The organism is Rhodococcus sp. H36-A4 (assembly GCF_027158005.1).
Lineage (GTDB): Bacteria > Actinomycetota > Actinomycetes > Mycobacteriales > Mycobacteriaceae > Rhodococcoides.
Genome location: NZ_JAPVLQ010000002.1, coordinates 229,475 through 287,145, shown reverse-complemented (window position 1 = coordinate 287,145; position 57,671 = coordinate 229,475). Strand labels below are relative to the sequence as shown.

Below are 57,671 nucleotides of genomic sequence, written 5' to 3'. Positions count from 1 at the left end.
ACGAGAACAACCACGTCATGACCGGCCACACCGGTCCGCGCCAATACTCCCGTGCGCGAAAGTCTTTCGAGACCGGCGACGTCGACGGCGGAACAGCGAACAGCAGATCCGGATGTCCGCAGAATCGGGTGCCTTCGAACATCCGCAATAGCGTGCGTTCCTGTTCGCGGGGCAACCCTCCGCACAGCAGGGGAGCGAACATCGCGATCGTGTCGGTGGAGATCCAGCGCCTCGCCCGGACGTCGTAGTCACGGGCCGCCCCGGAACGCTGATCGGTCGTCGCGACCACACCCTTGCGAAACTTCTCGGCCCACTCGCGCAGGTCTCGGACGTCGGAGTGCGGTTTGGAGTGTTCCTCACCGATGGTCGCGAGCACATCGCACGCCATCGCGAAGATGGCGCTGACGAAGACGTCCTCCACGGCGAAGCTCATCTTTTCTGCCAGCGCCGCGTCGTCGTAGCCCACTTGTTTCATCTCTTCGACCAACCAGATGTAGCGGTCGTATTCACTGTTGCTCGGACGCATCGACAGATCGGTGATCACCGCGTGGTCCTCGCGGACGTAGGGCGGCATCTGCCCGGCGACGACATTGGCATAGGAGCTATCCCAGCGCGGGGAGTTGTCCATGCCCGACTCCCAGCCATGGAACAACGTGATGCGGCCACTGCCCTCGATGTCGCGCGCCGTGGCGAGCCATCGATGCCACCGGACGAGGTTCTCCCACCGACGATCCAGAAACTCCTCGGCGACGGCCCGAGTGGTCCGACCGTGTCGCTTCGAGTGATCGAGGATGCGCTGCACCGCAATGGCATGCACCGGCGGCTGCGTGATCCCCGACGTCTGCGGCCCGACGGGCGCGTGTACAGCCAGTTCCCTCGTCTCCCACCGTGCTGGTCCAGGGAAGTAGCCGTCGACGCCGTTGGCGAAGACGATGTGCGGAATCATGCCGTTCTTCCACTGCGCGGACAGCAGGGTATCCAGCTCCACCACGGCTCGTTCGACGCTGAGCGGCGCGAGTCCGACCGCCACGAAGGCCGCATCCCAGCTCCACATATGTGGATACAGCCGCGGTGCGGCGCTGGTCATGGTGCCCAAGTCGTTGCCGCGGAGTAGATAAGCAGCTCGAGCGGCCAGTTGTGTCGAAGTGAATCCACGGTCGCCCATGGTTCTAGTTTGCGTCTGTTTTGGGTTTCTCGCGCATCGGACTCGATCGAGGACTGAACTTGTCCGCAATCGCTCGTACCTTTGTCTTCACCAGCAACGAAGGGAACTTTCATGACACTCACCGGTGAGAAGGCCGACATTGCAAGAATGCTCGCCGACCAGCGCAAGAACTTTCTGTACACGGTTCGGGGGATCACCGATGAGCAGGCCAGGCAACGAACAACCGTCAGCGACCTCACCCTCGGCGGACTGCTCAACCACGTCGTCAACAACGAGCGTTCCTGGATGGGAATCATCGCTGCCATGGATGAATGCGCCGAGTTCGACTTGTCCCGAATGGAGACCGAATACCTGATGAGTCCGGGCCAGAGCGTCGCCGGCCTCGTCGAGGAGTTCGCCCTCGTCGCCGCCGCGACCGAGGCTGCCATCACCGATCTCGATCTCGACGCCCAGGTACCGCTACCGACCGCGCCGTGGGCTCCGGAACGCTCGTGGCAGTCGGTGCGCTACACCCTGCTCCACATCTTGCGAGAGTGCGCTCAGCACGCCGGCCACGCCGACATCATCCGGGAATCCCTCGACGGCAGCAACACGACGATGTCCATGGGGGCCGAAGCGGGCATGACGTTCGACTAGGTAAGCGCACTGACTAGTTTGGACTCATGACTGCAGCAGCATTGGCTCGAACAGCTTTGGTGACGGGTGCGAGCCGAGGCCTCGGTGCGGCGATTGCGCGGCAACTTGCATCCGATCACCACGTGTACCTCGGCGGACGGTCTACCGAATCACTCGCTTCGATCGCCAGCGAACTCGGTACCGGCACGCCCTGGCCGGTGGATCTCACCGATCACGACGCCGTCGCCGCCGCAGTGCAGCCGATTGAGTCGCTCGATGTTCTGGTACACAACGCCGGCATCGCGGCACTCGGCACGATCGAGGAGTCTTCGGTCGAGGATTGGCGTCGCCAGTACGAGAGCAATGTCCTGTCGGTGGTTGCACTGACCCAGCTATTGCTGCCTGCACTGCGGCGCGCTGGAGGACATGTGGTCCTGATCAATTCGGGTGCCGGCATCCGGGCCAACCCGGGGTGGGGCGGATATGCGGCGTCGAAATTCGCGTTGCGGGCCTTCGCCGATGCGCTGCGCCAGGAAGAGCCGTCGTTGCGTGTGACGTCGGTGCACCCCGGGAGGATCGACACCGATATGCAACGCGCAATCGTCGAGCACGAGGGCGGGGAATACGACGGGTCGAAGTTTCTGCAGGCGGGATCCGTTGCGCTGGCGGTTCGGAGCGCTATCGACACCCCAGCCGACACCCATCCGACCGAGATCGTGCTCAGGTCGCGATAGACAACAACCGAGCCCGTCACCGATATCCTCACCACAGCAGCACCGAACATGGGTGACAGCTACCCCTGGGGAATTACGAGACCGCCTGCAGTCTGTACAACAAAATATTGAGCACGGGTCTCCTCGAGATAGGAATACAAAGTATGGGTAGCTGGAAACCTTTCGTTTCGGGGAAAGACCCAGATCCGCGATTCACGCTCGCCAACGAACGAACGTACCTGGCCTGGATTCGCACCGCGACGGCATTTGTGGCATCGGGTGTCGGACTCGAAGCTTTCGGCGCCGACATCCTGCCGTCGACAACGCGTTCTGCTTTGGCTGCCTTACTGCTGATCGGTGGAGCCCTGATCACTGTCACCTCGTTCTTTCATTGGATCAGTTCGGAACGAGCGTTGAGAGCGGAGCGCACGCTTCCAATTCCCTTGATGGCGCCGGCGGTGGGGGTGATCCTGGTGATCTGCGCAACGGTACTGGTGATTGGGGTTGTGAGCTGAAATGACCTCGCTTCGTTCCGAAAGCGTGCCGAGGTCTCCGGACGGGGGTCTGCAGTCCGAACGCACTTCGCTTTCATTTGTGCGTACAAGTTTGTCGATCCTAGGTTTGTCCGCAGCATGTTTGCGATGGCTGCCACCATTCGGAGCAGCATCATTGATCGGGCCATTGATCGCCGCTTTGCTGATAATCGCAGTGACGATCTTCGAACGCCGTTCGAGACCTGCACGCTTGGTGCAATTCACAAACGAAAAGGCAACACCTGCGTTGGCGATGGGTGGTGTGCTGGCGATAAGTCTGATCGTACTGAGCGCGTCAGGGTTGTGGATTTTGCTCAAATGAACCGGCACTTCATCCCGTCCGGTGATTCCATCCGACGAGCGTGCCAGCCTCGGTCTTTCCTGCCGATGAGATGCAAGTAGGTTCCGGTGATCCGCTGCGTCCAAGACGTCGACCTATCTCTCGAATCTTGAATTACCACTATGTAATTCGTTGAAGCAACGTCGGCGAGCCCACGCGGCCTGAGCAGGTATTTCACCCGATAGGATCTTCGGATCCGGCTTTTATGCACCGCGATCATGGAATAATCGATGAGATGCAGGTAACACCTGCGCCTCCTCTGGCGACATACTCGTCGATCGGCGCATACGAACTTCACAGGTTGTTCGCACACGCGGCCGAATGACCGAAGACTTTTGATCCCGGAGGCTCAGCATGACCGTCGTCAACGATCTCTCGCACCCCTCCATCACGGGTATCGTCGACCGGTCGCCCACCGCATACTCGAGGCCGACGATTCTGCCGATCCGCGCCACCGGCACCCGAGCACCCGTCTACTGCATCCATCCGATCGACGGGCTCGCCTCCTGCTACACCTCATTGGCTGCGCACGTGGACGAGGGGCGCCCCATCTACGGTGTCCAGGCCCCCACGCCCGGGGAGGATTCGAAGTCCCTGACCGCCCTCGCGGCCTACTACACCGACGAGATTCTCGCCGCCGACAATGTCGGACCGATCAACCTCCTCGGACTCTCCTTCGGCGGCCTCCTCGCACACGCAGTAGCCATCGACATGCAGGGACGCGGCGTCTCAGTGGACAGCCTGACTCTGCTCGGTAGCGACCCGCTGCAGTCCCGCGCCGTCGGCGCACCCACTGCGCTTGCGCATGAACTGTTGGCCGGCATGAGTGACGATATCGATCGAAGCCACGCCGAGGAACTCGTCGCCGTCGCCACCCACAACGAGACTTTGGCAAACCGACACTTCCCTGGCGTCTACGTCGGCGACGCCATGGTCGTGTCCTCGGACGGATACGACGCCGGGCCGGCGTGGCACACCTTCATCAGTGGGACGGTCGTCAAGTACCTGGTGCCCGACGCCGCCGCTTTCGGCCTCGTCGGGTCGTTGGTGAACAAGTTCGTCTCCAGGACGTTCCGCGCCGGTTCCTGATCTGCTGGCACAAAACCACCGTTGACCACTGTTCTTCGCGCGTATCGTTGGTGTGATGACGACAGCGGTCCGTCAGGCAGATCTGGTCTGTGAAGGCGGCGGGGTCAAAGGCATCGGCCTCGTCGGAGCTGTTCATGCGCTCGCCGAGTCGGGCTATGGCTTTCCGCGCGTCGCCGGGTCCAGCGCCGGTGCGGTCGTCGCGGCTTTGGTGGCTGCTTTGCAGCACGCCAAGGAGCCCTTGACGCGATTGCCGGAAATTGCGCAGCGCGTCGACTACCGCAAACTGACCGACCCGTCACTGCTCGGGCGCGTGCCTCTCATCGGCGGCGTCCTTTCGTTGCTCATCTCGGACGGGCTCTATCAGGGGGCCTATCTCGAAGACCTCCTCACCGATACTCTCGCCGAATTCGGTGTCCACACTTTCGGCGATCTACGCACCGGCGAGGAACCGCTGAGCTACGCATATTCGCTGGTGGTGACCGCCAGCGACCTCTCCCGGAAACGTCTTGTCCGGATCCCGTGGGACCTACCGCTCTACGACATCGACCCCGATACCTTCCCCGTCGCAAAGGCGGTGCGGGCCTCGGCGGCGATCCCGTTCCTCTTCCGACCCGTTCAAGTTTCGGGCGCAACCTGGGTCGACGGCGGACTGCTCTCCGACTTCCCCGTCGGATTGTTCGACCGGACCGACACCGTAGAGCCTCGCTGGCCGACATTCGGTGTGCGGCTCACCGCACGACCGGGCACACCCCCGGCTACCCATCATGTACGCGGGCCCCTGGCCCTCGGTATAGCCGCGATCGACACCTTGTTCACCAACCAGGACGCCGCCTACGTCGATTCACCCTGCACGGTGCGGCGCACGGTGTTCGTCCCTACCGAGTCGATCAGCGCCGTGGATTTCGACATCACCGACGCGCAAAGACAGACCCTCTACAACAACGGTGTCCGTGCTGCGCAACAGTTTCTGAGCACCTGGGACTTCGCCGACTACCTCACCGCCTGCCGCACACCTCCGGTCTGAAATCCGGGACTGCATGATGGGAAAATCCACTCCTACACAGCGCGGTCGCTGGCCTCCCAATACCGCGCGCGTAGCGCCTTCTTGTCGAGTTTACCGAGCGGTGTCAGCGGCAGGCTGTCCACGAAATCAATGCTCTTGGGTGCGTGCACCGACCCCTTGGCTGCTTTCACCCGCTCGACCAGCTCTTCCGTCGCGACAGTCAGCCCGCCGCGCAGAACCACGCACGCCTTGACGGCTTCACCCCACTTGTCGTCCGGTACACCCACAACCGCCACGGAGGCCACGGACGGGTGCGCGGAGATCACGTCCTCGATCTCACGCGGGAACACATTGAAGCCGCCGGTCACGATCATGTCCTTCTTGCGATCGACGATGGACAGAAAGCCGTCGACGTCCTTGCGTGCGATGTCGCCGGTGTGCAGCCAGCCGCCGCGGAAGGCTTCTGCGGTCTCGGCAGGTTTCTTCCAATACCCTTTCATCACCAAGGGGCCTCGGACGCAGATCTCGCCCAGTTCGCCCTGCGGCACTTCGTTCAGGTCGTCGTCGAGCAGTCGGACGTCGAGCCACGGCACCGGACGGCCACACGTGGCAAGTCGGGCGGGGTCGTCGGCGAGGTGCTCTTCCTTACGAAGCACCGAGATGGTCATGCCGCACTCGGTCTGACCGTAGAACTGGAAGAAGATCTGACCGAACTTCTCGATGCCTTCCTGCAAACGTGCCGGCGACATCGCGGATGCCCCGTAGAAAAGCGTCTGCAGACTGGAGACGTCCCGCTTCTCGAGGTCCGGATGGTCCATGAGCATGTAGATCATGGTGGGCACCAACATGGTTGCGGTGATCTTGTGCTTTTCGATCGCCTCGAGAACCGCTCCAGGTTCGAAGGCAGGAAGGACGATCAGCGCGCCTCCGCGCAGCAGCGTCGGAGTGAAGAACGCGGCACCGGCATGCGATAGCGGCGTGCAGATGAGGAAACGGTTCTCCTCGGGCCATTGCCATTCCGACATCTGGATTTGATTGAGCGCGGCGCCCGAACGGAAGGATCCGACAACGCCTTTGGGCTTTCCTGTGGTGCCGCCGGTGTACACCATGCTGCTGGCGTCCTCGGCGTCGACGTGCGCGGCTGTGAGAGCTGCAGGCTCGAATGTGGCCGCGAGAGCCAGAATGTCGATGCCCACCGCGGAGGGCCCCATCGACAGGATCGTGGTCAACGACGGCGACGACGCTTTCAACTCTGCGGCGCGGTCCTCGAAAGCGTAGGGATCGAAGATGAGGGTCTCGATCTCGGCGTCGTCGAGGATGTACTTGTGGTCGTCGAGTGAACCCATCGGATTGAGGGCGCTGGCGCGACAACCGGTGATCATGGTTGCGCCCATGCTGACGAGCACTTCGGGACGATTCTTGGACAGCATCACCGTGCTGGTGCCCTGGGTGATGCCGAGCGACGCGAGTGCTTGGGCGAAGCAGCTGATCTGATCGCGCATCTGTCCGCCGGTGAGAACAACGTCGCCGATGTACAGCGCCGGCTTGTCGTGGTTCCGTTCGAGGGCGGTGATGAGCAGGTCCGGAGCGTAAATCGGCCGGTGGAGGTCAGCAAACTCGTCTGGCATCTGGTCTTCCTTCTGCTCGGCCTGCCCGGTTCCGAAACGGATACCGCAACCGGAACTGTGAGACGGGCAGGTGCCCACGGTTCGGTGACGCCTTAGAGGGTAAGCGAAGTCACACCTGGTTCGAGGCTCGGGTCGAGCTATCCGCGATCCTTCTTCCTGCTGACGTGGTGGCCTGCGGGTAGGCGAGGAGATCCGGCCGGCGATCGAAACGATCGGTAGCCGAAGCCGGTTCTTCTCGAAGCCGGTTCTTCTCGAAGCGCTGTGCGGCGGACGATTGCTCTAACTCCCGACGGACTGGACAGCCGCCTTCACATGATGCCGACCCAGGGGAAGCATGAGCGGCTTTCCGGAGGTCGGGTCGACGATGATGCGATTGTCCAACCCGAAGACAGTGCGTACGCAGTCCTCCGTCAACACTTCACCCGGACTACCCGAGGCATGAATGTGTCCGTCCGCCAATGCAATCAGATGGTCCGAGTAGCGGGCAGCGAGATTCAGATCGTGCAGCACCATCACGATCGTCGTGCCGCGTCTGCGATTGAGATCGGTGAGCAGATCGAGCACTTCCACCTGGTGGCTGACGTCGAGGAACGTCGTCGGCTCGTCGAGCAGCAGTAGATCCGTGTGTTGCGCGAGGGCCATCGCGATCCACACTCGTTGGCGCTGACCACCGGACAGCTCGTCGACGGCGCGGTCGGCCAACGCTGCGGTCTGGGTGAGATCGAGCGCGTCGGCGACTGCGACGTCGTCGTCGTGGGACCACCGCGCGAACATTCCCTGATGTGGATGGCGTCCACGGCCGACGAGATCGCTGACGGTGATGCCCTCGGGGGCGATCGGTGACTGTGGGAGCAGACCGAGGACGCGGGCCAATGCCTTCGCCGGCAGTCGATGCACGTCGCGGCCGTCGAGCAGAACATGCCCGTGCTGCGGTTTCAGCAGCCGCGACATCGACCGCAGCAGAGTCGATTTGCCGCAGGCGTTCGCGCCGACGATCGAGGTGATCTTCCCCGGAGACACCGACAGATCGAGGTCGCCGATCACGGTTCGGTCCCCGTAGCCGAGGGTCAGATGCTCGATCTCGAGTGAATGGGTGGTGGTCACAGTGTGCCTCCGACGCGGTTGCTACGGATGATGAGGTAGATGAGGTACGGCGCACCGAGGACACCGGTGACGATCCCCACCGGATAGCGGGTGCCCAGGCCGTACTGACCGACAAAATCGGCCACGAGAACAAGCAGCGCACCGACGAGCCCAGCGGGAACCAGCAAAGACCCGGCCGCTCCGACGATCCGCGCGGCTATGGGACCGGACAGGAAGGCCACGAACGCAATCGGGCCCGTCGCTGCCGTCGCAAAAGCGATGAGCCCGACGGCCGCCACGATGACGATCAACCGTGTTCGACTGACCCGCACGCCGAGCGCAGGAGCCATATCGTCACCGAGCTGTGTGACGGCGAGGTTCCGGCTCTGCATCAGCAGCACTGGCGTCAGGACGGCCATGGCCACGAGAACGGGTACGACGGAGGACCACGTTGTTCCGTTGAGACTGCCCGTCAACCACCGTGTCGCCTCCTGCAGATCCCATTGACCTGCGCGGGAGAGGATGTAGGCGGTGACGCTGTCGAGCATCGCGGCAATACCGATGCCGATGAGAATCAAGCGGGTGCCGACGATCCCGTCCTTGAACGAGAGCACGTAGACCATCAGCGCAACCGCCAACCCACTGACGATGGCGAAAATCGATACCTGCGTCGCACCGAGTCCGAGAGTGACGATCGCGAATGCGGCTGCGGCACTGGATCCGGCGCTGATTCCGATGATGTCGGGACTGGCGAGTGGATTGCGCAGCATCGTCTGGAACGTCACGCCCGCGATGCCGAAGCAGAACCCGGCGGTGATCGCGAGGACCGCGCGGGGAAGACGAAGGCGGCCGACGGTATAACTTGCGCCGGCCACGTCCTGACCGAGAAGAACGCGGACTACCTCGGCCGGTGGGTAGAAGGTCCGACCCACCATCAGGGTGACCGCGAAACCGAGAACGATGAGCAGTGCCAACACTGCCATCGTCGTTCTTCGACGTTTCGAGCGGCTGCTGCGGCCGCGGGCCACCATCTCGACGGTGGGCCGATCTACGAGCGTCACAATGCGGATACCTTCTGGCGTCGAACGATATAGATGAAAAACGGAGCTCCGACGAGCGCGGTGATGATGCCGACGTCGATCTCGGCCGGCCGGGCGACGATGCGTCCGACGATGTCCCCAGCGGTCAGAAGCACCGCCCCACCGAGAGCCGAATACGGCAACAACCACCGATGGTCGACGCCGACGATCAGACGGCATACGTGCGGAACCACCAGGCCGACAAAGCCGATCGGGCCCGTGACAGCGGTGACTGCCCCGCACAGAATGACCGCGCCTGCTGCCGCGGCCCCACGGGTGAGTGCGACGCGTTCACCGAGACCGGCTGCGAGCTCGTCGCCCAGTGCCAGCGAGTTGAGTCCACGAGCCGAAGCGAGGGAGATCGCGAACCCGACGAGTAGGAACGGCAGGATCATCCAGATTCTGTCGAAGACCGCACCGCCGACTCCACCGATCTGCCACGACCGGATGCCGCCCGCCAAGTCGCTGCGCGGCAATGCAATTGCACTGACGAAGGAGATGAGCGCAGCCGAGGTGACGGCACCGGCCAACGCCAACTTCAACGGCGTCGCACCGCCGCGCCCGAGGGACCCGATGGCGTAGACGAACACCGCGGTGACGGCTGCTCCGAGGATGGCCACCCAGACGAAACTCGTTGCCGCAGCAAGACCGAAGAACGTGATGCCACTGACAACCGCAAGTGAAGCGCCCATGTTCACACCGAGAATTCCGGGGTCCGCCAATGGATTACGCGTCACTCCCTGCATGACGGCACCGGAGACACCCAACGCTGCACCGGCCAGGAGGGCCAGCACCGTGCGCGGAAGTCTCGTGGCGACCGCGGCCTGGTCGAACCCTTCCTTGGATCCACCCAGGGCCGCGATGATGTCGTCGAACCCGACCTCACGTGAACCGATCGTGATCGAGGCGAAATCCAACGCCAAGAGCACTGCGGTGAGCACGATAAGTCCGGTCGACTTCAGCAGTGCCGGCTTTCGAACAGGTGCTGTTTCCGACGTCAGGGTCTGCGTCACTGCGCGGAGTCAGCTGCTCGATCCAGAAGATCCAGGTAGTCCTCGAGAACCCAGGAGATCGACAGAGGGGTCGGGTTCGAAGCGGTGCCGATCGGGCCGTCACTGGGAAGTGCGACGATCGCGTCGTTCTTCACTGCGGGCATCTGCGAGAGCAGTGGGTCGGCCTCGAGCGCACTGACCAGCTCATCGCCGCCGTAGGTGATGATGATCTCCACGTCGCTGAACGCATCGGCCTGCTCGGCGCTCTGCTTCAGGCTGAATTTATCGGTCGACGCCGACGCCGCGGCGACGCTCGGCGGGGTGACCATCCCCAAGTCCTCGAAGAACTTCGCGCGGGTGTCGTGCGTGGTGTAGAAGCTGACCTCGCTCAAATTCGTCGTATCGACGTGGGTGAGGAACATTGCCGACTTGCCGGCGATCGCCGGATGCTGTGCCACGGCATCGTCGATCTGTGCGTCGAGGTCGGCGATCAGCTGTTGGCCTTCCTCGGCCATGCCGAGCGCCTTACTGCTGACCGAGATCATGTCGCGCCATGGCGTACCCCACGCGGTTTCCGGGTAAGCGACGACCGGTGCGATATCGCTGAGCTGATCGTAAACTTCCTGCGTCAGACCGGAATACGCTGCCAGGATGACGTCGGGCTCAGTGTCGGCGACGGCTTCGAAGTCGACGCCGTCGGTCTCGTCGAAGAGGACCGGTGCGTCGCCGCCGAGTTCGTCGAGCTTCTCACTTACCCAGGGGAGGATGCCGTCGCCGTCGTCGTCACCGAAGTTCGCCGCGGCCATGCCGACCGGCACGATCCCGAGCGCAAGCGGCACCTCTTGGTTGGCCCAGTTGACGGTGGCGACGCGCTCGGGCTTGTTCTCGATCTTCGTCGTGCCGAGAGCATGCTCGATGGTGACGGGCGTCCAGTCCGCGCTGGTCGTCGGTGAGGCTTCGTCCGAGCTGCTGGATGAGCAGGAGGCCAGACCGACTGTGAGCGCGGCGGCCGCGGACAGAACAAGAAAGCGTGAGACGTTGGACATGAGTTCCTTCGGGGTTCTGACGCAGGGCGTCGCGCATAGTCCTGCGGCAGTGCAGGTTTGGAAAGCTCGCGTACGCCGACGTCTATGCCGCAACTCCGGTGAAGCAAGGCTTCCCTCACCTAAGATAGTGCACCCTCAGTAAGTACGCAATCGCGCCAAATGGACATCGCTTGTCGCCGAACGGACACGCGAGGGCGGTGTTACTGGGCTCGAAACTGTCCAGGGCTCATACCGCTGACTCTCCGGAAAGACGCACCGAACGCGCTCACGGACCGAAAGCCCACCGCGACGGCTATCTCCTCGATCGCATCGCCTCGTGCCAGCATGGACATCGCATGCTGAGTGCGAACACCCGCTACCCACTCCCGGAAGCTCGAGCCGGTCTCCGCGTGAAAAACGCGAGTGATCGTTCGAGTGCTCACCTTCAGTCGAAGGGCCCACTGCTCGAGCGTCGTCGAATCGTCGGGGCAAGCTCGAACAGTGCTCACGATAGGTGCCACCAGCTCGGACTGCGGAATACGGACCAACAATTCCCGAGCGGAGGGGGCGAGAACATCGAGCACCATCGCCTCCGTAGTGCCACGCGAAGAATCCGACAGTGGCTCGGTGTTGAGGCGATCGAGTAGCAGCCGGAGCATCGGGGTGATATCGACGCCGACGGGATCGGGTGCGATCGCCGGGGCATCCTGCACTCGGAATTGTGCCGTGCGCATCCGAGTTCCCGATGGAAACCATCCGGAATGCAACAGCCCCGCCGGAATCCACAGGCCTACCGTCGTGGTGATGGTCCAGATGCGCGAGCCGATCATGGCGGTGGATGCACCCCACTCGTTCCACAGCAGCTCGTGGGTCGGATGCGAATGCTCCTCGAACCAGGTGTCAGTTGTGATCACCTCGTCCCAGCCGTCGATGACGTACGGCATCGCAATCTCGCCGGCCGCATAAATCGGAAGCGTGCGTGTGTCCATCGTCGTCACACACACGAGGATGCCACGGTCGGCGATAACCTCACCCGGGAGATACCACTCGACTGAGGAGAAGAAGACATGAAGAAGATGTCATTGACGGCCCTGGCCCGCGAACAGGTCGCAAGCGCCGAACGGGCCTCGAGTGGTCGCGCAGCTCACACCGTATTCGGGGGCCACGAGCACGTACTCCGGCAAACAGTGATCGCGCTCGTCGCCGGTCAGACACTTGCCGAGCACAACAATCCAGGAGAAGCGACCGTCCACGTCCTTCACGGTCGGGTCCGCCTCACCGCAGGAGAGGACGCCTGGGAAGGATCGACCGGAGATTTGATCATCGTCCCCGACTCGAGTCATGCGCTCGAGGCGATCGAAACCTCGACAATATTACTGACTGTGGCGAAAATACCTGCGCCGTAATTCATTTTGTCAATCGGAAATACTCGCGCGACTGGCTTTATTATATTTTGTGGGTATGGTCGGTGTCAGATCGTGATTGCCACTTCGAAAAGGGAGCGTCAATGGCTGAGAAAACGGGACAAAAACTTCGAAAACCCGCGCAGAGTATTAAAGAACGTCGCGCCGAGAAGCGTGAAAAAAGCAGAGAGTCAACAGAATTACTGACCAAGCGTAAGCGCTGACACAACGGATGAAGCCGGTCGTATCGGATTTCTATTCATTTTGAAGTGAATAAGTAAATTCCGACCGCACACCCAAAATCACGTCATCGGCGTCGGTGCCATATATTCCCGACGCCGATGGCGGTCGGGCTGCCGTGCAGGAAATTAGATCTGCCCCACAAGATCGATTGTCAGCGCAATCAGCAGAAGAACTTTGACTACCTCGAGCGCGATGTAGACGAAGTGAATCTTCGAGCACGGCACATTCTCGCCTGCGAGTACCCGATTCGATCTCTTGGTCAGCGGTGGACGAACCACGGCGACCTGAACGACAAGGATCGTCGAGACGAGCACGAGTAGCAGCCAACCATCGGTGTCCGCGTAGAGCCACGCGACCGACAGGACGACGGCGAGTACCACTTCGACGATATTGAGCGCCGCGAACACTTTACGGCCGATGCCGAGACCGATCGCCAATGTCACCCCTGGTGCCCTGAACTCGAGCGGTGCTTCGACGAAGGAAATCGCGATCACCATACCCAGCCAAAAAATGGGTACCACCAGTTGAATATCGCGCGCGAAACCCATCGCCGCCCCCTGTTCCCCCTCGGCCTGCACCTGGGAAGGTACCGGTGATGGCCTTACTTCAGGACGATATTGACCATCCGGCCCGGGATGACGATGACCTTGGTCGGAGCTTTGCCCTCGAGGATCGCGAGAATCTTCTCGTCCGCGAGGGCGGTCTTCTCGACGTCGGAGTTGGTGGAATCGGCGGGCACGCTGATGCGGCTACGCACCTTGCCGTTGACCTGGATCGGATAGTCGACGGTGTCGGCGACGAGCCACTTCTTCTCCACCCGCGGGAACGGACCATGCGCGAGGGAGCGATCGTGCCCGAGCTGCTTCCACAGCTCCTCGGACAAGTGCGGTGCCATCGGGGCAAGCATCAGCACCAGAGGTTCGACCACTCCTCGTGGTGCGCCTGCCGGGTACGCCTTGGTCAGGTGGTTGGTTAGCTCGATGAGCTTCGCGCCGGCCGTATTGTCGCGCAGCGCAATGTAATCGGCTTCCACGCCGTCGATCACCCGGTTGAGGACGCGCAAGGTGTCCTCGCTCGGCTTCTCGTCTGTGACGCGGACGGCGCCGGTTTCCTCGTCGAGCACCAGTCGCCAGACGCGCTGGAGGAATCGTTGCGCACCGACGACGTCCTTCGTCGCCCATGGCCGTGAAGTATCCAACGGTCCCATCGACATCTCGTAGACACGCAGGGTGTCGGCGCCGTATTCGGCGAAAATGTCGTCGGGGGAGACGGAGTTCTTCAGGCTCTTTCCCATCTTCCCGTATTCACGGTTGACGGGTTCGCCCTGGTAGAACCAGCCGCCGTCGCGCTCTTCCACTTCTTCGGCGGGCACGTATACCCCGCGCGCGTCGGTGAATGCGTATGCCTGGATGTAGCCCTGGTTGAACAGGCGGCGATACGGCTCGCTCGAACTGACATGGCCGAGATCGAAGAGGACCTTGTGCCAGAAGCGCGAGTACAGCAGATGCAGAACCGCATGCTCGACACCACCGACGTAGAGATCCACCCCGCCCGGATCGTTGGGTCCGTGAATTTCGGGACGCGGTCCTACCCAGTACTTTTCGTTCTCGGGGTCGGCGAAGGTCTCGGAGTTCGTCGGATCGATGTACCGGAGCTGGTACCACGAGCTTCCTGCCCACTGCGGCATGACGTTGGTGTCGCGGGTGTAGGTCTGCAGGCCGTCACCCAGATCGAGTTCGACGTCGACCCAGTCGGTGGCCTTCGCCAGCGGCGGCGACGGTTCGGAGTCGGCGTCGTTCGGATCGAACGAGACGGGAGCGTAGTCCTCGACCTCCGGAAGCTCGACCGGCAGAGCGGATTCCGGTAGAGCGTGCGCATTGCCGTTCGAGTCGTAGACGATCGGGAACGGCTCGCCCCAGTAACGCTGGCGAGCGAAGAGCCAGTCACGCAGCTTGTACTGAATAGTGCCGCGGCCCTTGCCTTCTTCTTCCAGGCGGGCGATCACGGTGGCCTTGGCCTCGTCGACGGGGAGGCCGTCGAGGTACTCGGAGTTCACCAGCGGACCCTCGCCGGTGTACGCAGCTTCGGTGACGTCCCCGCCCGAAATGACCTCGAGAATCGGCAGGCCGAACGCGGTGGCGAAATCCCAGTCCCGCTGATCGTGCCCGGGAACGGCCATGATCGCGCCGGTACCGTAGCCGGTGAGGACGTAATCGGCGATGAATACCGGAACCTGCCGACCGTCGACGGGATTGACCGCGAAGGAGCCGGTGAATACACCGGTCTTCTCCTTGTTCTCCTGGCGCTCCAGGTCGGACTTCGCCGCGATGGCGGCACGGTACGACGCGACTGCCTCGGCCGGGGTGGCGGCGCCGCCCGTCCACGAGGTCGGGACGTCGGCGGGCCACTGCGCGGCGGTCACACCGTCGACCAGTTCGTGTTCAGGCGCGAGCACCACGTAACTGGCACCGAAGAGCGTGTCCGGACGCGTTGTGAACACCTCGACGTCACCGGCCGGTGTGCCGAACGCCACCTGCGCTCCGCGTGAACGTCCGATCCAGTTGCGCTGCATCGTCTTGACCTTCTCGGGCCAATCCAGGTACTCGAGGTCGTCGATCAGTCGATCCGAGTACGCGGTGATGCGCATCATCCACTGGCGCAAGTTCTTACGGAAGACAGGGAAGTTACCTCGGTCACTTCGGCCGTCGGCGGTGACCTCTTCGTTGGCCAGGACCGTACCGAGACCGGGGCACCAGTTGACCATCGAGTTGGACTCGTAGACCAGACGGTAGGAATCGAGAACGCCTGCCCGATCGGTCGCCGACAGCGAGGACCAGTCTCGACCGTCGTCCATCGAGCGCGAACCGTCGGCGAAGGAAGCTTCGAGCTCCGAGATCGGACGCGCTTTCGCCTGATCGAAGTCGTACCAGGCGTTGAAAATCTGGAGGAAGATCCACTGCGTCCAGTGGTAGAAGTCGACGTCGGTCGTCGCGAGCGAGCGGCGACGGTCGTGGCCGAGTCCCAGCCGCCGAAGTTGGCGTCGCATGTTCGCGATGTTGGCTTCGGTGGTCGACCGCGGATGGGTGCCGGTCTGCACCGCGTACTGCTCGGCAGGCAACCCGAAGGCGTCGTACCCGAGGGCGTGCAGAACGTTGCGTCCGTGCATCCGATGGAACCGGGCGAACACATCCGTGGCGATGTAGCCGAGTGGGTGACCGACATGCAGACCACTGCCCGATGGGTACGGGAACATGTCCTGGACGAAAAGCTTGTCTTTCGGTACGTCACCGGCGAGTGCGCCGACCGGGTTCGGGGCGTCGAAGATGCCCTGCTCATCCCACAGGTCCTGCCACTGCTCCTCGATACGCCCGGCCACATCCGCGGTGTAGCGGTACTCGGGTGCGGTCTCGGAGGGCGTATCAACTGGATCGGTCACACCCACCAGCCTAAGGCGTGAGCTGGGCCGACTGGTACTTCGGCCTCGCGGAGACGTATCGTGGCCACTGTGCTCATCGTGTCCGTAGTGATGTTCGTGCTCGCTCTCGTGGTCGGCGCAGTCGCCACCGCCAGTCTTCTGGGCCGGTTGCCGCGCAACCGCTGGGCCGGTGTGCGCACCCCCGAGTCGATGCGCGACGACGAGACGTTCGTCATGGCCAACCGTGTCGCCGGACCGACGAACGCTGCAGCGGCGTTGCTCCTGCTCATCGGCGGCGCTGCCGGCCTGATGCTCAGTGGCGCATTCTCCGTCGTCGCCGTTGTTGCGTGCGTTCTCGCAGCATTCGTCGTAGCAGGTATCGGTGGTTCCATCGGCGCGCGGGCCGCTGCCGCTGCGCCCGTCCCGGTCGCCGAGGAAGACTGCGGGCATTCGTGCATCTCGTGCACCCTGAAAGACGCGTGCCAGCCGAGCTGAGCGCGAGATGACATTGGGAACGCAAGACGCCCGAACCGACAAGGTGCGGACATTCGATCCCGCTGGAGTCGTCTTCGGCGTGGTGGTCCCGATACTCGCGGCTGGACTCGGCGTCATGGCGGCCTACCTGTGGAAGTCGCGGCTCCCACAACAGATTGCGACACACTGGAGTGGCACCGAGCCCGACGCCTTCACCAGCCCCACCACCAGCGCCTGGACCCTTGCCATCGTCATCGTGCTGGTCGGCGGCGGATGTAGCGCCGTCGCAGCACTGGCCCACGCGCTCCTGATCATGCGACGCACGATGCTGATGATCGGCTTGACGGTTGTCGGACTCATCACAGTTCTGCAGCTGGCCATTCTGTCCGGGCAGCTCGACGTCAGCACGGTCGAGGATGCCGAGGTGCCCAGTTGGGCATTGGGCCTGGGCACCCTGGTCGGGTTCGCGGTGGGAATTCTGGGAGCCTCGCTTCTACGCGATTACCGTGAACGCACGCCTGCGACATCGCCACCCCCGGCCAGCCTCCCGAGAGCCGAATTCGACGGTCCGATCGTCCAACGCCTCGGTGCAGGTCCAGTGGCCGTGATCGTCCTGTTCGTCATTCTCGCCGCGGCCGCCGCATTCACCTGCTGGGTATCGAACTCCTGGTGGCCAATCGCCATATTCGTGCCGGTCTCGATACTTCCGTTGTCTCTCATGCGGTACCAGTTGGTCGTCGACGAGTCAGGGATCGGCGTGCGGAGTTTCGGCATGGCCGCCTTCGACTACTCGATCGACGAAGTGACCGGGGCATCGGTTCGCGAGGTCGATCCGTTCGGTGACTTCGGCGGATGGGGTCTACGCGTCAAGGGGCGAGGAAACTACGCCGTCGCGGTCCAGAAGGGGCCCGCCGCGTTCATCACCTTCGCCAACGGCCAGCGGCTGACCATCACGAGCGACCGTGCCGAGGAGATCGTCGGAGTTCTCAACACCCTCGCCTCGCGGCGCTGAACACGGAACCAGATCGAGAGCCGGAATTGTCGGCTAATCTCCAACGTGGTTTGGGTTACGGACAGGAGGTCGGAACGAACAACACGACACCGCCGTTCAGTGGTCGACAGTCGGAGACGAATCGACCGACCAGTCACCGTCGACCGGCCTTACACAGCGCCCGGGCCGCGCTGATCGATTGGTACACCCAGCCGTTCGATTACGAGTGGATGGCCAAGCACCGGTCCATACGTGGCCTCCACCAGCCGTTGCAGTACCTCTTCGGCTCGGCAACAACGCTGTACGCAGTCGCATCTGTTCTGATGCTGTTCAGTTCGCGTGGCCCGCACGGATTCGGTGCGCAAGCGTGGATCTCGATTGTGCTGCTCATGCAGGTGGCCGTCGCACTACGTTGGTTCTTCGGTCCTCTGCCCGTCAAGCGGGACTTCATCGCGTATGCCATCTTCGGTGATGCCGGCACCGCCTCGGTGCTGATGCTCTATTCGCCGTTCGGTGCGCTGGTTGGATGCTGCCTCTTCGCGCTGACCGGCGGCTTGTGCATCTTCTTCGTCAGCCAGAAGTGGATGCTGGCTCATCTGGCCCTGTGCTGCGGGTTCATCACTGCCATGACGGTGCGCAATCTTCTCACCGGTGACGAGGACGCCCCCACCGTCCTGGCTACTTCGTTGGTAATCCTTGCAGCAACTGCCGTGGTGCCGCTCCTCGCACACATCGCGTGGACTGCCATCGGTCGTGATGCTCGACGCTCCCTGCTCGACCCCTTGACCAACCTCCTGAACCGTCGCGGGCTCGAGGATGCAGCCGAAGCTCTGTGGCATAACGGTCACGAGCGCAACTTCAGCCTGGCGGTCCTCGTGATCGATATCGATCGATTCAAAGTCGTCAACGACTACTACGGGCACGACAGCGGCGACGCCGTGATCGTCCGCGTCGCCGACCGCCTGTCACTGCTGTTTCAGGAAAACGGAGTCGTAGCGAGAACCGGTGGCGAAGAGTTCGTCACCGTCTTCGCCGCACCGGACGCGGAGGTGCATCAGCGCATCGAAGAAGTAGTGAACACTTTGTACAATTCCAGCGACCACATTCCCATCACTGTCAGCGTCGGCGCGTGCATCCTCGCCTCGCCCTCGAGCCTGTGGGTCGACGGCCCCTCCGCCATCGACAAGGCCGGCCGGATCGCGGACTCGATGATGTACCGGGCCAAACTCGACGGTGGCAATCGAAGTTCGACAACCAAGCTCTGAAAGCCCAGGTCGACGCCGTCTCGTACTCAATAGTATTACGCCACTACTGATTTCGTTCCTGGCAGCGGCCCTAGCGCGGAAAATCGTACTCAGTTCCGCGTGACGTCGATCGGGTGTGAGGCCAGCATCGCCAACGGCATCGGCTGACGGCGCAGGACGTGAGCCCACAGATCCAACCGCGGCGCCCCGATGACGTCGGATGCCAGGGCCGAGACGACAATCCAGTCTTCTCGTTCGAGTTCGCTCGCCAACTGGCCGAATGTCCAACCCGAATATCCCGCGAAGATTCGAACGCCCTCGACGAGGGATTCGATCTCTGCCGGATCGGAATCGAGATCGACCATCACCACCCGGCCGTCGACGCGTCGAATCCCGGGGACACCGTCGATGGCGACACCGGTTCGGACCGTGGCCAGACACAGGGCCGAATCACGCTTGACCGGTCCGCCGACGTACAGCGCCTTCGGTCGAGCGGCCAAATCCGTCCACTGCGGCAGAACATTCCGCACGGCAGTCTCGCTCGGCCTGTTGATGACCACGCCCAAGCTACCGGCGTCATTGTGTTCGATCACGTACACCACGGTTCGGCGAAACGTGGGCTCGACAAGTTCGATCGAAGACACCAACAAGCTCCCCGGGCGCACCGCCTGATCGACCGATGCCATCTGGTCTTCGGGTTCTTCCGCATGCGACGCCATGGAGTCATTGTGGCACCGCCGAACACCCGATGTAACGCATGGCATGCCATGCGTTTTCGGGCGCTACATCAGGCCGGCAAGCTCGACCAAGAGTGCAAACTGATGCTCGAACAGCTGGTCGCGGGTGCTGAAAGTCGACGATCCGTACTGGTCGAAGACGTCGAAGCTCACGGCACCGAACAGCGATGCCCACACCAGTACTCCTCGGGCCAGCGCTTTGTCGGACATATTCGTGCCCATTTCGTTACGAACCTCGACGAAACTTTGGTGCAATCCGGACAGCCGCACCCGCGGTCTCCCAGCGAGAGAGGATCGAACTCCTCTCCCATGCAGCCGGAGTCGACGCACCTCGGGTCGGCACAGTCCCGGCCTGGCTGATCCGCACTCTCGGCGTCGTCCCCGGGCAGATCCGCGAACTCGGCGACACTCTCTACCAATTCCAATACCCCCACCGGCTCGACAGCACCCGAAGCGAAGCGCTCCTGGGCCTCCATCCCACTCCACTCGAGGAAGGGGCAGCGAGCACTCTCGCGTGGTGGAAGTCGACCCACATAACCCCGGTGTCCTGACGATCGTAGGCTGAGCCGCGCCCTTCCCTGGGCTACTGTGCGGGGAGTGAGTAAAGAAACATTGCGGATGCGGCTGCGCACATCGCCCGGCGTCGGCAAGCTCACCGCGATCCGCTTTGCCGGTCAGTTCGGGGACGGACTGTTCCAAGCCGCGCTCAGCGGAGCGATCCTGTTCAACCCGGAACGCGAATCCAATCCAGTAGCCATTGCCGCTGGATTTGCCGTCCTCCTGGTTCCATATTCGGTCATCGGCCCCTTCGCGGGCGCGATGCTCGACCGATGGGATCGGCGCGCGGTGTTGCTGTGGGCCAACGTCCTACGCATGATCCTGATCGCGACCACCTCGCTTCTCCTGTGTACAGGTGGTGGCGAGACCCCGCTGCTCTTGCTGGCGCTCACCACAGTCGGGTTGAGCAGATTCGTACTCGCCGGAGTATCCGCATCTCTGCCCCACGTGGTGCGTACCTCATGGCTGGTTCCGATGAATTCACTGCTCGCGACCATCGGATCGGGATTCGCCGCTGCCGGAGCGGGCACCGCCGTCGGGATCATCGGCTTCATCGGAGCGGGAGATCTCGGCTCCGGCATAGCAGTCGGCGCGGCGGCAGTCGGATCCATCGTCGGAACGATTGCCGCAGCGCGGTTCGCACCACAGTCACTCGGGCCTGCCACAGTCGCCGAACCGACCGAGCACGCCGCACTACGGGCAATCGCCGATATTGCCGCAGGCCTCGGATCCGGTGCTGCCGCAGTGTGGCGATCTCCGAAGGTCACGGCGGCGCTGGCAGGTATCGGCGCGCACCGCATCGTATTCGGTGCCGACACCCTGATCATGGTGCTCATCCTGCGCGAGAAAGGCTCGAGTTCTCTCCCCGGCGGGCTTGCCGGCTTCGGAATCGCCGTGGGCGCAACAGCAGCGGGAATGCTTTTGGCAGCGGTCCTGACCCCGTTCGTCCTTCCACGATTCGGGCGAGTGCGATCCATCGTCGGGGCCTTGATCCTCGCCGCAGCCGTCCAGGCGACGTTCATTGCGACCATGACCCAGACGAGCTTGCTTCTCGGCGCCTTTCTACTCGGCGTCGCTGGACAAACCGTCAAGCTCACGGGTGATGCATCGATGCAAACCGACATCGACGACGACCATCGCGGACGCGTCTTCGCCCTGCAGGACACCGTCTTCAACATCGCCTTCGTCGCCTCGCTCGCAGCTGCCGCCTTCGCGGTGGGCGCCGGTTCCACCGACCTTGCCGAGGAGACGTCGGCGCACGCCGTCGTCTACGCCGGAGTGGTGGTCTACATGCTGGGCCTGCTCGCCGTCACCCTCAACAACCGTCGTGCTCGCCGCTCGTCACAGTGATACCTTGCTCGAGGACCGCACGGTCTGTTCCGTTGTCGCCGGCCCAAAGGACGAAGATGCGTGCCCGATCGATCGTCGTGGGATGCGCGCTCGCACTCGTATCGAGCAGCGTGCTGGCAGCACCGGCGAATGCGGCCCCGCCCGCCCCGGTCAACCAGTGCGGAGAGACCGGCTTCGATCCCAAGGACTATCCACCCGAGCCAGTCGATCCCAACGCTCCGCCCGTGCTGCCGCCGATACCGTCGTTGCCGGACAAGTTCGTCATTCCGGTGCCGTACCCCTCCGTCGAACTGGTACCGGTCCCCGATCCCGAACCCGACAACACCCGAGTCGACGCGGACCCGCTACCCGATCCATGCATGGATCCGTGCCCCGATCTCACCGCCACGACCGAAGAACCCGTCGCCGCGACCGGATCTGCACATCTCCCGTTCCCACGCATCGAGATCGAGCCGCAACCGGAAACCATCCCCATTCCCATCCCCGGCCCGCTCGCAGCACCGCAGGTACCCGCAGCACCCGCCGTCGTGAATCCAGCCGTCGTGAATCCAGCCGAGGCGGGCCCGACTTCTCCAGCGCCGAAACAGCCTCTGGTGGGGAACGTCTCGGTGATCTCGCAGATGACGGGTCAGGGTTCGATCAACAGAACGGACAAGCGCTGGCAGGTCGAGGGCACCGACCTCGGCATCATGTGGGAATCGAAGCCAGGCGAGGTAGCCGTCGCCTTCGGTGACTCCTTCGGCAAGAACTGGGAGTACGGAGTCGTCGGCGGAGACGACTGGCGCAGCAACGTCCTCGGCCACAGCACCGACACCGACCTGTCCGACGGCCTGACCCTCGACAGTATGGTGCAGGATTCCCGTTGCCACGCAGCCGAAATTCTCAACAGTCGCAAAATCAAGAACTGGGAGACGACGGTCATTCCGACATCCGGATTCGCCGTCGGGGATCGGCAGTACATGTCGTACATGTCCATCCGTCGCTGGAGCGTCGTCCCGGGTATGTGGTGGACCAACTACGGCGGCATCGCCTACTCCGACGACAACGGTTCCACCTGGGTCAAAGACCCATATGCCCGGTGGGACAACATGTTCGGCTTCTCCAAGTTCCAGGTGTCCACCATGGTTCCCGCCGGAGACTTCGTCTACATGTTCGGCACCGTCAATGGCCGGATCGGCACGGTCGGCTTGGCCCGAGTGCCGAAGGGCGAGGTCCTCGACAAGACCGCCTACCAATACTGGGTCGACGGCACCTGGGCGCCGGTGGACTCCAACGAGGCGACCCCGATCGCCGACGGCATCTCCGCCGAACTGTCGGTCCGCTTCCACGACGGCCTGTGGCAGATGACCTACCTCGATCCGATCGCCGGTAATATCGTTCTCCGCGAAGCGAATTCACCGCAAGGAGAGTGGACCGCGCCGTCGACTCTGGTTCGGACTGCGGAGTACCCGAAAGCCTACGGTGGATTCATGCATCCGTGGTCGAAGGACGGAGAGCTGTATTTCGCGATATCGGAATGGGACAGCTACAACGTGTACCTGATGAAGGCCGACCTCAACTGACCGATTGCGTCTTCCACCACTCGAGTAGCGCGGCCTCTGCCTGCTCACGGGGGAGTGGTCCGTGATCGAGCCGCAATTCCTTGAGGAACTTCCAGGCCTTCCCGACGTCCGGTCCGGCCGTGATACCGAGCAAGTCCATAATGGCGTTGCCGTCGAGATCCGGGCGCACTCTGGCCAGATCCTCCTGCTCGGCGAGACGCGCGATCCGCTCCTCCAGATCGTCGTACGTCGCCTGCAACGCCGCCGCTCGACGCTTGTTCCTGGTGGTGCTGTCGGCGCGAACGAGCTTGTGCAGCTGAGGAAGTAGCTCTCCCGCGTCCGTGACATAGCGTCGGACCGCGGAATCGGTCCACTGCCCCTTGCCGTAGCCGTGGAATCGAAGGTGCAGAAATACCAACTGCGAGACGTCGTCGATCATTCTCTTCGAGTACTTCAGCGCGCGCATCCGTTTGCGCACCATTTTCGACCCGACGACCTCGTGGTGGTGGAAGCTGACACCACCGGCCGGCTCGTGCTTACGCGTGTCCGGCTTACCGATGTCGTGAAGTAGTGCAGCCCAACGTAATACCAGGTCGGGGTCACCGTCCTCGAGATCGATGGCCTGCTGCAACACCGTCAACGAATGCCAGTACACATCTTTGTGCTGGTGGTGCTCGTCGATCTCGAGCTTCATCGCCGGCACCTCCGGCAGCACGTACGCCGCGAGACCCGTCTCGCACATCACGTCGATACCGTCGATGGGGTACTCGCCGAGTAGCAACTTGTCGAGCTCCACCTGGACGCGTTCAGCGGTGATGCGTTCGATCTGACCCGCCATGTTCGAAATGGCCTCGTGCACGCGCGGCATCAGCGTGAAGCCGAGCTGCGAGACGAACCGCGCACCGCGCAACATCCGCAACGGGTCGTCGTTGAACGACTTCTCAGGCGTGGACGGCGTATCGAGAAGCCCCTCGAGCAATGCGTCCATCCCGCCGAGCGGATCGACGAACTCCTGCAACCCGTCCGGGCCGAGCCGAACCGCCATGGCATTGACGGTGAAATCGCGGCGGATCAGGTCTTCCTCGAGGCTGGTTCCGTACCGAACCTGCGGGTTGCGCGAGACCTGGTCGTACGAGTCGGTTCGGAAGGTGGTGATCTCGATGAGCTGATCGTCCTTCGCGGCACTGATCGTGCCGAACGCGATGCCGGTGTCCCATTGATTGTCGGCCCAGCCGGACAGCAACTGCTGCACCACCTCGGGGCGCGCGTCGGTCGTGAAGTCCAAATCGCCGGACAACCGGCCAAGGACCGCGTCGCGGACACTGCCACCGACCAAGTACAGCTCGTGCCCGTGAGCAGCGAAGCGATCGGCAAGCGGGCTCAACACGCCGGACAACTCTCCGAGGGTCGACGTAGCCGCTTCCATCAGTCTTTCCCGCCGGTCGTCGCTCGCGTCGGAGTGTCGGGGAGTTGGAGACTGTTCGGCCACGTTGATAGAGCCTAGGCGAGAGGTCGTGATCATGAGTACGCCCGTCTCGGTGCGGGAGGAGAGATCGCCCCATTTTTCCAACTACTATGGATTGGGTGTCTGCTGGCGAACGTGCGAACAGGAGCCGCCGCAACCCGCGGCGGCGAAACGCACGCGTCGACAGCGACAAGCCCAAACTCCGCACAGTGCGGGAAACTTCTGCCGGTGGCCTGGTCGTGGACGGTCTCGACGGCCCACCCGAGAAACGCTGCGCCGCTCTCATCGGACGCACCGATCGCCGAGGTCGGCTGCTGTGGTCGCTTCCGAAGGGCCATATCGAACAGGGCGAGACAGCCGAGCAGACCGCCATGCGTGAAGTAGCCGAAGAAACCGGAATCCGGGGTTCGGTCCTGGCGACGCTGGGAAGTATCGACTACTGGTTCGTCACCGAAGGTCGCCGCGTCCACAAGACCGTCCACCACTACCTGCTCCGTTTCCTCGGCGGCGAACTCTCCGACGAAGACATCGAGGTCACCGAAGTGGCCTGGGTCCCGCTCAGCGAACTCCAGTCGCGACTCGCGTATGCCGACGAACGAAAACTGGCCGCCATCGCCGATCGGCTGATCGAGGACATGCATCGACCCAGCCCTCCCAATACACCTGGCGCTACCGCCACCGGCAAGGAGTGATCGTGCGGCGTACCAGGGTCACTGCGGCGGCATTGACCGCATTCCTGCTTGTCCTCGCGCCGGCTGCTGCCTTGACGCCGGCAACGGCGATCGCGCAGGAGCCGTGGAACAGCGACCCGTCGACGTCGGCGGATCTCACCTACCAATCGGAAGACAGCGACCTCCCCGAGACTCGCCGGGGCACTCAGTTCCTCCAACTGTCCATCGACACCGTCGCACCCGCCACCGTCACCACCACCAGCGAACCGTTCGTGACCGTGCGCGCCACCGTCACCAACACCGGCGACCGACGCGTCGACGACATCAGCGTCCGCATGCAGGGCGCTGACGCCGTCGACCGGTCCGAGGAGCTGCGAACGTCGCTGACGCTCGAACAAGAGCAGTTCGGGGCGGTCGGGGAGTTCCAGGACGTCGCAGAGAGCCTCGAGCGGGGTGCGAGCACCCAATTCGTAGTGTCGCTACCGCTGCGAAGCACCCAAGGGCCCTCGCTGGGAATCGATGCACCAGGGGTCTACCCGCTTCTTCTCAACGTCAACGGCACACCCGAGTACGGCGGCACCGCGAGACTCGACGACGCCCGCTTCTTGCTGCCCGTAGCCGGAGTCCCGCGTGATCCGACCGCGACAGACCCGACGGCTCCCGACGCCATCGCGCTTCCACCGAGCACGTCGAGCCCGATAGCGACGACAGTGATGTGGCCGCTGGCGGACAAGCCCCGACTCGCTGCCGGTATCCCAGGGTCGCTCGAGGACAAGGTCCGACTCGTCGACGACGAGCTCGCCGAAGAACTCGCGACGGGTGGTCGACTGGACAAGCTACTTGCAGCCGTCGAGTACGCCACGAGTGACCAACTCGATCCGGAGAATCGCCTCGCCGACAGCATGTGCCTGGCGATCGATCCCGACCTCCTGGTCACCGTCGCCAATATGGCTCGGGGTTATCTGGTGGTCGACGATCCGGCCGATCCACGTGGCTCGGCCCGCGACGGGACCGGAAGAGACGCTGCCGCAAGTTGGCTTTCCCGGCTCGAGCCACTGGCCAATTCGATGTGCGTCACCGCCGTTCCCTTCGCCCAGGTCGATCTCGACGCACTCGGCAATGTCGGCGATGCATCACTGGTATCGAGTGCGCTCGACTCTCCGTCGACCATCGTGGACTCGATCCTCGGAGTGACCTCGGTCCCCGACGTCGTCTGGAGTTCTTCCGGCCAACTCGGCGCCCGCGCTGCGGCAACGGTGCGTTCCGTCGGACCCCGGACGGCCCTCGTCGCCGACAACAGCGTGGCCCCCGCAGCGGCAGGCGGGGTTGCGCTGGTCACCGGGGGAAGCAGCGTCGACGCCGAGTTGAAAGCCTCCGTATTCGACGCAGCCACCGCTACCGCACTGGCAGCTGTCGGGTCCGAGCCGTCGACCCCTGACTTCACTCCGCAGGATCAACGTTTCGACCTCGAGCAGGACTCACGAACCGCCCGACTGCAGGACGCCGTCGGAGCCGTCGTCTATCACGCTCTCACTCCACCGAACGGCAACCCGCGAAACTTGACGATTGCACCACCGCAGAACTGGAGCGCCGACGGCGACGAGCCAGGCGCGATTCTGTCTTCGATCTCCTCGATGCTGCGCTCCGGCCTCGCTTCACCGCGACCGTTCACCGAATTGCTGGCCGAGCCGCCTACCGGAATGCCCGTCGAAGCCAGAACGGTGCAGCAGTTCGGCAGGGACACCAACACCGAGGACCGTGTGCGCGTCCAGAGTGGTCGGATCGAGTCGTTGGCCGGATCTCTGGTCGATGACCCTCAACTGCCGTTGACACCCCGGCTGTACACGGCGCCGCTGAAGGAAGACTTGCTGCGCGCGCTCACCTCGGCAGGTAAGGACACCGATCCCGCCGCTGCAGCCGAGATGGCGAATATTCGAACCAGCAGTTCCGAGGCAGGCGTCGACGCACTGTTCGACGCGGTGACGGTCCTCGCCCCCGGCGGGGTCTACACGTTGGCTTCGGAGCAGAGTCCGCTGCTTCTGGTCGCACAGAACGATCTGCCGGTAGGCATCAACGTGCGGTTGGATGTCGATGCACCTCCCGAGATGCGCATCACCGACGTCGGTGCCACCGCGCTTCCACCTCGAGGTAGCCGTACGATCACCGTTCCGGCTGAGGTCGACGACAGCCGCAACTTGTCCGTCGATTTTTCGTTGACCACCCTCGACGGGCAGCAATTGGGCGAAGCGTCGACAGTGTCCGTACGGTCGAATGCGTACGGACAAGCGCTGGCCATCATTACCGTCTGCGCAGGTGTTCTGTTGCTACTGCTTGCCGGACGCCGACTGTGGCACAGGTTCAGGGATCAACCCGACCCGGCCGACGAAGGGTACGAACGACCATGACCGGGAACATCCCGTACGAGGGGGACGTCCCACGCACGCGGCTGCCCGCGGCCCAGGTCTTCCGACGAACTCTGGAGCCGTCTGCGGCACCCTGGGAACGCGAACCGGCTCCCCGTGATCCGTTCCGGGAGATGCGGAGCTATCCAGCACCGCCGTCCCCGGATGGTGGGCCTGCCCCCGACAATTCCGTCACTCAATTGATTCCTCGATTTCGCGACGAGGACTACCCGCCCATCGCGGAGGCGACGCGCAGTCCCGGTCCGGTCGAGCCGTCGGCCCCCAAAAAGCAACAGAGCTCCCTGATGGCCGCGACGGGGTCCATCGCGATCGCAACGCTCGTCAGCCGCATCACCGGGTTCTTCAAGCAGATCGTCATGCTGGGGATTCTCGGCGGCGCGATCGCGAGTTCGTTCACCTCCGCGACGATCCTCCCCAACATGATCTCCGAACTGGTTCTCGGTGCCGTGCTCAGCGCCATCGTCGTTCCGGTTCTGGTTCGCGCCGAGATGGAGGATGCCGACGGCGGAGCGTCGTTCGTTCGACGGCTTTTCACCATCGCATTCTCGATGCTGGCCATCGTCGCCTTGATCGCCACTATCAGTGCACCCCTGCTCAGCCGCATGTTGATCGACGAGAACGCCAAGGTCAGCAGCGATCTGACCACCGCGCTGTCGTACCTGCTGTTGCCTGCCATCCTGTTCTACGGACTCTCGGGCTTGCTGACCGCCGTTCTGAACACGCGCCAGAATTTCCGACCCGGCGCGTGGGCCCCGGTCTGGAACAACCTGGTGGTGCTGGGGATCTTCTCCCTCTACTTCTTCGTGCCGGGGGAGATCTCCCTCGATCCGGTGCAGATCAGTGACCCACACGTCCTCATCCTCGGGCTGGGTGTCACCGCAGGTGTGATCACGCAGGTCGTAGCACTGATCCCGGCACTGCGTCGAGAAAAGATCGACCTTCGACCGCTATGGGGAATCGACGCCAGGCTCAAGACCTTCGGCGGTATGGCTGCCGCGATCATCCTCTACGTCGTCATCAGCCAGGCGGGGCTCGTGTTCGCCACCAGGATTTCCGCCGAAGCAGACGCCGCGGGCCCGGCGATCTACTCCCAGGCCTGGATCCTGCTTCAACTTCCCTACGGCATCCTCGGCGTCACCGTTCTTACCGCCATCATGCCGCGGCTCAGTCGTAACGCAGCCGACGGAGACACCCCGGCCGTCGTAGACGACCTGTCGGTGGCCACCCGGTTGACACTGGTCGCGTTGGTGCCGATCGTGGTGTTCTTGACCTTCGCCGGCCCATGGGTCGGCGAAGCACTGTTCGGATTCGGAAATTTCGCCGACGATGCGAGCAGGCTCGGCGAAGCCGTCAGCTGGTCGGCGTTCACGTTGATCCCCTACGCACTCGTACTGATCCATCTTCGGGTGTTCTACGCCAGGGAACAGGCATGGACTCCCACCTGGATCATCCTCGGAATCACGGGCGTCAAGATCGCGCTGTCGGCCTTGGCGCCGATGCTGGCCCGCAACGACGAGCAGGTGGTACTGATTCTCGGCGTCGCCAACGGGCTCGGATTCGTGATCGGTGCATGCATCGGTGGTTTTCTCCTCCATCGCAGTCTCGGCAACCTACGAATGATCAATATCGGTAAGACCATCTGGATGGTCCTGCTCGCATCGGCCGCGGGCGGTACCGCCATGCTGGCCATCGACCGCATTGCCGATCTCGGCAACATCACCGACGCACTGGGAGCCGTCGGTGCCATGCTCCGCGTTGGCGTCTGCGCCGTCCTGATGCTGTCGATAACTTTCGGAATCCTCTGGTTCGGCCGGATTCCCGAGGTTCTGGCAGTGACCGTTGCAGTCAGCAAACTGGTTCGGCGTTTCCGCGGGAAGTCGATCGCGACCCCCGATCCGACGCGAACGGCCGACATCGATGCGACCGAACACATACCGGTCGTCCGCTCGGGACCTGCATGGGAGAATTCTTCCCGACAACTCCCGTACCCTGGACCGCGACAGACTGGGACCCCGTACACCTCAGGTCAGCCGGCGGCACCACCGCCGCTGCGACATGCGACGGGACGATATGTAGGACAACTCGGGGCAGAGACGCGTGAAGGAGTGAGAGTGACCGACGACGATGTGGCTGGGGGGCCGGCCGAGTCCGCAGTGAACGGCACCGAGCGAAATGCCGGCGGTGTCGAGGTGGACGATCGCGCCAAAGACGCGTCGGGCAAGCTCGAGTCATCGAAGGCCACGACGCCCACCACGCCTACCAAGATGCCCTCACCGTTCAAGAAGCCGTCACCGACCGAGGCGCAACCTTCCAAGGAAGTCGACGCAACCGAGGCCACAACTTCGGAAGCATCTGCCGAGCAGAAGGCCAAGCCTGCCAAGGACGACTCCAAGGACACTCCGGCAGCCGGCAAAGTCGTTTCGGGCGCAGCAGACGAAGCGTCCACGACCGCAGCCGTGAAGTCCCCCCGTGGCGTCGCACACGACACGGGTGCCGCTCCAGTCGGATCACCATCGTTGCCGCCTGTCGGACCGGGCTCCGAGCCTGCACGGTCTCTTCGCGGCCCCAAGCTCATCCCGGGTGCGTCCGTGGCAGGCGGTCGCTACCGGCTGCTCACCCCGCACGGTGGATCACGTGGCCTCAAGTTCTGGCAGGCCCACGACGTCAAGTTGGATCGCGAAGTGGCCTTGACGTTCGTCGACGCCGACCAGCAAGCGTCCTCGCTCTCGCCCGACCGACCCGAGGGCCCTCAGGCGATTCTTTCCCGCACCCTGCGACTGGGCCGGATCAACTCCCCAGGGCTTGCTCGCGTTCTCGACGTCGTCCGGGGCAGCTCCGGCGGCATCGTCGTCGCAGAATGGACCCCGGGTCGTTCGCTACGTGAAATGGCCGACACCGTTCCATCGCCGACCGGCGCAGCCCGGGCCATCAAGGCCCTCGCAGCAGCCGCCGAAGCAGCACACCGAAGCGGCGGGGCACTGTCGATCGACCATCCCGACCGCGTCCGAATCAGCAGCAGCGGAAACGCAGTTCTCGCATTCCCGGCAACATTGGCCGATGCAGACCCAGGTTCCGACGTTCGCGGGCTCGGCGCGATGCTGTACGCCCTGATCACTGCGCGTTGGCCTCTCGCCGACGCTGTCGGAAAGACTCCCGGTTCGGATTCTGATTCATCGCCGCGATCGGTAGGCGGCATGCGCCCTGCGGACCGTGATGCAAGTGGCAACGCCATCGAGCCGCGTCGTATCCGACCCGACGTGCCCTTCGAGATCTCGGCAGTCGCCGTCCGTGCACTCGAGCAGAACAGTGGTATCCGTACGGCTGCCACCGTCCAGCACGTGTTGGATCAAGCTGCAGTCATCAACGACAAGACCGATCTGATGCCCGCACTGCGCCTCGGTCAGCGTGCACCGGGTGCCACCGGCCACTCGCTGGCCGACCCAGCGGAAATCGCCGCTCAGCAATTGCGGTCGAAGCGCACCAACATCGCGCTCGTCGTATTGGGCGCATTGACCGTCATCGTTCTCGGTTTCGCGGGTTACTGGCTCTTCACATTCCTCGCAGGTGACAGCTCCGACGAGCCGCTGACGCAGCAGGACTTCGGCCTCACCACCAGCGTGACCGCCCCTGCCGCACCTGGTGCAGAAGACGTCGCGCCGCCTGCCGCAGTTGCTCCGACGGCGATCGACTCGGTCGAGGTGTTCTCACCTCAGGGCAGTGCCGACAACGCCGGTTCAGCAAGCAATGCCATCGACGGCAACCCCAGCTCCACGTGGACCACGGACGCGTACTTCCAGCCCTTCCCGTCACTCAAGGAAGGCGTAGGACTACTCGCGACCCTGCCGTCTTCGCAGGTCCTCACCAGTGCCTTCGTCAACTCACCCTCTCCGGGTACCGTTGTCGAAATCCGCTCCGCACCAAGCGATTCTGCAAGCCTCAGCGACACCACCGTCATCGGTCAGGCGACGCTCGGCAACGGCGTCACCGATATTCCACTAACCGTTTCCGAGCCTACGACGCATGTTCTGCTGTGGATTACCGGACTCGGCAACGACGATGGACGCAACCAATCGACGATCGCGGATTTCGGCTTCACCGCGCAGCCGTGACGGCTACTCCTGATTCACCCGCCGTCAACCTGCGAACGTCTCGGTTCGGGGGAGGTTTCGTACTCGATGGTCTCTATGCCTTAGGCTCTCCGACAATGCGGTAATACGGGGGGAGCCGTTTTCGTATGGGGGATTTACATAGGGACTGGGCTGTCGGGGGTCTGCTCGGCGGACGCTCCGACGTCGAATTGTTGAGTGCGCACGTTGCCGGGGAGGCCGATGCGTTCACCCTGCTGGTACACCGACACCACGAGCACCTTTGGATGACCGCACGCCGAACCAGCTATACCAACGAGGACGCTGCCGACGCACTGCAAGAAGCACTCTTGTCAGCCCACCGCACAGCCGCCACCTTCCGGGCCGATGCTGCTGTTCGCAGTTGGCTACACAAGATCGTTGTCAACGCGTGCCTCGACCGCATTCGACGTAACCGTTCGAGACCGACCGTGTCGCTTACCAACGAGGACGACATCCAGCCGGTCGACGGTCGGGATCAAATGTCTGCCGTCGAAACCTCCATCGAGGTCCACAAGGCGCTCATGTCGTTGCCACCCGAACAACGATCAGCCGTCGTAGCTGTGGACATGGAGGGTTACTCGGTTGCAGATGCTGCCCGCATACTCGGTGTACCCACCGGCACGATCAAGAGCCGATGCGCCCGTGGACGGTTGAAATTGGTAATACAACTCGAGTATTTGCGGTACGAAGGGAACCGTTAGCGGATCCGGCGCGTCTTACCATGTGTAGGCACGATTGCCCCGTAAACAAGACGGGCCGTGGGTAGAGCTTGCGCTGGGAGGAGACCGAAGTGGCATCGCACGGAACCGAGCCTCTACCCGTCGCTCCGTACTCACCCGACCTGTTGGCGGATCTCCATGCGGGAGTGCTCGACGAGTCGGTAAGTGAGAAGCTCTGGCCTCTCGTTCGACAAGATCCGAGAGCAATGGAGATCATCTCCGCTCTCGACGCGCTTTCTGCCCGTCTCGGTTCACTCGGAAGCGACTTCGAGTCCGGTGAGCCGATGCCTCCGGACGTCGCCGAGAGGATCGATCGCGCTCTGATGACCGAGCAGGAATCATCGTTCGGTGACCGACCCGATCGTTATTCACGCGGGTGGGCCTATACGGGTATCGGTATCGCAGCTGCGGCCGCGATCGTCGCTACGCTTTCCGCCTTGCTGTTCGCCCGCTCTAGCGGGCCGACCGACCCCGACACGGTTGCTGCGCCCGCTTATCCGCCCAGCCTGGTCCTCGACTCGAACGGCTTGAATTCCGCCGTTGTCCGCGACCTCCTCGGCCGACAGGATCCAACCGAACTGAAGGATGCCGGGAATCTTCCAGAGTGTCTGGCGGCCAACGGTTTCGACCCTCGGGCAATGCTGCTCGCAGCCACTCCGGTACTGGTCGACGGGCGGTCCGCAACACTGCTCGTCGTGCCGCGTTTTCCGATAGACGGCATGACCGTACTCGTGGTGGGCGCGGATTGCGGAGAGGGCAACCCGCAGACACTGGTCCGTCGCGATCTGAACTGATCTCGGACGCGCAGGAGAACTACCGGGAACAACACCCTTTACGCTGGTGTTGACATAACCGGCGGGCGTACCAGAACTACGCCCCCCGACTTTTGTTTCAACGCAGACTTGTTTCAACGCAATCGGTAGACAGCACATTCGATCGGAAGGCCCGCATGACAACCCCACAGGTTCACGATCTCATCATCGTCGGCTCGGGACCGGCCGGATACACCGCCGGTGTATACGCAGCCAGGGCTGAACTCCAGCCGATTCTGTTCGAGGGAACTCAGTTCGGTGGCGCTTTGATGACCACCACGGACGTCGAGAACTTTCCCGGTTTCCGCGAAGGGATCATGGGACCGGACCTGATGGAGCAGATGCGCGAGCAGGCCAAGCGGTTCGGCGCGGACATTCGTACCGAAGACGTCGAAGAGATGGACCTCCGCGGCGAGATCAAAACCGTATCCGCCGGCGGCGAGACCTACCAGGCACGCGCGGTCATTCTGGCGATGGGCGCCGCGGCGCGGTACCTCGGCATACCGGGTGAAGAAAAGCTGCTCGGACGCGGTGTCAGTTCCTGCGCTACCTGTGATGGATTCTTCTTCCGCGATCAGGACATTGCCGTCATCGGTGGCGGGGACTCGGCTATGGAAGAAGCGACCTTCCTCACTCGCTTCGCACGCAGCGTCACCATCGTCCATCGGCGCAGCGAATTTCGTGCATCTCGCATCATGCTCGAGCGCGCAAAGGCCAACGAGAAGATTCGCTTCCTCACCGACACCAACGTTCTCGAAGTCCTGGGTGAGACCTCTGTCACCGGTGTGGCACTCGAAAATGCGATCACCGGGGAGAAGACCACCCTCGACGTAACGGGAATGTTCGTCGCTATCGGTCACGATCCGCGCAACGAGCTGGTCAAGGGCCAGGTCGAACTCGACGAAGCAGGCTACGTCAAGGTGGCCTCGCCATCCTCGACTACGTCGCTACCCGGAGTGTTCGCCGCAGGTGACTTGGTGGATCACGTCTACCAGCAGGCAATCACCGCGGCCGGAACCGGCTGCACGGCCTCCATCGACGCCGAGCGCTGGCTCGCCGAGCAGGGCGACATCTCCTCCAACACGCTCGAGCACGCCGACCAGCCGGTAGACGTCGTCAACGCCTGAATTCTCGTTCCGCACTACTACACAACCAGGAGAAACACATGTCCGACGACAAGAAGACCGTCACCATCACGGATGCGTCGTTCGTCGACGACGTGCTCAGCAGCGAAAAGCCCGTTCTCGTCGACTTCTGGGCCACCTGGTGCGGGCCTTGCAAGATGGTCGCCCCGGTACTCGAGGAGATCGCGGCCGAACACTCGGACAAGCTGACGATCGCGAAGCTCGACATCGACGCCAACCCGCAGGCAGCTCGTGACTTCAAGGTCATGTCGATTCCCACTCTGATCCTCTTTCAGGGTGGCAAGCCGATCAAGCAAATCGTCGGCGCCAAGGGCAAGGCAGCACTTCTCAAGGACCTCGAAGCGGTCTTGTGATCAGGAAGACAGTGCCTGAGCAGTAACCGACACAGCCGCCGCGATCCGTCGGCTCTAGCTGGCGGATTGGGGCTTGACGGTCACTTTCTGCGACAATTGGTCGATGTGTCGACAAGTTCGGCACATCGACTTTTGTATCGACCCAGTCCCGGAATCGGAACTCTCCGTTCCGGGGTTGCGGATACAGTCGTTGCAAGAATCGAATCTGGAGATCGGAAGGTCAACTGTATGCACCGACTCAGTCACGGCGATTCTGGACCCGCCGTCGCGGAGGTTCGGAGCACGCTTGTCTCGCTCGGATTTCTGGTGGAGGACACGGATCCAACTTTCGCGAGCGATCCGACGCACTGGACGCCACCCGCATCCGATTTCGATGAATCCTTGGGAGGCGCCGTCCGCGCCTTTCAGCAATATCGGGGCCTGCTGGTCGATGGTGTCGTAGGACCCGCTACCTACCGATCCCTGAAGGAAGCGTCGTACCGGCTGGGGGCTCGCACTCTCATCTACCAGCTCTCAGCTCCTTTGTACGGGGACGATATTGCGACCCTCCAGACGCGCCTGCAGGATTTGGGTTTCTACAGCGAACGCGTCGACGGATATTTCGGGCCTAAAACTCACGAAGGCCTCTCCTCTTTCCAACGGGAAATCGGGCTGTCCCCGGATGGCATTTGCGGCCCGGCTACGCTGCGTTCTCTCGAACTGCTCGGTACGCGTGTCACTGGCGGATCACCACACGCCATCAGTGAACAAGAACTCGTACGGGCGGCCGGCCCCCAGCTGACTGGCAAGCGCATCGTAATCGACCCCGATCTCGGTGGCGCCGATACCGGACGCATAGTCCAAGGTATGTTCGGCCGAATCTCCGAAGCAGAAATTCTCTGGGATGTCGCCAGTCGCCTCGAGGGCCGAATGGCCGCCACCGGGATGGAGACGTTCCTGTCCCGTGCACGTGGAACCAATCCAAGTGTTGCCGAGCGCGCCGAGACGTCAAATGGCTTCAATGCGGACCTGATGATTTCACTTCGCTGTGCGTCGAGCTCGAGTTCAGCCGCGAACGGAGTAGCAAGTTTCCATTTCGGCAACTCACACGGTTCGGCGTCGTTGATCGGTCAGATCCTTACCGGTTACATTCAACGAGAAATCGTCGCCCGAACTCCACTACTCGATTGCCGTAGCCATGGGCGAACTTGGGATCTGTTGCGGCTTACCAACATGCCGACAGTGCAGGTAGACATGGGTTATCTGACAAACACTTCCGACATCGATGTGCTCAGTGATCCCCGATCCCGGGACATCATCGCCGAGGCAATTCTCATCTCGGTGAAGCGTCTGTACCTACTGGGTCAAGACGATCAGCCCACCGGAACATTCACCTTCGCCGAGCTTCTCGCAGAAGAGCTTGCTGCCGCAGATCGGAGTTGACGGCTAGCCGGACTTGACGGCTAGCCGGACTTGACGGCTAGCCGCGGCTTCGCTACCTCTACTCATCTGACTCCGACGGTTTCCTTGTGCTCGATCTCTACCGCAGTCAGACTGGCCGCAATCAGCAATCGCTCGAGGGCGGACTCGACGTCTTCCTTCCATCCGTGATCGCGATGCAATTCGAGTCGAAGTCGTGGGTATCGATGATGTGGCGCGACCACTTCGAATCCGGCCTGCTCCAAGAAGTCGGCGTCGATCATGCATTCCGTGTCCGAACAGGTCAACGACATCGTCGCCCGCGGACCGATCACCTCGTCTTCCTCGGTTCGACGAATCCCGAATGCCTCGAGCGCACGAACGCCACGATTGACGAGATCCGCGACTACAGCCTGAATCAACGAAGCCGAGTGTCCCTCCCGATCGACATCCGACTCGATTCTCAACGTTGTCAGCAACACGGCATCAGCGCTGACAGGTGACGTCGGAAAAGTGGTGGACCGAGGAACTGCGCCCGGGGGTGCGTACAAGGCGCATCCCACCATCTCCGATCCGACCGACAGCATTTGTCCGCAGGATCCCCACTCGAGCATGACCATCGAAAGCCACGCCTCATTCTCGAACTCCACATCGAGTGACTCACCGTCTGCTCGTGTCCTAGCTGGATCGAGCACCCAGAAACGACACCGTCGCGTGTGCTTGGGTAGTTGATCGAAGGAGTCCAATGTGACTCCAGTGACGAGTGTCGACACTGCTACCTCAGCCTCCATGCACCGAATTTTGTCGTTCGACCGCGATGACACACCGACACGCGCGTCAAAAGTGAGCGATCGCCACAACCTTGATCCTCGAGAAATCCGGAGAGCTGAATAATGCTGTATAGCAACATCATTCGCGTCCTTCCAGTCTTCGATAGCGAGCTTACGTCACAGTGACATAACTACCGTGGGTGTTTGTACCTGAGATTTCGCCGCTACTTTTTCTTCTGACTCTCCATCATGTCGACAATCCTTTCGAGGTCGTCGACCGAGCCGAATTCGACGACGATCTTGCCTTTTCTCTTACCCAAGCTCACTGTCACGCGGGTATCGAACGAATCCGAGAGTCGATTGGCGACATCCTGAAGGCCCGGCATTTGAATCGGTTTGCGGCGAGGAGCGGGATTAGGACTGATGTCGTCGTTGCGATTCGCCAACGTAACTGCTTCTTCTGTTGCACGAACCGACAGGCCCTCGGCAACAATTCGCGCAGCCAAGGACTCCTGCGCATCCGAACCCGCATCCAACGACAGGAGAGCGCGCGCGTGTCCGGCGGACAAAACCCCGGCTGCAACTCGTCGTTGAACGGGAATCGGCAGCTTCAACAGTCGAATCATGTTGGTCACAACAGGACGTGAGCGACCGATTTTCGCCGCCAACTCTTCATGGGTGACGTCGAATTCCTCGAGCAACTGCTGATATGCGGCAGCCTCCTCGAGGGGATTGAGCTGAACTCGATGGATGTTCTCGAGCAACGCGTCACGCAACATTGCGTCATCATTTGTTTCACGAACGATTGCAGGAATCGACTCGAGGCCCGCTTCTTGGCTCGCGCGCCAGCGGCGTTCGCCCATCACCAGTTCGTATCGACCATCGGCCACCGGTCGCACTACGATCGGCTGCATCAAGCCGAACTCGCGGATCGAGTGGATGAGTTCGGTCAAAGCTTCCTCGTCGAACACCGACCGCGGCTGCTTGGCATTGGGTTGAATCAGCTTCGGATCGATCTCCCGATACACCGCGCCGGCGGGGGAGAGGTCCTCTTCGCCACTCCGAACGGGTGGCGTCGGAGTCGGTGCGGATGCCTCACGCGCTGCCTTCTCTGCTGCGTTCCGACTGATCTTTCCGTCCGCCGCAGTACCGATCACTACATCTGCGGCTGCACTCCCGAGTCGCGGACCGGCCTCGGGCCCTGTGGGAATGAGAGCAGCTAGTCCGCGTCCCAGTCCACCCTTGCGTGCTTGACTCATATCCCTAGTGCTCCTGAGTTCCATCGGTTGTCGCAAAGGACGACCGTGCTGCGAGTTCACGACCGGCATCCAAGTAGCTCATCGCGCCACGGGAACCTGGGTCGTAATCCAATACCGTCATTCCATAACCGGGCGCCTCCGAGACCTTGACGCTGCGCGGAATCACCGCGCGAAGCACTGCATCGCCAAAGTGCTTTCGTACTTCCTCCGCAACCTGGTCTGCGAGCTTTGTTCGGCCGTCGTACATCGTGAGGATGACTGTCGAAACATGCAGTTGGGGATTGAGATGGGCCTGTACCAGTTCGATGTTTCGCAGGAGCTGGCCTACACCCTCGAGGGCGTAGTACTCGCACTGAATCGGGATCAGAACCTCGGTGGCGGCAACCATGGCGTTGACCGTGAGCAGTCCGAGAGACGGAGGGCAGTCGATCAATACGAAGTCTGCGTCGACGTCCGCGAGGTCCATCAGCGCAGTCTTGAGACGTCCTTCGCGGGCGACCATGGATACCAGTTCGATCTCTGCGCCGGCAAGGTCGATTGTGGCTGGAATGCAGAACAGACGCTCGCTGTGCGGGCTCTGCTGGATCGCTTCTCTGGCGGTCACTTCGCCTATGAGCACCTCGTAGCTCGACGGCACACCCGAGTGATGTTCGACGCCCAAAGCGGTGCTGGCGTTCCCCTGGGGGTCCAGATCGACCACCAGGACGGTCAGCCCCTGCAGTGCCAAAGCCGCAGCGAGATTCACCGCTGTCGTGGTCTTTCCGACCCCGCCCTTCTGATTTGCGATCGTCAGCATTCGGCGATGCGTTGGCTTCGGCAACGTCACGCTTTTGGGATGTAGAACCTGGCTTGCCCGCTGTGCGGCAGCACCGATCGGGGTGTCATTGGCGGAGATGCCGCTGAATGCATCGAACCCAGATCCCCCCTTCGACTTGGAAGCGGGTTGTGCATCGTTCTTCGCGGTGCTTGTTTCACGTGAAACAGCAGGATCAAATCCACCCGACATAGGTGCTCCTTATTGCGGAACTGGTTTTTTTGCTTACGAACGAGCAGGAATGAAACAAGCGCACATCATGTGCGGAGGGAGCGCCGAGGTGCTCTTTCGGCTCGAATTACGATTGTCGGTGTCGGCAATATATCGACACCGCACTTCACAACCTCTAGCTTGCCAGCACCCATGCGAGTAAGGGAAGCCCGATCGCGTTCTATCTCTTCTTCGGCGCTCGTTCCCTTCAGCGCAAGCATCCGACCACGCTCGTGAATGAGCGGCATCGACCACTTGGCGAGCTTCTCCAGAGGGGCAACAGCTCTCGAGGTGACGACGTCGGCGCCTCCGGCTTCCTTCTTCACTCCGGGCTGTTCTGCGCGCCCTCGCACCACAAGAACGTTCAGCTCGTGCTTCTCGATGAACTCAGCCAGGTACACCGTTCGACGAAGGAGCGGCTCGATGAGAGTGATGTGTAAATCCGGGCGGGCAATCGCCAGAGGTATTCCCGGCAATCCAGCACCGCTCCCGACATCCACCACCCGCTCACCCTCGTCGATCAACTCACCGACGACTGCGCAATTGAGCAAGTGCCGCTCCCACAACCGAGGAACCTCGCGCGGACCTATCAGCCCGCGCTCGACTCCCGCAGTTGCAAGAGATTCGTAATATTGCTGTGCCAAATTCAGGCGCGGACCAAACACGCGTTCTGCGGTTGCCATCAATCGATCGTCATCCAACGCTTCTGGTTCCACGTGAAACATTCTCTCGCTTCCGAGCACCGTTCGCCAAACCATCGGCGCATTCCATAGCCGTGTCGCGTGACGAGTCGTCCTCGTGCCCAAGAAAATACCGTCGAACGCCCAAGGTCCGGCGGTTTCATGTGAAGCGGAGGCGGGATCGGCGTCGTCCTACACCCGCCTTGGCCGAGCTGATGTCAATTGACGCCACGCTCGCACCTCGTTTAAGCGCTCGTCGAATGGACCACGACACCATTACGCGAAGCACATGGGAGCCTGGCCGCCCTTGCGCGGAAACTGCGGCAACCTACCCCATGCCCAACCCTCCGCGTCCCCGCCATTGCTTCAGGTGCACATCACCGGACTCGACATCGGTATCAGAGTGTCAGCGGACTTGGCCGTCGCCTGGAACATCGGGGCTCATCCGACCGTCCTAGTCCACAGCGTGGTGTCACCATGGTGGACAGTGAGAACGACTCATCCGGTCTATCCCGTCGGAACCGAAAGTTTCACGTGAAACAGTGGCAGTCGGCAGGCACCGCGCAGAGACAAAAATACAGACCTACAGCTCGCACATGTCAGATCAGGCTCGTCTCACGGACCTGACGACAGTCAGCCGGCGGTCATCGAACTTGACAGGGGAGCGGACTCAGTTCGGAGTTCGCCGAGCTACCGGTGGGGACGCCACTGTCCCCCGCGCAGTAAGGGGCGGTGCATTTTGCGGGCGCGGGCGACACTCCACACGACTCCGAAAATATCTGTCACAGCCAGGCAGCGCACTCGAGGAAGGACGCTCCTGTGTACCGGTGGACTTACTTCGCGACGCCCCCTTCAGAGAGGCAGCAAACTCGAATTATCCAATGGCCCTTGGACCACACCGACATCGGCGCCGCGGTTCGCGGTCTAGAACAGCATGGGTTTGGAGAGCACGGATTCGGCGCGGCGCGGGTTCGAGGGGACAGCACGGCTCGAGGGGACAGCTCGGGATCGGGTTGGGAACCGCTCGGGGAATTTACTCTCCGTGTTGGGGTTCGAACCTCCTGTAGGGGGTTCGAATCCCAACAGGCCGAGCATTTGAGCAGAGATGAATTGTCCACGATGAAGCCCGCACGTTCACCCACGAGAAGCAGTCGAGTCGGCGCCCAACCCTGGATAGATTCTGCGGGATGATCGTCTCGAACCCAACACGCACTCTTCGTCGCGAACCGGGGCTAATGGACTAAGCGGACGACGGGGTGGGGGGACACGTCACCCGGCTCTCACGGTATTCGGACGTTGGCATCTTCCCTCGACAAAGCTTCGCTGAATTATCAGACGAGGTCCTTCTGCCGAGCGCACATCATCAACACTCGAGCCAACGGTCGCGGGACCTGCCACGCTCCCCAGACAGGGGACGTCGATCGTCCGGTGCTGGAGACTCTGCGCGACTCGGCAGTTGCTCGAACCCCGAGTGGCGAGGCGCGCGATAGTCGGGGAGGCTGCGACCGAAACACACTGGATTCGGCCGCACCTCTCGAGGGGTCGGGTCGTGTACCACGGAGCGCCCCAATGATTCCGCGCTCAGCTCCGATTCCGCGCTCAGTACCGATTCCGCCAAAACACCCGACGAAAGATTCCGTCATCGCCGGCCACCCACGAACACTCCCGTCAGACGGATGGATACCCGCACCTACTAGAACAACGACCCCGAGCCCGAACACCCAACGCCTCACTAACCCCGCCCGGCGGCAAGGCCACAAGGGCCGCCACATAAGACAGAACATCAGTGGCAATCAACTTCACCACTCGTCGCGCGAAAGGCCGACTCGAAATGACATCAGCGTGGAGTCTTCCCGACAGACAAGTCACCCCGACGAATGACGACATCGTGGCGATCTCCTTCGACGGCCAAATACCCCCGGACAACCAAGGCGCGTTCGACAGATAGTGCTACCGACGCGCTCACCTAAGTCGTCGACGCCCGCCAAACGGGCACCGTCCCACATTTCATCTGCGACACGGAGTCCCCGGTCAGTCCTGGCAGGAAGAATTTCGGCAGCAACCGCCTCACCGTTCTCTGCGAAAGTAGGCCCCACTGATACGGCCCCCGATTCAACGTGAACTCTGTTCCGCGCCAAAACTGGCCAGCTCGAAAGTCGGACGGATTGAACGGTATAGGAATCACGTGCCGATGGTGTCCACCGAACTATCGATCCAATCGGCAACCTCCTCGGGCGATTGGTCGAATTTCGTTGGCCGTGTCATCTCGAGTTTGCTTCAGGATGACTGCTCGCGCATCAAAGCGAAACACGTAGATCGGACTAGCGAATACCGAGCGGCTCTGATGATCGCAGTCTGAACTCGACCGGCCCCATTCGATGTTTCACGTGAAACACCCATTCCCGGGATCTTGCATAGTTCGCCCGGGGGAGGAGCGACGCCGAGAGGTAGACGACAAGTCCACTCATCGTCAGCAATCCTCTACATTCACCCATGGTGGGAACGTCCAAGCACAGCACAGAGCGCGACGTGACGCTGGAGCACAACCCGCGCGGGGGAGCGACCACCCGTCACCGAGAGGTTTCACGTGAAACATGAGCCACCGACGGATGCGCCACTGCTCGAGCATGCGGACCCAAACGGACAGGCAGTGGCCAACGCGCTCCACCGGTCCGCCTCGGACGAACCCACAATCACAGTCGGGAAAGACGAGTGCACGTAAGCCGGGACAGCCCGCCGAGTCTGAACACAATTGAATTCACCAAGTACCGGCTGGATTGCTCATCAACCTAAATCGAGTACACCGGCCGGCGCGAGGGAACACGCGTACAGGCACCGACACAGTCTGCGGCAGATCTTCCACGACACTCGACGAGCGAAATCCATCGACCGCGTGGGTTCATCATTTCGATACCGGCGTGAATCAGCCCACGATGATTGGTTGTCTCAACTGTGACAAAATCGTCGGCCCACTGATGCCGTCCCGTCATCTGCGTCGAGATGACTGTTACCACGGCGAGGCACACCTCCTGGAGCAGTACACCGATAGAACCGCCCACTCTTGAACCCGACTCCCTCGAGCGCCAACCATCAATGTCCAAACGAAATTCTGGTCGACACGCACATCTTCTCGAACACCGAACACGTGACCGAGGTCTTCAGCGTCTCACTGACTCCGCCCGACGAGAGTGTCGGAGGGGCATGCCACATAGGACGGCACATCGGGCGCACCCAATCCCACACCTCGTCGCTCGATTCAGTTGCAGGTGCAGACTATCCTCTACACCCGACGAACTGGCAGATCCCCAAGAGTCTGACCACCGCGATCTAGAACGACGTTCTGCTTCAGGTCAGTCGATGTGCGGTACGCGGTTCGTACCTTGTGCCGGCAGGGGAGGTAAGCCTGCGTAACTCCTCTACGTGATCTGTAAATGCTTGTCGGCCTGCGCGTGTCAACGCTAACCATGTGCGAGTTCGGGTATCGACAATTCCTTTCCGGATTGTCACGTAGCCTGCCTGTTCGAGAACTTTGATGTGCTTACTCAGCACCGAGTCGCTGACAGCGACCGAGTCGCGTACCAACCCGAACTCGATTTCATCGGCTTCGGCGAGAATCGAGCAGGTTCGTAGGCGCGTGGGGACATGAATGATGTCGTTGAACACGGTCACCGCCCATCCCGAAGTGCCCGTTCGAGGCGCCTGTCCAGAAACGTTCCGATGCCGACCGTCCACGCGAACGCCGCCAAAGCTGTCAACGCTATCGCCCCCGGGCGAGGGGACAGAACCAACGCGGCCACCGCTACGGACACCAACACACCGAAGTAGATCGCCATAATAGTGGTGTTCCGCGGGTGGGAGAACGCATCGATTCTCGCTTTGAAGTTCGGTCGCGGAATCGACGGCAGAACCGCCAGCACCAGCACCGTCACAGCGATCACGCTCATCGCCAACGGGGAATGTTTCGACAGTGCGATTCCGGAGACGAGGGCAGCACTGGCGAGACCGAGCGTCGGATAGAGCCAGAACGGGGATCGAGTGTGCGACGCCAGCGGTCTTTTGGCATCGGCAACCGATTCCAGAGCGGCACGTGCTTCTGACGGGGAAATCCTGGGCCGTCTTTCCATCTAGGAAACTTTAGTCTTGCCACAACGGAAAGTCCACTGTCGTGCGTCTCCCGCTAACCATTGAGGGTCCTTGAAACAGACGGCTGCGGTCGTCAGACCTCGCACGACTTCTTGTCCCTTCGTCAATGATCGAGGGTGGTTGTTGCCGGGTGCGGTGGAGCGTCGATGGACAACTACTAGCGATAGGTCCGCTGATCGTGAGCAGGTCTCTTCATAACGGCAACAAGACTCTGAAAATCGATGGCCCCGTTCATGGGGACACGCCAGAACGGACCCAGGCGATTCACTTTGTCGTTCCACGACTCACTGAGCGCAATCACCTGGTGTCCACCAGGCGAAGGCGAATCCACCTTCGATATTGCAAAGAGTCCTGCTCGCTTCGCAGGGACACAAAGAGTGAGCGTGTCTCGCACCAATCAGTTCTTGATCCACCAGGAGGAAAGGCACTGGAGACCTCCGGAATTCGATTCACGAGCGCTCACCTGCGAACCGACTACTTCTGCGCAGTAACAGCCCAGCAGATTCAGCAGGATCAGCGCTGCTCTAGGAACCGCAGGGGGGCGCGCTCCTCAACTACTTCGACATCTCTCGGTACATCATGGATATGGAGAACACCTGATGTTGTGGCCCAAATTTTCGCGGAGATCGCGGCCGGGTATCCACGCGGAAGAGATTGATTGATCGATACTCGTTCAGCCGGTGACACAGCGCGGCTTGTCGATTGACTGCATTCCCACATCATGGAACTTCCCAGATCTACTATCCAGCGTTCCCCCAAATTGGCTGCAGCACGCCCATCACGAATGAACCGGAAAGTCTCGAGGGTTTGCAGAACAACACAAGCCGCTCCAAAGGGTGAAGCCGGGTCCAGGAATGACGGCCGGAAGGAGAAGATTCCGAGGCCGAACTCACCCCTTCGTCGGACGTCAACAAGCATGGTTTCACGTGAAACATCGAGAGGAGACTGCACCGAGCTGGTCCGTCACAGTGACGTTTCGAGTGCATACCTAGTTTCACGTGAAACCGGACCTACCGAAGTAATAACATCGCTGTAGTTCACGTCGACTCAGCCTTGTTCGAGGAAAGAAAAGGCCCCCAACCGAAGCCGGGGGCCCTTCATTTCATCAGTTCAAGACTTGACGACAACTACTCGTCGTGACGGTTCGACACCGGTACTTTCACTCTCGACGCCGTCGACCTTAGCCACCGCGTCGTGCACGATCTTCCGCTCGAACGGCGTCATCGGATCCAGCTCTTCACGTTCGCCGCTTTCGAGTACCCGCTTCGATGCCTCGATACCCAGGGCACTCAATACGCTCCGTCGGTTCGCACGCCAGCCCGCTACGTCGAGCATCAGCTTGCTTCGCTCGCCCGTCGATTGCTGGACGGCAAGTCGAGTCAGTTCTTGCAGGGCATCGAGAATTTCGCCCTTTCGTCCCACGAGCTTCGCTAGGTCGTCTCCGCCATCGATGCTGACGATCGCGCGATCACCTTCGACATCGAGATCGATATCTCCATCGAAATCGAGAACATCGAGGAGTTGTTCGAGGTAATCCCCGGCGATCTCGCCCTCCTCGACCAGATAGTCTTCGGAATCCTCGTCGTCCGAATCCGTGTCTTCGTCGGACACGGTGTCGACGTCCGTCACTTCGCCCTCATTCGCATCCGTTTCGGAATCGACTGCCACAATTTCACTACCCTCCCCAGCGCTCACTGCTTCGTCGGGGTTGGTCACTTCGTCGGTATCTGCAGACATGTGCTTGGTGTCCTTGTCTTCGATGCGTCTCAGCGTCGCTTGCGCTTGGCTTTACTACGGTTCGCCTGAGATTTCGGCTGGGTGGGCTTCTGTGGCTGTGAGCCGTCGGGTGCAGTCGAACTAGCAGAAGATACGTCATCCGATGTGGTGACCGCATCGGAAGCCTCGAGAGTGGAGGGCGGGAGCTTCGAGAGCTTGGGGCGTGCACCGGGCTTCGGCTTGGCCGGCGGCTTCACACCGGGCTTGGGCGCATTCTCGGTCCGCTTCTCGATGGCCTGCTTCTTCTTCTCTGCTTCTTCCTTGTCGATCTTCGCGAACACAATGTGCTGCTGGGCATAGGTCCACATGTTGTTACTGACCCAGTACAGGAGGATGGCGATCGGGAGGAAGGGTCCACCGACGAGAACACCCAAAGGGAACACGTACAAGGCAAGCTTGTTCATGATGGCGGACTGCGGATTAGCCGCAGCCGCTGCGCTTTGTCGAGCAACCGAGGCGCGGGAGTTGAAGTGCGTTGCGATGCTGGCGATGATCATTAGAGGCACCGCAACAGCGCCGATCGTCCATATTGATGGGATCCCCAAACCGAGCTCGGGGTTCGCAAAGGCGTCCAGCTGTGCCTTCGGCATCGTGATCCACGCCGAGATCGGGGCGCCGAAGAGGCGGGCGTCCAGGAACGAGTTCACATCGGCGACATCGAAGGCGTAGTTCGGAATCGTCCGGTTGACTGCTGGATCAAGCCCCAGCTGACCGATCCCGGTACCCGTACGGTTGAACGAGCGCAGCACGTGGAACAAGCCGATGAACACGGGTGCCTGTGCCAGGACCGGCAAACAACCCATGATGGGGTTGAATCCGTGTTCTTTCTGAAGCTTCTGCATCTCCACGGCCAAGCGCTGCTTGTCTTTGCCGTATTTCTTCTGCAAAGCCTTGATCTGTGGCTGCAGTTCCTGCATCTGACGCGTGGTACGAACCTGTTTGACGAACGGCTTGTACAGAATCAATCGCAAAGTGAAAACGAGGAACACTACGGACAAGGCCCATGCAAAGCCGTTGTCCGCTCCGAGGACGGCACCGAACACCTTGTGCCATACCCAGAGGATCCAGGAGACCGGATAATAGATGAAATCCAGCACGGCTCTATGTACTCCTCTGTTCGTCCACTCTCGCGAGATCGTGGCTTTCTTCGGTCGAAGTCTGCTTGTGTACCCGCCATGACCCGTGATCGGGCACCGGGTCCCAGCCTCCAGAGTGCCAGGGCGCGCACTTCAGTAGCCGCGCTATAGCTAGCAAGGTTCCTTTGATGGCACCGTGCGTCTTCAACGCTTCGACTGCATACTCACTGCACGTGGGGGAGAAACGGCAGGTGGGGAGTCTGAGCGGAGACACATAGGTCCGGTAGAGCTCGATACAGAAGATCAAGATCCGCGCAGGGAACGACCGGACGAGGAGTATGAATTTCATGAGCGTGCATCTCTAACCGCTCCGAGGTATCCCAGCTTCTTCAACCCGGAACGAACCTGTCGTTGCAGATCTTTCGAGGATAGGTTCGCAGAGCCAGGCAGTGCGCGAATAACGACGTCGCAAGTCTCGGGTACTTCCAGGAGAATCTCCGAACAGATATGCCGAAGCCGGCGCGCAACTCGATGACGAGTTACCGCCGGCCCGACAGCTTTGCTCACGATCAATCCGAATCTAGGTTCGCCGACACTGAAAACACAACTTGCATCGTCACGCGCGTAGGCGTGAACGACCAAGTCTTGTCTACCCATTCGGCGGCCTCGACGCACCGCGCGGGTGAAATCAGCGCTTCGATGCAGTCTATGCGGCTCAGGTAACACCCCGAGCTCCGTAAACTCAGACGAACATGGATTAGGCGGTTAGTTCCTTGCGGCCCTTGCCGCGACGTGCCGCCACGATTGCACGACCTGCACGCGTACGCATACGAAGACGGAAGCCGTGAACACGCGCGCGGCGTCGGTTGTTCGGCTGGAACGTCCGCTTGCCCTTGGCCACGGTCAACACTCCTCGAAAATCAAAGACGCTTACTCTGAAGCGTCCGAAACGGTGGTAGCGAGTTCGGTCGAACTCGTTTACACCCCAACAGCGAGAAATCCGAGTGAACACAGACTGTGAGCAGCCAGCAAGCATCGGCCACCTCGCCTTGGGTGACTGTTCGACAGTACTGATCGACTTAGCGGTGGTCAAACCCGTCCGATCCTACGACCCTGCATCACATCCGTGTAATTCATCCACAGGCCTGGGGAGCAAGGGGTGTTGATAACCACTCTCGCGGCTGTTCCCGGTCGAGCCTTCGGCGGAAACCTGTAACTCGAGGAATTCGCGTTCACCAAAAGCGCTGGTCAAGACACTGCGCATGACAGTTGCAGGAGAATTTCGCCGATCGGGGTGACACCGATGTCGTTCATCCACACCTGTGGATAATTGTGTGGAAACACGAACCAATGGCATATTCGTACACGGCACGTCCGTACCCGATACGTTGCACTTCCGGCTGTGGTTCCCCGATGAACTCGTGATCGACGACGACGATATCGGACTTCGATGCGGTGCGAGCGTGAAACAACAGCGTCTTTCGAAGGCACTGTCCGCAGCACGTGCTGTCGACGACATGCACGTTCGCTTCAATCGCACGTCCGAATGGGGAGGCACCGTGAACGAGGATCCGGATGCGCTGGCGCGTATCTGGCCAGAGGTAGTCACGGAATTGACGTCCGATCGGCACAGTGGTCAACCTCTGACCAAAGGGCAAAAGGCATGGCTCGCTCTCGTCGAGCCTCTTACCCTGACTCAGGGCTTCGCACTGCTGGCGGTCCCTTCGTCTTTCGCGCAGGAAGCGATAGAGCGCGACTTGCGTGAACCGATACTGAACGCACTCGGCCGTCACCTCGGCCAGGGCGTCGAAGGCCTCGGGGTGCGAATTTCAGCGCCTGAAGAAGAAAAACACGAACCTGAGCAACCGAGGTATTCGGAGGCAGCGAGCACTCCCACTTACCGCAGACGCTTCCTCACCAGCACCGATGACGATCCGTCCGACTCGGAAACTGCAGACTACGAGGAAGTGGACGACGAGCGGGAAGCACTGGCGAGTGTGCAGAACTCGTGGCCTACCTACTTCACCAAGCCGCCGGCAACCACATCGACGACGTCGGGGGCACAAAGCCTCAACTCGAAGTACACCTTCGATACTTTCGTCATCGGCGCATCGAATCGATTTGCCCACGCAGCGGCAGTCGCCATCGCGGAAGCACCTGCTCGCGCATACAACCCTCTATTCATCTGGGGAGCGTCCGGGCTAGGGAAGACGCACTTGCTCCACGCTGCCGGCCACTATGCGCAACGTCTCTTCCCAGGCATGCGCGTGAAGTACGTCTCGACCGAGGAATTCACCAACGATTTCATCAACAGTCTTCGTGACGACCGGAAGGTGGCGTTCAAACGCCGATATCGGGAGACGGACGTACTCCTCGTCGACGACATTCAGTTCATCGAGGGTAAAGAAGGTATTCAGGAAGAGTTTTTCCACACCTTCAACACCTTGCACAACGCGAACAAGCAGATCGTCGTTTCCTCCGATCGCCCGCCGAAACAGCTTGCAACCCTCGAGGAGCGTCTACGCACTCGGTTCGAGTGGGGCCTGATCACCGACGTTCAACCTCCGGAACTCGAGACTCGCATCGCCATCCTCAGCAAAAAAGCTCGGATGGATCGCCTCGATGTTCCGCACGATGTCCTCGAGTTGATCGCCAGTCGGATCGAGCGCAATATTCGTGAACTCGAAGGCGCGTTGATCCGTGTGACGGCATTCGCGTCGCTGAACGGTCAGGCGCTGGACCTCACTCTGGCAGAGGTAGTACTTCGCGACTTGATGCCCGACTCTTCGAGCCTCGAGATCAACGCCGCGACGATCATGGCTGTCACTGCGGAGTACTTCGACACCTCGATCGACGATCTCTGTGGACCCGGTAAGGCGCGTGCGCTTGCGATGGCCAGGCAGATTGCCATGTATCTCTGCCGTGAGCTCACCGACTTGTCACTGCCCAAGATCGGCCAGACGTTCGGACGCGATCACACAACGGTCATGTACGCAGATAAAAAGATTCGCAAAGAGATGACCGAGCGACGCAAGGTGTACGACCAGGTCCAAGAGCTGACCGCTCGCGTGAAGCAGCGGTCCAAGCGCTGACGCGAAGCCCGCTTCATCCCTGAGCGGGTTCTCTTCCACTTTCCTCGCGGCTACCCGCGCCGGCACGGTTGAGTGCGCTCCACATCACTCAACCGTGCCCCTCGAGCGACGTCCGCCACTCTCCGTAAGAAATCTTTGGTCAATTTTCGGTGCCTGGATGCCCAAAAAAACGTACTTTCAGGACTCCGTTCGAATGATTCACACCTGTGGATAACCATGTGGATAACCGGCTGTATCTGGGGATGGTTTGTGAGAGCCTGTGAACCGATGTAATTCGTCCACAGGCTGTTGGCACGCCACCGGTGATTGGTCCCGAATTCATCCCCACGACACCACGCTTGGCGACCAGGGACTACACACCTCGATGCACAGATTCCACAGGACCTATTAATACTAAGAATTTCTCTTGAAAAGACCTTCTTCTAAAACAGGTGTTGGGGAACGATTCGTTCACAGGCCCCACCCGGCAGCCGTGGGCCTACGTCGTCGACCCCGTCGTTCGGCTTTCAAGTTGGTCGGGAAGGGCATACGGTGTTCTTCTGCTCGGTTGTGTCAGACTCTTCGATGCACCGGTCATGAGCGCACGTCGCGCTCACCGCAGCCTTTGTGGGAACGAACTGCTGCCGAACGAGAGGAAAGACTTTAGCGATGGAGCTTGGAAGTCTGAAGTTTCGCGTTGCTCGCGAAGATTTTTCCGATTCCGTTGCCTGGGTTGCTCGAAGCCTCCCGTCCAGGCCGCCCGTTCCCGTTCTCGGTGGAGTTCTTCTCGCCGTCGACGAGCAGGGTCTGACTGTTTCCGGGTTCGACTACGAGGTATCAGCCCAGGTCCGGGTGTCTGCTGAGGTCGCAACCGCCGGCCGAGTCCTCGTGTCCGGCAAGCTGCTCGCCGATATCACGAAGTCTCTCCCGAACAAGCCCGTCGACGTCGGTGTCGAGGGAACTCGAGTGCTCATCACCTGCGGAAGCGCGAAGTTCTCGTTGCCGACGATGCCCGTCGAGGACTATCCGCAGCTTCCCGAACTGCCGACGCAGACCGGATCCATCCCGGTGGAGGTGTTCTCCGAAGCCATCGCCCAGGTTGCAGTTGCGGCAGGCAGGGACGACACCCTTCCGATGCTGACCGGCATTCGAGTCGAGATTGCGGGCACCAAGGTGGTGCTCGCTGCAACCGATCGGTTCCGTCTGGCCGTCCGCGAGCTCGACTGGACACCTGTCGGGGAGGACATCACGACCGAAGTTTTGATACCCGCGAAAACTCTGTCCGAGTCGGCGAAGACCCTGGTCGGAAATGCAAGCTCACTCGTCGAACTCGCATTGGGTTCGGGGTCGACCATCGGCGCCGACGGTTTGCTGGGCATCATCAGCGAAGGACGTCGCACCACCACCCGACTCCTGGACGCAGACTTTCCCAAGTTCCGCCAGCTGTTGCCTCCGGAACACACGGCCGTAGCGGTCGTGGAGATCGCTCCGCTCGTAGAAGCGATCAAGCGCGTCGCGTTGGTCGCCGAGCGCGGTGCCCAGGTGCGACTCGAGTTCTCGGCCGAAGGTGTGCTGCTTTCCGCAGGCGGTGACGACGCCGGGCGTGCCGAAGAGGCATTGCTTGCAGACTTCCAAGGTGAGGCATTGACGATCGCCTTCAATCCGGGTTACCTGATCGACGGCTTGTCGTCGTTGCACAGTGAAAAAGTCACGTTCGGGTTCACCACACCCAGTCGGCCTGCAGTTCTGCGTCCGACCAGCCAGGATGAGCTCGTTCCGGATTCTTCGGGCAAGTTCGCAGCACCGCAGAGCGCGTACACGTATCTGCTGATGCCGGTTCGACTACCTGGCTGATCGGATACGGAACACGTGTGGATGCGGTTTACTCGATACCAAGGGGCATCCGCACACTAGAGAAGGACATCTCCTCATGCAGCTGGGACTGGTCGGCCTCGGGAAAATGGGCTTCAACATGCGCGAGCGTCTGCGTGCGCACGGGCACGAAGTGATCGGGTACGACCCAAGACCAGAGGTGACGGATGCCCCGTCCCTCGAGGAGCTGGCCAGGACGTTGGTGGCGCCGCGGGTCGTATGGGTCATGGTTCCATCCGGTGACATCACCCGAAGCACGATTGCGTCGTTGAGCGAGGTACTCGACAAGGGTGATCTGGTCATCGACGGTGGCAACTCCCGGTTCACCGACGACGCCGCGAATGCCGAGCGACTTGCAGCGAAGGGTATCGGTTACGTCGATGCCGGAGTGTCCGGTGGTGTCTGGGGACTCGAAAACGGATACGGCCTGATGGTGGGTGGTTCCGAGGAGGATGTTGCACGTGCCCTTCCGATCTTCGACGCCCTACGCCCCGAAGGTGAGCGTGCCGACGGGTTCGTCCACGCAGGCCCGGTCGGTGCAGGCCACTACGCCAAGATGGTTCACAATGGCATCGAATATGGCCTCATGCAGGCGTATGCCGAGGGATACGAGCTGCTCGAGGCGGAAGAACTCGTTCAGGACGTCCACGGTGTGCTGCGTGCGTGGAGCAAAGGGACCGTCGTTCGTTCGTGGTTGCTCGATCTGCTCGTTCAGGCCTTGGCCCAGGACCCCGAGTTCAGCGAGATCTCTGGTTATACCGAGGATTCCGGTGAAGGTCGGTGGACGGTTGAAGAGGCGATCAGGCATGCGGTTCCGGTGCCGGTCATCTCGGCTGCACTGTTCGCGAGATTTGCTTCGCGACAGGATGATTCGCCCTCGATGAAGGCTGTATCGGCTCTTCGTAACCAGTTCGGCGGCCACGCCGTCAAGCGGGCAGGTGCTGATGAATTACTTCGAGCACCCGACCCCAAGAAATAGCCTTGTACGTTCGTTCGTTCACTCTTCGCGATTTTCGTTCGTGGGATGACGTCACCACTGATCTTGGTCCTGGCTCGGTGGTGTTCGTCGGTCCCAACGGGCATGGGAAGACAAATCTGCTCGAGTCGCTCGGATACCTGTCGACGCTGTCCTCTCATCGTGTGTCCTCGGATGCGCCGCTGATCAGGGCAGGTGCGGAGCGAGCTTTTGCGGGTGCATCGGTGATCAATCTGGGTCGAGAATTGACGATCGATGTCGAGATTCTCGAGGGTCGGGCGAACAAGGCGAGGATGAATCGATCTCCGGTTCGACGGCCTCGTGAAATCTTGGGGGTACTGCGCAGTGTGTTGTTTGCGCCCGAGGATCTCGCGCTGGTGCGGGGAGACCCAGGCGAGCGCCGTAGATATCTCGACGAGCTTTTGACCACTCGTCGTCCCCGAATGGCCGCTGTTCGAGCAGATTACGACAAGGTACTCCGTCAGCGATCGGCGCTGCTCAAGACAGCCGGTGGAGCATTGAGACGTGGCTCGAACTCGAGCGACGGTGTGGGTGCATTGGCGACTCTGGATGTGTGGGATGGGCATCTCGCTGCGCACGGTGCCGAATTGCTTTCCGCAAGAATCGCTTTGGTGCACGAGCTGACACCTCATGTGGCCGAGTCGTACTCGTCCATTGCCCCGGAGTCACGTCCCGCGACAATCAAGTATCGCAGCAGCCTCGCCGACGCGCTGCCACCGGAGTTTTCGGATCCGAATCGCGAACCCGAATCCGACGATGTGGAGGTTTTGGAAGCTGCTTTTTTGCATCAGCTTTCGACAATGCGTACACGTGAGATCGAGCGTGGAGTCTGTCTGGTCGGACCTCACCGGGACGATCTCGAACTTGGACTCGGTGATCAACCAGCGAAAGGCTATGCGAGCCATGGCGAATCGTGGTCCTTCGCGTTGTCGTTGCGCTTGGCATCGTTCGGGCTGCTCCGCGCCGAGGGTAGTGACCCGGTCCTGATGCTCGACGACGTATTCGCCGAGCTGGATCGCAAACGTCGTAGCGCACTTGCGCGGGTGGCTTCCGGGGCGGAGCAGGTAATCATCACGGCTGCGGTTGCCGAGGACATTCCAGCCGAGATCGATGCCAGGCGCTTCGGCGTCGAAGCTGTTCAAGGAGATTCGGGTCGAATCTCCACCATCACTCCGCTCGAAGAAAACGTGTGCTGATGACCGACGGTGCCGGAGGCAAAGACCCGGAGAACGAACTACGCGGAGTAGACCTTGCTCGACGTGCCCTCGAGGAGGCGCGGGCGGCGGCGAAGGCGAGTGGTAAGTCCGTGGGGCAGGGGCGATCGTCGCCCAGCGGTGGAGTGCGCGCGCTTCGAGGTCGACGCAAGCGTGGATGGTCCGGGGCCGGACCAGACGATCGCGACCCACAGACACTCGGTTCGGTGGCGGGCTCGATTGCAAAGAACCGTGGATGGTCCGACAAGGTGGCAGAGGGCACGGTGATGGGGCGTTGGCCCACTGTCGTAGGTGAGGACATTGCGGCACATGCTGTCCCTGTCAAGCTCGAGGACAGTGTTTTGAGCATATCGGCGGAGTCGACGGCGTGGGCGACTCAACTTCGGTTGATGCAGGCGCAGATTCTGGCCAAGATCGCCGCGGCGGTCGGCCACGGGATCGTGAAGTCGCTGAAGATCACCGGACCTACGACGAAAAGCTGGCGTAAGGGCGATCGCCACGTCAAGGGGAGGGGTCCCCGGGACACGTATGGGTGATTACTCCTGTTCGTGATAATTCACGAGTGGGATTATCACAGCTTCGCCGGTGATTCAAGCGTATTGTGGGTGATTGGCCGTTTTCGGATGCGTATCCACTCGGCTCCACAGGGGCTGTTGGCTCGGGGCAGCCGACGCAGGCGACGAAGGGATGCAGTGTTACCCAAGAATTTTCGATCCTCGGACCGTAACGGGCACTCGATCGCCGCAGTTACGCGCCATGTCGACGCCGCTATCCCGAATGACAGGGTCATTCTGCAGGCCAGGAACGTCTCGTTCGACTGGGGCTCGTTGCCGCTGCATTATGTGGACTCCGATCCGTTGGCGACCCATCTGTTCAACGTGATGCATCTTCTTCTGCCCGAGGGCGAGGAGTGGTTTGTTCGGACCTTCAAAGAAGCGCTGCCTTTGATCCATGACGAGCAACTCAAAGACGACGTCATCGGCTTCATCGGGCAGGAAGCAGTACACGCTCAGGCCCACACACAGGTCCTCGACCAGCTCACCGCCTACGGGATCGATGTCGAGCCTTACGTCGAGCAAATGCAATTCCTGTTCGGACGTGCACTGGGAAACAGGACCGGACATTCGCGCAACAGCCTGGTGGAGCGCATTGCGCTGATCGCAGCAGTCGAGCACTTGACGGCTTTTCTCGGAGACTGGGTTCTCAATGCCCGTCAGCTCGACGTCGTCGACTTCGACCCGACCATGTTGGACCTGTTGAGGTGGCATGGGGCTGAAGAAGTCGAGCACCGATCGGTCGCTTTCGAGGTCATGCAGTATTTCGACGTTCGACCGGCACGACGGCTGCGGACCTATATCGCCATCGCGCCGACCATGGTGTGGTTCTGGACGCGCGGGGTGCGGTTCTTGATGGATCAGGACCCGACATTGGCAGCTTTACCACCGAAAAAGCGCCGACCCTCGTTGCGTGACTATCGCCGGGTTGCTGCTCGAGGGCTCTTTCCGAGTCCGAAGTCGTTGTGGAAAGCATCGCTGCGCTATCTGCGGTCCGACTATCACCCGTCACAGGAGGGATCCACCGCGCAGGCGGTGCAATATCTTGCCGCTTCCCCGGCTGCACGCGCAGCTGCACGGTGAGTGTGTTGGGTTTTCGTCGCAAGTGGGCAAAAATGACGCGGTCCGTCGAGACCTTCCGCGTGGGCCGAGTGATCCCGGGTGATTTGTACGGTCGGGCTGCGTCGGATCAGACGGTGTCGATCGTCACCGATGCCCTGGACAAGTGGTTCGCCCTTCTCGACGACGGACCGTATTCCGGCGACTACGCTGCGCCGGAACTGGTGCGTACTGTCTCACTCACCCTCGATAGGCGAGAGATTCTCTGCGTAGATCAGTGTGTGGTTCAGCTGACTTTCCGGTCTTCCGACGGGTCGCCCTTGCCTGCCTGGGCGCCGGGAATGCACCTCGACTTCTACCTGCCTTCGGGCCGGCGTCGGCAGTACTCGTTGTGTGGCGATCCTGGGGATCTCAGCAATTACACCGTTGCGGTGCGGTACATCCCGGACGGAGGCGGTGGATCACCGGAAATGCACGCCCTCGAGGAGGGAGCCGAACTTGTGGTGCGCGGACCACGCAATGGTTTTCCTTTCTTGCCTACAGGGCAGGCGGTGTTCGTAGCCGGTGGAATCGGGATCACTGCGATCATTCCGATGGTGCGTGCCGCACGCGAAGTGGGTATGGATTGGCATCTCGTCTACTGCGGGCGTTCTCGCGAATCGATGCCGTTTCTCGACGAGATAGCAATGTGGGATTCGGACCGCGTGACGGTACGCACCGACGATGTCGAAGGTGTGCCGTCCGGCCCGACACTGCTCGAGCCCGTTGTCGGTGGTGCTGTCTATTGTTGCGGTCCACCGCCGATGATCGAGTGTGTGCGAACGGCGTTCGACGCGTTCCCTGCTACACATCTTTATTTCGAGCGGTTCTCTGCGCCACCGGTGCGCGGCGGGGTGGAGTTCGAGGTTCAGCTCGTGAATTCCGGAACAGTTATCACTGTTCCGGCGGACAAGACTGTGTTGGAGACGATTAGGGAGATTCGGCCCGATGTCAGTTACTCCTGTCAGCAGGGGTTTTGTGGCACGTGCCGTGTTCGGGTTCTCAGTGGAAGGCCCGAACACCGCGAACACAGGCTGACCTCGGACGAGCAGGAGCAAGAAATGCTGATTTGTGTGTCCCGCTCGAGCGGTGACCGGATCGTGCTGGACCTCTGACCCTCGAGGCGGATCAACTGTCCATCTTTGCCGTCGCACTCCGAGAAAATGCGTCTGTGAGCCATTCAGAGGCCAGTTTGGGGTGTCAATGGCCCCATGCTGCCAGGGTGTACCAGTAGTATAGGACGGTAACGTAAGGAAGCCCTTCGGATCGACTCTGCCGAACCAGGACGTCCACCGCGAATGCGGAAGGCGTCGATGACGGTGTGTCGCTTCCGTGCCGGAGCACCACGAGTGTGTTTTCGATGCGGCAGCACCGTGTGGTGCGAGGGGGAGTCGAAGATGCGTAGAAGGAGAACAACCCGACCGTGACTGCCCAAAAGTCAGGTAAGAGCGATAACAAGGATTACGGCGCTTCGTCGATCACGGTTCTCGAGGGGCTCGAAGCAGTCCGCAAGAGACCCGGTATGTATATCGGTTCGACCGGCGAGCGAGGCCTGCACCACCTTATTTGGGAGGTTGTGGACAACTCTGTCGACGAGGCGATGGCCGGATACGCATCGACCGTCGACGTCACGATCCACGACGATGGAAGCGTAGAGGTCGCGGACGACGGTCGAGGAATGCCCGTCGACACCCACTCCTCCGGTGTACCCGCTGTCGAGGTCGTCATGACCCAGCTGCACGCAGGCGGTAAATTCGACTCGGACTCGTACGCGGTCTCCGGTGGTCTGCACGGCGTCGGTAT

General features: G+C 61.5%; 52 protein-coding genes (2 of these 52 running past the window's edge). 29 read left to right on the top strand and 23 right to left on the bottom strand.

Translation table 11 applies throughout. The features are described from left to right. Positions 1-1,165, bottom strand: the 5' portion of a protein-coding gene (ggh, locus tag O1W68_RS06160) for a glucosylglycerate hydrolase (RefSeq protein WP_269302015.1). The gene continues 173 nt to the left of window position 1, outside the view; 1,165 of the gene's 1,338 nt are visible here — the first part of the coding sequence; its start codon is at positions 1,163-1,165; the stop codon falls past the left edge of the window. A gap of 111 nt (positions 1,166-1,276) precedes the next feature. Between ggh and O1W68_RS06155 the strand changes: the two genes are divergently transcribed. The 6 genes from O1W68_RS06155 (at position 1,277) to O1W68_RS06130 (ending at position 5,479) form a co-directional block, all read left to right on the top strand. Next, complete coding sequence (locus O1W68_RS06155) at positions 1,277-1,801, top strand: DinB family protein (protein WP_269302014.1); 525 nt, start codon at positions 1,277-1,279, stop codon at positions 1,799-1,801. Between the two features lie 26 nt (positions 1,802-1,827). Further along, positions 1,828-2,514 (top strand): SDR family oxidoreductase, encoded by a 687-nt coding sequence (locus tag O1W68_RS06150; RefSeq protein WP_269302013.1) that lies wholly within the window; start codon positions 1,828-1,830, stop codon positions 2,512-2,514. Between the two features lie 143 nt (positions 2,515-2,657). Continuing rightward, complete coding sequence (locus O1W68_RS06145; RefSeq protein WP_269302012.1) at positions 2,658-3,008, top strand: YidH family protein; 351 nt, start codon at positions 2,658-2,660, stop codon at positions 3,006-3,008. Position 3,009: 1 nt separating this feature from the next. Continuing rightward, entirely contained in the window at positions 3,010-3,348 is a 339-nt protein-coding gene (locus O1W68_RS06140; RefSeq protein WP_269302011.1) for a DUF202 domain-containing protein, read from the top strand. Between the two features lie 372 nt (positions 3,349-3,720). Continuing rightward, positions 3,721-4,455 (top strand): thioesterase domain-containing protein, encoded by a 735-nt coding sequence (locus O1W68_RS06135; protein WP_269302010.1) that lies wholly within the window; start codon positions 3,721-3,723, stop codon positions 4,453-4,455. A gap of 55 nt (positions 4,456-4,510) precedes the next feature. Further along, positions 4,511-5,479, top strand: coding sequence for a patatin-like phospholipase family protein (locus O1W68_RS06130; protein WP_269302009.1), 969 nt, complete (start codon positions 4,511-4,513; stop codon positions 5,477-5,479). 32 nt (positions 5,480-5,511) lie between these two features. On the opposite strand, the gene O1W68_RS06125 is transcribed toward O1W68_RS06130, so the two are convergent. From O1W68_RS06125 to O1W68_RS06100, 6 genes are all read right to left on the bottom strand, one after another. Further along, positions 5,512-7,086, bottom strand: a complete 1,575-nt coding sequence (locus O1W68_RS06125) for an AMP-binding protein (protein WP_269302008.1) — start codon at positions 7,084-7,086, stop codon at positions 5,512-5,514. A gap of 279 nt (positions 7,087-7,365) precedes the next feature. Further along, a complete protein-coding gene (locus tag O1W68_RS06120; protein ID WP_269302007.1) occupies positions 7,366-8,190 on the bottom strand; it encodes an ABC transporter ATP-binding protein in 825 nt (274 codons plus the stop codon). Beyond that, positions 8,187-9,200, bottom strand: coding sequence for a FecCD family ABC transporter permease (locus O1W68_RS06115; protein WP_269302830.1), 1,014 nt, complete (start codon positions 9,198-9,200; stop codon positions 8,187-8,189). Before O1W68_RS06115 ends, O1W68_RS06120 begins: the two co-directional genes overlap by 4 nt. Before the next feature lie 26 nt (positions 9,201-9,226). After that, positions 9,227-10,213, bottom strand: a complete 987-nt coding sequence (locus O1W68_RS06110) for a FecCD family ABC transporter permease (protein ID WP_442972307.1) — start codon at positions 10,211-10,213, stop codon at positions 9,227-9,229. A 44-nt stretch (positions 10,214-10,257) separates the two neighbouring features. Then, complete coding sequence (locus tag O1W68_RS06105; RefSeq protein ID WP_269302006.1) at positions 10,258-11,286, bottom strand: iron-siderophore ABC transporter substrate-binding protein; 1,029 nt, start codon at positions 11,284-11,286, stop codon at positions 10,258-10,260. 200 nt (positions 11,287-11,486) lie between these two features. Next, positions 11,487-12,254, bottom strand: coding sequence for a helix-turn-helix domain-containing protein (locus O1W68_RS06100; protein ID WP_269302826.1), 768 nt, complete (start codon positions 12,252-12,254; stop codon positions 11,487-11,489). Positions 12,255-12,332: 78 nt separating this feature from the next. Between O1W68_RS06100 and O1W68_RS06095 the strand changes: the two genes are divergently transcribed. Then, the gene (locus O1W68_RS06095; RefSeq protein ID WP_269302005.1) at positions 12,333-12,671 is read left to right on the top strand and encodes a cupin domain-containing protein; all 339 of its coding nucleotides are present in this window, start codon (positions 12,333-12,335) and stop codon (positions 12,669-12,671) included. A 365-nt stretch (positions 12,672-13,036) separates the two neighbouring features. Here O1W68_RS06095 and O1W68_RS06090 read toward each other — a convergent pair whose 3' ends face one another. Both O1W68_RS06090 and leuS read right to left on the bottom strand, forming a co-directional pair. After that, positions 13,037-13,459 carry a hypothetical protein gene (locus O1W68_RS06090; RefSeq protein WP_269302004.1) on the bottom strand — a complete coding sequence of 141 codons (423 nt, stop codon included), beginning with the start codon at positions 13,457-13,459 and terminating at the stop codon, positions 13,037-13,039. 53 nt (positions 13,460-13,512) lie between these two features. Next, positions 13,513-16,347 carry a leucine--tRNA ligase gene (gene leuS / locus O1W68_RS06085; protein WP_269302003.1) on the bottom strand — a complete coding sequence of 945 codons (2,835 nt, stop codon included), beginning with the start codon at positions 16,345-16,347 and terminating at the stop codon, positions 13,513-13,515. A gap of 69 nt (positions 16,348-16,416) precedes the next feature. Here leuS and O1W68_RS06080 point away from each other — a divergent pair, with 69 nt between their 5' ends. From O1W68_RS06080 to O1W68_RS06070, 3 genes are read left to right on the top strand one after another with little or no spacing between them, the layout of a single operon-like run. Further along, complete coding sequence (locus O1W68_RS06080) at positions 16,417-16,821, top strand: SdpI family protein (protein ID WP_269302825.1); 405 nt, start codon at positions 16,417-16,419, stop codon at positions 16,819-16,821. A 7-nt stretch (positions 16,822-16,828) separates the two neighbouring features. Continuing rightward, positions 16,829-17,812, top strand: a complete 984-nt coding sequence (locus O1W68_RS06075) for a DUF1648 domain-containing protein (RefSeq protein WP_269302002.1) — start codon at positions 16,829-16,831, stop codon at positions 17,810-17,812. A gap of 26 nt (positions 17,813-17,838) precedes the next feature. Beyond that, positions 17,839-19,056: a GGDEF domain-containing protein gene (locus O1W68_RS06070; protein ID WP_269302001.1), complete on the top strand. Its 1,218-nt coding sequence runs from the start codon at positions 17,839-17,841 to the stop codon at positions 19,054-19,056. 89 nt (positions 19,057-19,145) lie between these two features. Here the strand turns inward: O1W68_RS06070 and O1W68_RS06065 are convergent, their stop codons facing one another. Next, on the bottom strand, positions 19,146-19,754 hold the full coding sequence (locus tag O1W68_RS06065; RefSeq protein ID WP_269302000.1) for a YqgE/AlgH family protein: 609 nt from the start codon (positions 19,752-19,754) through the stop codon (positions 19,146-19,148). Between the two features lie 63 nt (positions 19,755-19,817). Continuing rightward, positions 19,818-19,994 carry a WHG domain-containing protein gene (locus O1W68_RS06060; protein ID WP_269301999.1) on the bottom strand — a complete coding sequence of 59 codons (177 nt, stop codon included), beginning with the start codon at positions 19,992-19,994 and terminating at the stop codon, positions 19,818-19,820. 396 nt (positions 19,995-20,390) lie between these two features. Between O1W68_RS06060 and O1W68_RS06055 the strand changes: the two genes are divergently transcribed. Together O1W68_RS06055 and O1W68_RS06050 are read left to right on the top strand one after the other, a co-directional pair. After that, the gene (locus tag O1W68_RS06055; protein ID WP_269302823.1) at positions 20,391-21,680 is read left to right on the top strand and encodes an MFS transporter; all 1,290 of its coding nucleotides are present in this window, start codon (positions 20,391-20,393) and stop codon (positions 21,678-21,680) included. Positions 21,681-21,736: 56 nt separating this feature from the next. Then, complete coding sequence (locus tag O1W68_RS06050) at positions 21,737-23,242, top strand: DUF4185 domain-containing protein (RefSeq protein ID WP_269301998.1); 1,506 nt, start codon at positions 21,737-21,739, stop codon at positions 23,240-23,242. On the opposite strand, the gene O1W68_RS06045 is transcribed toward O1W68_RS06050, so the two are convergent. After that, the gene (locus O1W68_RS06045) at positions 23,235-24,647 is read right to left on the bottom strand and encodes a CCA tRNA nucleotidyltransferase (RefSeq protein ID WP_269302821.1); all 1,413 of its coding nucleotides are present in this window, start codon (positions 24,645-24,647) and stop codon (positions 23,235-23,237) included. The two genes, O1W68_RS06050 and O1W68_RS06045, sit on opposite strands and share 8 nt — an antisense overlap. A 158-nt stretch (positions 24,648-24,805) precedes the next feature. Between O1W68_RS06045 and O1W68_RS06040 the strand changes: the two genes are divergently transcribed. From O1W68_RS06040 to O1W68_RS06005, 8 genes are all read left to right on the top strand, one after another. Continuing rightward, positions 24,806-25,378 (top strand): NUDIX hydrolase, encoded by a 573-nt coding sequence (locus O1W68_RS06040; protein ID WP_269301997.1) that lies wholly within the window; start codon positions 24,806-24,808, stop codon positions 25,376-25,378. Continuing rightward, a complete protein-coding gene (locus O1W68_RS06035) occupies positions 25,378-27,762 on the top strand; it encodes a DUF6049 family protein (RefSeq protein WP_442972306.1) in 2,385 nt (794 codons plus the stop codon). Before O1W68_RS06040 ends, O1W68_RS06035 begins: the two co-directional genes overlap by 1 nt. Further along, entirely contained in the window at positions 27,759-31,889 is a 4,131-nt protein-coding gene (locus O1W68_RS06030; RefSeq protein WP_269301995.1) for a lipid II flippase MurJ, read from the top strand. The genes O1W68_RS06035 and O1W68_RS06030 overlap by 4 nt, the downstream gene beginning before the upstream one ends. A 125-nt stretch (positions 31,890-32,014) precedes the next feature. After that, positions 32,015-32,608, top strand: a complete 594-nt coding sequence (gene sigM, locus O1W68_RS06025; protein ID WP_269301994.1) for an RNA polymerase sigma factor SigM — start codon at positions 32,015-32,017, stop codon at positions 32,606-32,608. Positions 32,609-32,697: 89 nt separating this feature from the next. Further along, positions 32,698-33,420: a hypothetical protein gene (locus tag O1W68_RS06020; RefSeq protein ID WP_269301993.1), complete on the top strand. Its 723-nt coding sequence runs from the start codon at positions 32,698-32,700 to the stop codon at positions 33,418-33,420. Between the two features lie 155 nt (positions 33,421-33,575). Then, on the top strand, positions 33,576-34,565 hold the full coding sequence (gene trxB, locus O1W68_RS06015) for a thioredoxin-disulfide reductase (protein WP_269301992.1): 990 nt from the start codon (positions 33,576-33,578) through the stop codon (positions 34,563-34,565). A 38-nt stretch (positions 34,566-34,603) separates the two neighbouring features. Next, on the top strand, positions 34,604-34,936 hold the full coding sequence (trxA, locus tag O1W68_RS06010) for a thioredoxin (protein ID WP_084348264.1): 333 nt from the start codon (positions 34,604-34,606) through the stop codon (positions 34,934-34,936). 228 nt (positions 34,937-35,164) lie between these two features. Further along, entirely contained in the window at positions 35,165-36,358 is a 1,194-nt protein-coding gene (locus O1W68_RS06005; RefSeq protein ID WP_269301991.1) for an N-acetylmuramoyl-L-alanine amidase, read from the top strand. Positions 36,359-36,420: 62 nt separating this feature from the next. Here the strand turns inward: O1W68_RS06005 and O1W68_RS06000 are convergent, their stop codons facing one another. From O1W68_RS06000 to rsmG, 4 genes are all read right to left on the bottom strand, one after another. Next, complete coding sequence (locus tag O1W68_RS06000; protein WP_269302819.1) at positions 36,421-37,107, bottom strand: GNAT family N-acetyltransferase; 687 nt, start codon at positions 37,105-37,107, stop codon at positions 36,421-36,423. 221 nt (positions 37,108-37,328) lie between these two features. Then, the gene (locus tag O1W68_RS05995; protein ID WP_269301990.1) at positions 37,329-38,363 is read right to left on the bottom strand and encodes a ParB/RepB/Spo0J family partition protein; all 1,035 of its coding nucleotides are present in this window, start codon (positions 38,361-38,363) and stop codon (positions 37,329-37,331) included. A 4-nt stretch (positions 38,364-38,367) separates the two neighbouring features. Further along, positions 38,368-39,369 carry a ParA family protein gene (locus tag O1W68_RS05990; RefSeq protein WP_269301989.1) on the bottom strand — a complete coding sequence of 334 codons (1,002 nt, stop codon included), beginning with the start codon at positions 39,367-39,369 and terminating at the stop codon, positions 38,368-38,370. Positions 39,370-39,434: 65 nt separating this feature from the next. Further along, positions 39,435-40,112, bottom strand: coding sequence for a 16S rRNA (guanine(527)-N(7))-methyltransferase RsmG (gene rsmG / locus O1W68_RS05985; RefSeq protein ID WP_269302818.1), 678 nt, complete (start codon positions 40,110-40,112; stop codon positions 39,435-39,437). A 244-nt stretch (positions 40,113-40,356) separates the two neighbouring features. Between rsmG and O1W68_RS05980 the strand changes: the two genes are divergently transcribed. Next, positions 40,357-40,605: a hypothetical protein gene (locus tag O1W68_RS05980; protein ID WP_269301988.1), complete on the top strand. Its 249-nt coding sequence runs from the start codon at positions 40,357-40,359 to the stop codon at positions 40,603-40,605. A gap of 2,807 nt (positions 40,606-43,412) precedes the next feature. Here the strand turns inward: O1W68_RS05980 and O1W68_RS05975 are convergent. The 7 genes from O1W68_RS05975 to rpmH all read right to left on the bottom strand — a co-directional run bounded on the left by O1W68_RS05975 (position 43,413) and on the right by rpmH (position 47,963). After that, positions 43,413-43,736 carry a transcriptional regulator gene (locus O1W68_RS05975; protein WP_269301987.1) on the bottom strand — a complete coding sequence of 108 codons (324 nt, stop codon included), beginning with the start codon at positions 43,734-43,736 and terminating at the stop codon, positions 43,413-43,415. Continuing rightward, the gene (locus tag O1W68_RS05970) at positions 43,733-44,191 is read right to left on the bottom strand and encodes a hypothetical protein (RefSeq protein ID WP_269301986.1); all 459 of its coding nucleotides are present in this window, start codon (positions 44,189-44,191) and stop codon (positions 43,733-43,735) included. The genes O1W68_RS05975 and O1W68_RS05970 overlap by 4 nt, the downstream gene beginning before the upstream one ends. Before the next feature lie 1,129 nt (positions 44,192-45,320). Then, positions 45,321-45,947, bottom strand: a complete 627-nt coding sequence (locus O1W68_RS05965) for a Jag family protein (RefSeq protein WP_269301985.1) — start codon at positions 45,945-45,947, stop codon at positions 45,321-45,323. A gap of 29 nt (positions 45,948-45,976) precedes the next feature. Then, positions 45,977-47,083 (bottom strand): membrane protein insertase YidC, encoded by a 1,107-nt coding sequence (gene yidC, locus O1W68_RS05960; RefSeq protein ID WP_269301984.1) that lies wholly within the window; start codon positions 47,081-47,083, stop codon positions 45,977-45,979. Positions 47,084-47,087: 4 nt separating this feature from the next. Next, positions 47,088-47,411 carry a membrane protein insertion efficiency factor YidD gene (gene yidD / locus O1W68_RS05955; protein ID WP_269301983.1) on the bottom strand — a complete coding sequence of 108 codons (324 nt, stop codon included), beginning with the start codon at positions 47,409-47,411 and terminating at the stop codon, positions 47,088-47,090. Then, positions 47,408-47,788: a ribonuclease P protein component gene (rnpA, locus tag O1W68_RS05950; protein WP_269301982.1), complete on the bottom strand. Its 381-nt coding sequence runs from the start codon at positions 47,786-47,788 to the stop codon at positions 47,408-47,410. Before rnpA ends, yidD begins: the two co-directional genes overlap by 4 nt. A 31-nt stretch (positions 47,789-47,819) precedes the next feature. Further along, positions 47,820-47,963, bottom strand: coding sequence for a 50S ribosomal protein L34 (rpmH, locus tag O1W68_RS05945; protein ID WP_269301981.1), 144 nt, complete (start codon positions 47,961-47,963; stop codon positions 47,820-47,822). A gap of 658 nt (positions 47,964-48,621) precedes the next feature. Between rpmH and dnaA the strand changes: the two genes are divergently transcribed. From dnaA to gyrB, 8 genes are all read left to right on the top strand, one after another. Then, the gene (dnaA, locus tag O1W68_RS05940) at positions 48,622-50,154 is read left to right on the top strand and encodes a chromosomal replication initiator protein DnaA (protein WP_269302817.1); all 1,533 of its coding nucleotides are present in this window, start codon (positions 48,622-48,624) and stop codon (positions 50,152-50,154) included. 648 nt (positions 50,155-50,802) lie between these two features. After that, a complete protein-coding gene (gene dnaN, locus O1W68_RS05935; RefSeq protein WP_269301980.1) occupies positions 50,803-51,987 on the top strand; it encodes a DNA polymerase III subunit beta in 1,185 nt (394 codons plus the stop codon). 76 nt (positions 51,988-52,063) lie between these two features. Continuing rightward, positions 52,064-52,984: a phosphogluconate dehydrogenase (NAD(+)-dependent, decarboxylating) gene (gene gnd / locus O1W68_RS05930; RefSeq protein ID WP_269301979.1), complete on the top strand. Its 921-nt coding sequence runs from the start codon at positions 52,064-52,066 to the stop codon at positions 52,982-52,984. 2 nt (positions 52,985-52,986) lie between these two features. Beyond that, the gene (gene recF, locus O1W68_RS05925) at positions 52,987-54,198 is read left to right on the top strand and encodes a DNA replication/repair protein RecF (RefSeq protein WP_269301978.1); all 1,212 of its coding nucleotides are present in this window, start codon (positions 52,987-52,989) and stop codon (positions 54,196-54,198) included. Then, positions 54,198-54,752, top strand: coding sequence for a DUF721 family protein (locus O1W68_RS05920; RefSeq protein WP_269301977.1), 555 nt, complete (start codon positions 54,198-54,200; stop codon positions 54,750-54,752). The genes recF and O1W68_RS05920 overlap by 1 nt, the downstream gene beginning before the upstream one ends. Positions 54,753-54,953: 201 nt before the next feature. Beyond that, positions 54,954-55,853, top strand: coding sequence for a metal-dependent hydrolase (locus tag O1W68_RS05915; RefSeq protein ID WP_269302816.1), 900 nt, complete (start codon positions 54,954-54,956; stop codon positions 55,851-55,853). A gap of 32 nt (positions 55,854-55,885) precedes the next feature. Beyond that, positions 55,886-56,983 (top strand): PDR/VanB family oxidoreductase, encoded by a 1,098-nt coding sequence (locus O1W68_RS05910; RefSeq protein ID WP_269301976.1) that lies wholly within the window; start codon positions 55,886-55,888, stop codon positions 56,981-56,983. Between the two features lie 308 nt (positions 56,984-57,291). Beyond that, positions 57,292-57,671, top strand: partial view of a DNA topoisomerase (ATP-hydrolyzing) subunit B gene (gene gyrB / locus O1W68_RS05905; RefSeq protein ID WP_269301975.1) — the start only. The gene runs 1,660 nt beyond the window's last position; 380 of the gene's 2,040 nt are visible here — the first part of the coding sequence; it begins with the start codon at positions 57,292-57,294; its stop codon lies beyond the right edge, outside the window.

Excerpts from the sequence above, each read along its gene's own strand:
- O1W68_RS05970 (WP_269301986.1), bottom strand. The coding sequence starts at position 44,191 with ATGGAAAGACGGCCCAGGATTTCCCCGTCAGAAGCACGTGCCGCTCTG.
- sigM (WP_269301994.1), top strand. The coding sequence starts at position 32,015 with ATGGGGGATTTACATAGGGACTGGGCTGTCGGGGGTCTGCTCGGCGGA.
- O1W68_RS06045 (WP_269302821.1), bottom strand. The coding sequence starts at position 24,647 with ATGGAAGCGGCTACGTCGACCCTCGGAGAGTTGTCCGGCGTGTTGAGC.
- O1W68_RS05995 (WP_269301990.1), bottom strand. The coding sequence starts at position 38,363 with ATGAGTCAAGCACGCAAGGGTGGACTGGGACGCGGACTAGCTGCTCTC.
- O1W68_RS05920 (WP_269301977.1), top strand. The coding sequence starts at position 54,198 with ATGACCGACGGTGCCGGAGGCAAAGACCCGGAGAACGAACTACGCGGA.
- O1W68_RS06050 (WP_269301998.1), top strand. The coding sequence starts at position 21,737 with ATGCGTGCCCGATCGATCGTCGTGGGATGCGCGCTCGCACTCGTATCG.
- O1W68_RS06140 (WP_269302011.1), top strand. The coding sequence starts at position 3,010 with ATGACCTCGCTTCGTTCCGAAAGCGTGCCGAGGTCTCCGGACGGGGGT.
- O1W68_RS05980 (WP_269301988.1), top strand. The coding sequence starts at position 40,357 with ATGGGAGCCTGGCCGCCCTTGCGCGGAAACTGCGGCAACCTACCCCAT.
- O1W68_RS06005 (WP_269301991.1), top strand. The coding sequence starts at position 35,165 with ATGCACCGACTCAGTCACGGCGATTCTGGACCCGCCGTCGCGGAGGTT.
- O1W68_RS06125 (WP_269302008.1), bottom strand. The coding sequence starts at position 7,086 with ATGCCAGACGAGTTTGCTGACCTCCACCGGCCGATTTACGCTCCGGAC.
- O1W68_RS05990 (WP_269301989.1), bottom strand. The coding sequence starts at position 39,369 with ATGTCGGGTGGATTTGATCCTGCTGTTTCACGTGAAACAAGCACCGCG.
- dnaN (WP_269301980.1), top strand. The coding sequence starts at position 50,803 with ATGGAGCTTGGAAGTCTGAAGTTTCGCGTTGCTCGCGAAGATTTTTCC.
- O1W68_RS06150 (WP_269302013.1), top strand. The coding sequence starts at position 1,828 with ATGACTGCAGCAGCATTGGCTCGAACAGCTTTGGTGACGGGTGCGAGC.
- O1W68_RS06075 (WP_269302002.1), top strand. The coding sequence starts at position 16,829 with ATGACATTGGGAACGCAAGACGCCCGAACCGACAAGGTGCGGACATTC.
- O1W68_RS06115 (WP_269302830.1), bottom strand. The coding sequence starts at position 9,200 with ATGGTGGCCCGCGGCCGCAGCAGCCGCTCGAAACGTCGAAGAACGACG.
- O1W68_RS06145 (WP_269302012.1), top strand. The coding sequence starts at position 2,658 with ATGGGTAGCTGGAAACCTTTCGTTTCGGGGAAAGACCCAGATCCGCGA.
- O1W68_RS05910 (WP_269301976.1), top strand. The coding sequence starts at position 55,886 with ATGACGCGGTCCGTCGAGACCTTCCGCGTGGGCCGAGTGATCCCGGGT.
- O1W68_RS06030 (WP_269301995.1), top strand. The coding sequence starts at position 27,759 with ATGACCGGGAACATCCCGTACGAGGGGGACGTCCCACGCACGCGGCTG.
- O1W68_RS06130 (WP_269302009.1), top strand. The coding sequence starts at position 4,511 with ATGACGACAGCGGTCCGTCAGGCAGATCTGGTCTGTGAAGGCGGCGGG.
- O1W68_RS06055 (WP_269302823.1), top strand. The coding sequence starts at position 20,391 with ATGCGGCTGCGCACATCGCCCGGCGTCGGCAAGCTCACCGCGATCCGC.
- yidD (WP_269301983.1), bottom strand. The coding sequence starts at position 47,411 with ATGAAATTCATACTCCTCGTCCGGTCGTTCCCTGCGCGGATCTTGATC.
- trxA (WP_084348264.1), top strand. The coding sequence starts at position 34,604 with ATGTCCGACGACAAGAAGACCGTCACCATCACGGATGCGTCGTTCGTC.
- O1W68_RS06065 (WP_269302000.1), bottom strand. The coding sequence starts at position 19,754 with ATGGCGTCGCATGCGGAAGAACCCGAAGACCAGATGGCATCGGTCGAT.
- rsmG (WP_269302818.1), bottom strand. The coding sequence starts at position 40,112 with ATGTTTCACGTGGAACCAGAAGCGTTGGATGACGATCGATTGATGGCA.
- O1W68_RS06100 (WP_269302826.1), bottom strand. The coding sequence starts at position 12,254 with ATGGACACACGCACGCTTCCGATTTATGCGGCCGGCGAGATTGCGATG.
- trxB (WP_269301992.1), top strand. The coding sequence starts at position 33,576 with ATGACAACCCCACAGGTTCACGATCTCATCATCGTCGGCTCGGGACCG.
- O1W68_RS06090 (WP_269302004.1), bottom strand. The coding sequence starts at position 13,459 with ATGGGTTTCGCGCGCGATATTCAACTGGTGGTACCCATTTTTTGGCTG.
- O1W68_RS06060 (WP_269301999.1), bottom strand. The coding sequence starts at position 19,994 with ATGGGCACGAATATGTCCGACAAAGCGCTGGCCCGAGGAGTACTGGTG.
- O1W68_RS06155 (WP_269302014.1), top strand. The coding sequence starts at position 1,277 with ATGACACTCACCGGTGAGAAGGCCGACATTGCAAGAATGCTCGCCGAC.
- gnd (WP_269301979.1), top strand. The coding sequence starts at position 52,064 with ATGCAGCTGGGACTGGTCGGCCTCGGGAAAATGGGCTTCAACATGCGC.
- O1W68_RS05965 (WP_269301985.1), bottom strand. The coding sequence starts at position 45,947 with ATGTCTGCAGATACCGACGAAGTGACCAACCCCGACGAAGCAGTGAGC.
- O1W68_RS06105 (WP_269302006.1), bottom strand. The coding sequence starts at position 11,286 with ATGTCCAACGTCTCACGCTTTCTTGTTCTGTCCGCGGCCGCCGCGCTC.
- O1W68_RS06135 (WP_269302010.1), top strand. The coding sequence starts at position 3,721 with ATGACCGTCGTCAACGATCTCTCGCACCCCTCCATCACGGGTATCGTC.
- O1W68_RS06095 (WP_269302005.1), top strand. The coding sequence starts at position 12,333 with ATGAAGAAGATGTCATTGACGGCCCTGGCCCGCGAACAGGTCGCAAGC.